This window comes from Bowmanella sp. JS7-9 (assembly GCF_004329715.1).
In the GTDB taxonomy this organism is placed as follows: domain Bacteria; phylum Pseudomonadota; class Gammaproteobacteria; order Enterobacterales; family Alteromonadaceae; genus Pseudobowmanella; species Pseudobowmanella zhangzhouensis.
The window spans coordinates 1-56,834 of sequence record NZ_JXSY01000015.1; the positions used below are offsets into that span (position 1 = coordinate 1).

The following is a 56,834-nucleotide window of genomic DNA, read 5'->3' on the forward strand; positions in this document are numbered from 1 at the left end:
ATCGGGCAAATTGAGTCGCAACTAATGCGGCTTCGCCGCCAAAAGAATCGCGCGGAGCGCGGACTCTTTATGTCCCTTCAGAAGCCCCCTGCTTTGTGCAAGTCAGACGCCGGTTAATTTTCAGGGACAGAAAATTAAGCGAAGGGGCGTAGGGAACGGGCGAAGCCTTTACCTCTGAGCGACCGGCGAATGACCAGCAAAGCAGGAATTGGGCTGATGCAGGGTGTCCTTTCTTTTGGTCACTTTTCTTATGGACAAGCAAAGAAAAGTGACTCGCGCACTGGAGGCGCGGGAAATCGTGACAGGGAGGTCATGGTTAAATATTGGTATGTGCTATCCAAAAGTACTGTCGCCACCGCGACAAAACCTCACAGGCTGATGGACGAAACCATTGCAGTGAGTGCGTTACTTATGCTTGCGAAGATTCCAATAACAACACGGGAGTAGACGAAAAATGGCAGGGATGTAAAACACTCACGCTTACCCACTCAACCAACTGATACCTAGTTAAAACACAGATTGCTTCTGCACAACGTTGGCTATTGCTATAGTGTCGCCAGACAAGATTAACCAACCTGCCAGCAAGATGTGTGAATTACTGGGTATGTCGGCCAACGTACCGACCGATATTTGTTTTAGCTTTAAAGGCCTGCGCGAGCGCGGTGGGCGCACCGGGCCGCACAAAGATGGCTGGGGCGTGGCATTCTACGAGAATAAAGGCGTATGTACCTTTAAAGATCCCCAGCCCAGTTATGAGTCGGAAATTGCCCGGCTCATCTCAGATTACCCGATTAAAAGCAAAGCGGTGGTCGCCCATGTGCGTCAGGCCAACCGCGGCCGGGTGAGCCTGGAAAACACCCATCCATTCAGCCGTGAATTATGGGGCCGCAACTGGACCTATGCCCACAATGGCCAACTCAGCGGCTACGCCGATCTGCCCACCGAACGCTTTACCCCGGTCGGCACCACCGACAGTGAGCGGGCGTTTTGTTATTTACTCAGTGAGTTAGACAAACGCTACCCGAACCGGCCGACTTCGCGCAAAGCAGCGTTTCGTTTTGTCGCCAAAAAAACAGGGGTACTGCGAAAACTGGGGGTATTTAATATGCTGCTCAGTGACGGCGAATATATGCTGGCGTACTGCACCACTAAATTACATTGGATCACCCGCCGCGCACCATTTGGGATGGCGCGCCTGTCGGACATTGATGTGGATATCGACTTTGATAAAGAAACCACGCCTAACGATGTGGTAACCATTATCGCTACCGAACCGCTGACCTGTAACGAGCAATGGCACAAAATGCAGCCGGGTGAGAGTCAGTTATTTAAATATGGAGAGGCGTTGTAGCATGATCGACACCGGCACCTTACTGCTTGGCCTGCTGTTTAGTTCTATTGGCCTAGGCTATTTTATTTATGGCAAACGCCAGGCCAACCTTGTAGCCAAATATGCTGGCCTCGCGTTGATGGTATTTCCCTACTTTGTGCACAATCACCTGGCCATTATCATTATTGGCATTGCCCTGATGGCGCTACCCAAATACGTGGATTTTTAACGCCCCACCAGCGGTCACCCATCAGCGCACTGATGTTAAGAAAAACGGCCACAAAAAAGCCCGGTTCAACCGGGCTTTTGCTATTTAACACTGAATCAACTTCTGCCCTGACGGGTCTTGGGCGTCTTTTTCACTCCCTGTTGAACCAGCTTGTGTTTTTTCACCGAGCGGCGCATGCGGCTTAAACGCACATGATCGAGCTGGGCCTTTTTCTCGTCCAGCACGGTTTCCGTTTCTTTCGGTAACTGCACGGTTTCACGCAGGTAGTTGATTTCTTCCAGCGGTAATTCCACCCACGCTCCTTGAGGGAGACGTTTTTTCAGCGGCAGTTTGCCATAGCGCACGCGGATCAGACGGCTGACTTTATAGTCCAGCGACTCCCACATACGGCGCACTTCACGGTTGCGACCTTCGGTCAGCACCACATCAAACCATTGATTGAGGCTGTCCTCGTCACTGCCCTGCTGGGTTACGGTGGCACGGCGTTTAACCTGTTTAAACTGCGCCATACCGTCCTCGAGCTTAATGCCCTGAGTCAGCTTGCGAATGTCCTGTTCTTTCACGTCACCAAACACGCGCACTGCGTATTCACGCTCCACTTCATGACGCGGGTGCATTAACCGATTGGCCAACTCTCCATCGTTGGTAAACAACAACAGACCACTGGTGTTAATGTCTAAACGACCAATCGCTACCCAGCGGCCATCTTTGATGCGCGGCAGGCGGTCAAATACGGTTGGGCGGCCTTCCGGATCTTTCCGGGTGCACATTTCGCCTTCCGGCTTGTTGTACATCAGCACGCGGCACACGCTTTTGCGTTTATTCAGATTGATAATGCGGCCATCGACACGGATTTGGTCGGTTGCTTCAACACGGGCACCCAGTGTTACCACTGTGCCGTTGACGGAAACCCTGCCATGCTCGATCCATTTTTCGATCTCCCGACGCGAACCGAGCCCGACATTGGCTAAAACTTTCTGTAATTTTTCACTCATGTAGTCAGTGTACTTTTACGTTCTGTGGAGGCAGCCCCTCGGCTGTCTCTACACTGTTAGTCGAATTCGCCAGCTGTGCAAACGCGTCCATCGACGGTAGCTCGGCCAGCGAACGTAATGAGAAGTAATCTAAAAACCCTTTGGTGGTGCCGTACAATGAGGGACGTCCCGGCACTTCTTTGTGCCCCACCACCTTTATCCAACCGCGCTCTGTCAGCGTTTTTACAATATGGCTGCTGACGGATACGCCGCGCACCTGCTCAATCTCGCCACGGGTTATGGGTTGACGATAGGCAATCAATGCCAGAGTTTCCAGCATTGCCCGCGAATAACGCGGTAGTTGCTCCTGCCATAAACGGGCTAAAAACGGGCTTAACGCCGGATTGGACTGAAAGCGGTAACCGCTGGCGACTTTCACCAGCTGAACGCCGCGGGGGCGATAATCTAATTCCAGTTCTTTCAGGCAATCGGCCAGCTGTTTTTTGCTCACCGTCCAGTTGGCCAGCACGCCTTCCATCAGTGCGGTATCATCCAACGGGCTATCGGCCACAAAAATTGCAGCTTCCACCAGTTGTTTGAGTTGATCCTTATTAATTCTTGCCATAACTGCTCACTTCTCAACCGGTGATTATACCGTGCGCGCCCGAATATGAATATCACCAAATGCATCTGCCTGAACTAAATCCAGCATGGATTCTTTGACCAGTTCGAGCATGGCTAAGAATGTCACCACCACACCGGCCCGGCCCTCTTCGGCGCTGAAAAAGGCGCCAAATGGCATAAATTTGTCACCTTGCAGCAAATCCAGAATCTGCGACATACGCTCTCGGGTAGATAATACTTCCGGCGTGATATGGTGATGTTCAAACGCACTGGCGCGCTGCATCGCTGCCTGAAATGCCAGGACCAACTCCTGCAATGCCACGTCCGGCTGCACTTTGATTGGCTGACAGCTTTCATCAACCCGCGCAGCAGCGACAAACACATCACGTTCTTCACGGGGCAATTGATCCAGTTCTTCCGCAGAATGTTTAACCAGCTCGTATTCACGCAGGCGACGGATTAACTCGGCGCGAGGATCATCCTCTTCATCATCGCCCTCGCTGCGTTTAGGCAGTAACAGGCGCGATTTAATCTCGGCCAGAATCGCCGCCATCACCAGATATTCGCCCGCCAGTTCCAGATTAAGATCTTTCATCAACTCAACGTATTCCATGTACTGGCGGGTAATTTGCGCCACCGGCAGGTTGAGGATGTCGAACTTTTGTTTGCGGATCAGGTACAGCAGCAAATCTAGCGGCCCTTCAAAGGCCTCCAGAATCACTTCCAGCGCATCAGGGGGTATATACAGATCTTCCGGCTTTTCCAGCACCGCTTCGCCATGAATAAAAGCAAACGGAAGCGGCTGCTGTATTTCCAGTTCTTTGTGTTCGCTGTCGTCGGCCATTAACCAAATACCGAGGGATCGCCGGTGCCGACGCGCATCACTTCCGTTTCACCCTCAGACATATCCACTACCGTGGTCAGGTGCTCACCCAGATAACCGCCGTGGATAATCAAATCCACCAGCTTCTCCAGCTTATCGCGGATTTCATCCGGGTCGGACTCAGCAAAATCATTTCCCGGCAACACCAGCGAAGTCGACATCAGGGGCTCGCCCAACTCTTCTAACAACGCCAGTGCAATTTTGTTATCCGGCACGCGAATACCAATGGTTTTACGCTTGGGATCGTGTAAACGACGCGGCACTTCCTTGGTGGCTTTAAGCACAAAGGTGTATGGTCCGGGTGTATTGTTTTTGATTTGACGAAATGCACTGTTATCGACCCGCGCATACAGCGATAGCTCAGACATATCGCGGCACATCAGGGAAAACTTGTGTTCTTTTTCAATCTGACGAATGCGGCACAGGCGCTCTAACGCGTCTTTATTGTCCATCTGGCAACCGATGGCATAACCCGAGTCGGTGGGATACACCACCACGCCGCCGCTGCGAATAATCTCGCAGGCCTGTTTAATCAGGCGCTGCTGCGGGTTATCCGGGTGTATATAAAAAAACTGGCTCACAATACGTCCTTAGTTCAGATCCCAGTCATGCCATATTGGCACAAGCTCGGGGGGGAGTGTTAAGTTTTTACCCAATTCGGTCCAGCGACCGGGCATATGAAAATCCGAGCCGGCGGAGGCCTGCAGCTCATGTTCGGCACATAAGCCAGCCAATAACTGCCGACGCTGAGGATCCAAATTACCGTGGATCACTTCCATGCCATGGCCACCGGCCGCTTTAAATTCCGCCAGTAAGCGGCGCAGCCACTTGGTACTCATGTCGTATAAACAAGGGTGTGCCAGCACGGCTTTGCCACCAGCTTCACTGATCCAGCGAATCGCCGTGGCAATATCAATCCACTGGGACGTCACATAAGCGCGCTCGCCCTTGCCCAGGTATTTATCAAAGGCTTTTTGCATTTCATCCACCACGCCGCGATTGAGCAGTACGCGGGCAAAATGCGCACGGGTAATCTGCCCGTCACCGGCCAGCGCAGCGGCATCTTGCAGGCAATCAGCAAAGCCGGCTTTGGCCAGTTTGTCGCTGATGCGCTGGGCGCGCTCATCGCGGCTGGCCTGTTGCTGTAACAGACGCTTTTGGAATAACTCATCATGAATATTCATATTCAGGCCAACGACATGAATCTCAAAGTTATGCCATTTGGTCGACAACTCGATGCCGGGTATTAAGGTAAGTGGTCGCGACTGGGTAGCCTGATAGGCCTTTGCCACCTCGGTGGCTTCAACCGTGTCGTGGTCGGTGATGGCCAGCACATCCACCTGCATATTGTGCGCCCGGTCGATTAATTCGGCGACGGTTAAGCGCCCGTCGGAAAACCGGCTATGACAATGTAAGTCAATTTTACGCGCTGAGAGTGTTGACATTAATCCGCTTTTGCATTCTTCTATGTGCATTGAACGCACATTGTATAAACAAAGACGATGCAACTAAACACTAAACTGACAGCAAACTGGTGGTGGCACTTCCCGAATTAGCGGGTTGTTGCTTATTTGTGTTTAGCAAAAAGTATTTAACAAACCCGCATAACGCGGGTTTTTTCGTTTCAGGGCCCGCAGCGGAAATCATAATTAAATCAACAATTAGAGAAAAATCATGAGTTTATCTGAGTTGAGCGGACAACCCGGTAAAGTGGAAAGCATAGTGCAGCAACTGCCCTATGTAGCCGAGCCCCTTGCGCGCTTTGGGCAACTGAGCCACAACAGCCCGGCGAGTTTATTGCTGGAGTCGGCTGAGATCAGCAGCAAAGATCATCTAAAAAGCCTGATGCTCATCGATGCCTGCCTGCGTTTGGAGTGTCGTGGACAACAGGTAGCGTGTGAGGCATTAAGTGATAACGGCAAAGCGGTACTTGAGGTATTGGCCAGTGCATTAGCCCCGCAGGTCGCGCAGCAGAACACCGACTCCCTGCTCCTTCACTTCACCCGCGCCAGCGATCAGTTAGACGAAGACTCCCGCTTAAAAGCCGACAGCGTATTCAATGCCCTGCGTCAAATCATCCAGCAAATTACCCCGATTCGGGACAACCCTAACGCCGTATTTTTGGGCGGGGTATTTGCCTACGATCTGCTGGCCAGCTACGAAGCCCTGCCTGATGTGGCTGAAGGGCCGAACGATTGCCCGGACTTTGTATTCTATGTGGCAGAAACTCTTGTCCTGATTGATCATACCCAGCAAACATCGGAACTGATTGGCAGCGTATTTAGTGGCGCCCAGGTCGCGACCGAATATTTCCGTATTTCTCAGCGCATGGAAACCCTGCGTAAACAATTGGATTTGCCGGTAGAGCCGGTCACCAACAGCGAAAACGCCAGTCGCGACGTTGCCTGCAATAAAGACGATGACGCCTTCTGTCGCGACGTGCTGGCACTGAAAGAGCACATTCTGGCCGGCGATATATTTCAGGTGGTGCCATCGCGCACCTTCAGCCTGCCTTGTCCGGCACCTTTGGCCGCCTACGCGAAGTTGAAGGCGCTCAATCCCAGTCCTTATATGTTTTACATGCAGGATGCGGCATTTCAGCTGTTTGGCGCGTCGCCTGAATCCGCCCTGAAATACGACAAAGATGCCAATCAGGTTGAGGTGTACCCGATTGCCGGTACCCGCCGCCGCGGATTTAATGCCGCCGGCCAAATCGACCGCGATCTGGACAGCCGCATCGAACTGGAACTGCGTGAAGACGGCAAAGAAAAAGCCGAACACCTGATGCTGGTCGACTTAGCCCGTAACGATCTGGCCCGTGTCTGTGAGCCTGGCAGCCGCTATGTCAAAGATTTACTCCAGGTCGATCGCTATTCACAGGTAATGCATCTGGTCTCCCGCGTCGTCGGCCAGTTGCGCAGTGATTTAGACCCCCTGCACGCCTACACCGCTTGTATGAACATGGGCACTTTGGTGGGTGCGCCTAAAGTCAGTGCCGCCCGATTAATTCGTGAAGTAGAGCAATGCCGTCGCGGCAGTTATGGCGGCGCGGTAGGCTATTTAAACAGCCATGGTGACATGGATACCTGTATCGTGATCCGCTCGGCGTTTGTAAAACAGGGGACCGCCTTTATTCAGGCGGGTGCCGGGGTCGTATATGACTCCAATCCGCAGTCTGAGGCCGATGAAACCCGCAACAAAGCGCAAGCCGTGATCCGCGCGATTCAGCTCGCCAACGGAGGGCAATAATATGCAACAGTCACAGCCTGCCATCGAACTGTTTTTGCTGGATAACATTGACTCGTTTAGCTACAACCTGGTCGATGAAATGCGCAAACTGGGTTACCCCATGACGGTTTATCGTAACCACGTCAGTGCCACAACCATTATGGCGAAAATGCGCGAAGCACAAGGTCAGCCGATTTTGATCCTCTCCCCGGGACCGGGCGCGCCGGCGGATGCCGGTTGCATGCCCGAATTACTAAAGCAGGCAGAGGGGCAGTTCCCGGTGCTGGGCATATGCCTAGGCCATCAGGCCATTGTGCAGCACTACGGTGGTGACGTGATCCGCGCCTCTGAAGTGATGCACGGCAAAGCCTCGCATATTGAACACTGTGGCGATGCTATGTTTGCCGGCTTGCCGCAACCTCTGCCGGTCGCGCGCTATCACTCGCTGATGGCAGCGAATATGCCAGCATGTCTGCGCCAGCTTGCGAGCTTCAATGGGATCCCCATGGCGGTATACCATGATGCAGATAAAATGCTCGGCTTTCAGTTTCATCCGGAGTCGATCCTGACCAGCCACGGCAGTCAGTTACTCAAACAAAGTATCGATTTTCTCGCAGGAGGCGGCCAATGACCCCGTTATTTGAACAGTTGTATGCAGGTCAGGCGCTTACTCAACAGCAAAGTGAAGCGTTTTTCGCCGATGTGGTTAATGGCAAGATCAGTGAAATCGAACTGACCGCCATGCTGACCGCATTAAAATTCCGTGGCGAAACCCCGGCAGAAATTGCCGGTGCCGCCGCCGCCCTGATTAATAATGCCAACCCGTTTCCGCGCCCGGATTATCCCTTTGCCGATATCGTCGGCACCGGTGGCGACGGGCACAACACCATCAACATTTCGTCAGCCGCCGCCATGGTTGCCGCCTCGTGTGGCGTTAAAGTGGCCAAACACGGCAATCGTAGTGTCTCAAGCAAATCGGGCTCGGCGGATTTATACGGTGAGTTTGGCATGGACCTAGCGATGTCGGCAGAGACGGCCCGCGCCTGTCTGGACGAGGCTAACCTGGCATTTTTATTCGCTCCGCAATACCACGCAGGGATCAAGCACGCCATGCCGGTGCGCCAAACCGTGAAAAGCCGCACACTGTTTAATTTGCTCGGCCCTCTGGCCAATCCAGCGCGCCCAACTCATATGATGATTGGCGTTTACAGCCCTGATTTGCTGGTACCGTTTGCCAACACGTTAAGATTGCTCGGTTATCAGCGCGCCGTGGTGGTACACGGTAGTGGCCTGGACGAAGTGGCGTTGCATGGTGCGACGCAAGTGGTATTCGTGGATGGCGACACGCTGCTGGAGTCAGTACTCCACCCGGCTGATTTTGGATTACAGGAATACAGCCTGAAAGACATCGAAGGTGGCGAACCGGCGCAAAACAAGGCACTGATTGAAGCGGTACTGCGAGGCCATGGCGAGGCCGCCCATCGCGATGCCGTCGCAGCTAACGCAGGGTTATTGCTGTATCTGTGCAATCAGGCCGACACCTTAGCGACTGCGACTCAATTAGCGCTGCAAGCCATGGCAAGCGGCAAACCCTATCAAACCATTTTGCACGCAGCGGAGGTAAGTCGTGGCTAACGTGCTGGAAAAAATCTGCAACCACAAGCGCGAAGAAATCGCGGCGAGAAAACAAGCGCTGCCGTTGGAGACCTTTCAGGCTAACCTGACGCCGTCCACGCGCAGCTTATTCGATGCCCTGAGCCAGCCTGAGGCGGGTTTTATTCTGGAATGCAAGAAAGCCTCCCCATCGAAAGGCCTGATTCGCGCCAATTTCGATTTGGACGAAATCATCAGCGCCTATGCCCCCCGTGCGGCGGCCATTTCAGTACTGACCGATGAGCAGTACTTTCAGGGTAGCTTTGCCTACCTGGACTATGTGCGTCAGCGCGTACATCAGCCAGTGCTGAATAAAGACTTTTTTGTCGACCCCTATCAGGTTTATCTGGCGCGCTACCATGACGCCGATGCCATATTATTGATGCTGTCAGTCTTAAGCGATGAGGAATATACCGAACTGGCGGCCATTGCCGACTCACTGAGCCTCGATGTGCTGACCGAAGTCAGCAATGAACAAGAGACCCAGCGAGCTATCGCGCTCGGCGCAAAAATTATCGGCATTAACAACCGCAACTTACGCGATTTGAGCACAGACTTAGCCACCACCGAACGCCTGGCGCCGATGATCCCGGATGATCGTCTGGTTATCAGTGAGTCCGGTATTTATACCCACGACGATGTGCGTCGTTTGGCACCACTGGCCGATGGATTTCTGGTCGGCAGCAGCCTGATGGCACAAGCCGATGTGGCGCTGGCGGTTAACCAGTTAATTTATGGACACGTGAAGGTCTGTGGTGTCACCCTTCCCGAAGATGCCCTGATGGCCAAACAAGCCGGTGCCAGTTATGCCGGGTTGATCTTCGCGCCTAAATCTCCGCGCTGTGTTAGTTTGCATCAGGCGCAAACCATTGTTTCGCAGGTGCCATTTCACTATGTGGGCGTGTTTGTCGACCAGCCAATTGCGATGGTCTGCGAACTGGCACAAAAACTGGACTTAGCCGCGGTGCAGTTGCACGGTAATGAGGACAGCGCCTATATCGCCACCTTGCGTGCAGAACTGGCGCAAGACTGCCAGATTTGGAAAGCCTACGGCGTCAGCGATGCCCTGCCCGCGCTACAAAGCGGGCCGATTGACCGGCATCTGCTGGATAGTCGTATCGGTAATCAAAGCGGCGGCACCGGGCAGCGTTTTGACTGGACATTATTTGCCGGCTTGGAAAGCAAAACCTCGCTGGCCCTGGCCGGTGGATTGGACGCCGACAATATTGCCGATGCCAAAGCAACGGGCGTGGGCTTATTGGATGTGAATTCCGGCGTCGAGTCACGCCCCGGCGTGAAAAACCACACGCAACTAACCAAATTATTCAACAACTTACGCCACTACTGAGAGATTTATGAATAGCTTACCAAGTAAATTTGGCCCGTTTGGTGGCATGTATGTGCCAGAGCTGTTGATCCCAGCGCTGGATCAACTTGAACAGGAATTTATCAAGGCGCAAAACGACGCGGACTTTCAGCAGGAGTTTATGGATCTGCTGAAAAACTACGCCGGTCGCCCGACTGCGCTGACCAAAACCCGTAATATTGTCAGTAATCCACTGGTTACCCTATATCTAAAGCGCGAAGATTTACTGCACGGTGGTGCGCACAAAACCAATCAGGTACTGGGTCAGGCATTGTTAACCAAGCGCATGGGTAAAACCGAAGTGATAGCCGAAACCGGCGCCGGCCAGCATGGTACGGCCACGGCGCTGGCCTGCGCACTGCTGGGACTTAAAGCACGAATTTATATGGGCGCCAAAGACGTGGAACGTCAGGCACCGAACGTATTTCGTATGCGCCTGATGGGCGCTGAGGTGATCCCGGTGGACTCTGGCTCGGGCACATTGAAAGATGCGGTTAACGAAGCCCTGCGTGACTGGTCAGCCAATTACGAAAAAGCCCATTATCTGCTTGGCACCGCCGCCGGCCCGCACCCTTTCCCAACCATCGTGCGTGAATTCCACCGTATGATTGGTGAAGAAACCAAGGCACAAATTCTGGCTGCCGAAGGTCGCTTGCCGGATGAGGTGATTGCCTGTGTCGGGGGTGGCTCCAACGCCATTGGTATGTTTGCCGATTTTATCGATGATAAAGACGTTGGCCTGGTGGGTGTTGAGCCAGCCGGTAAAGGGATCCATACCCATGAGCATGGTGCGGCCATTGCCAAAGGCACTATGGGGATTCTACATGGCGCGTATACCTACATTATGCAGGATGAAGACGGCCAGATTGAGGAGTCCTATTCAGTCTCCGCCGGCCTGGATTACCCTGCGGTTGGCCCTGAGCATGCGTTTTTACATTACACCGGTCGCGCCCGTTATGAGTCGGCTACCGATGATGAAGCGCTGGCCGCTTTCCAGTTGCTGGCGCAAAAAGAAGGCATTATTCCGGCGCTGGAGTCCTCCCACGCGCTGGCCTATGCGCTCAAAGCTGCAGAACAGGCGACAAAGCCGACACTCATGGTGGTGAACCTCTCTGGCCGCGGTGATAAAGACATTGCCCATGTTCAACAATTTTTAAAAGGAGCGCTGTAATGGCTGCAGATCGTTATCAGGCCATGTTCAGCCGCCTGGCTGAAGAGCAACGTGGTGCCTTTGTGCCATTTGTGATGCTGGGCGACCCGGATAAGGCCACCAGCATAGAGATCATCAGCGCTCTGGTGGATGGCGGTGCCGATGCGCTGGAACTGGGCTTTCCATTCTCCGACCCTATCGCAGATGGGCCGGTGATCCAAAAAGCCGGCATACGTGCGCTGGCGAATAAAATTCATCAGCAGGATTGCTTTGAAATTCTCAGCGAAATTCGCCGTCGTCACCCACAGACGCCAATTGGCCTGTTGCTGTATTCTAATTTGGTGTTCCACACCGGATTAGACGCATTTTATGCCAAAGCCGCCCAAGCCGGGGTCGACTCGGTGTTACTAGCCGATGTACCACTGCGTGAAGCTGAAATATTCCAGCAAACCGCACAAGCCCACAACATTCACCATATCCTGATTGCACCGCCCAATGCCGATGACGAGGCACTCAAGCAGATTGCCAGCCAATCCAGTGGCTATATTTATCTGCTCGGCCGCGCAGGCGTTACCGGCACGGAAACCGCCGCCAATGCACCGGTAAAAGCCATGGTAGACAAACTCAGCGTATACAAAGGCGCGCCCAGCGTTATTGGCTTTGGTATTTCCAACCCCGCTCAGGTCAAAGCTGCGATTGGTGATGGTGCGGCAGGTGCGATTGCCGGCTCGGCCACGGTGAAAATCATCGAGCAGCATCTGCATGATGTCCCGGCCATGCTTAGCGCATTAAAAGCGTTTGTCGCCGAGATGAAATCGGCAACCTGAGCCGTTTTTCGCGCCGCTCGACCTATCCCAACACAAGTCATGCCGGGCAGCGACCCGGCATCCATTTAGCTTCTCATGTGGATTGCGGCTCAAGTCAGCAATTACATGTGCGTGCGCAACAACAAACCTCTGTGCCGTCAGGCAGAAAATAGTCATTTACTCACACCCTTTTACAAATTCACTGCATACAATCTTTGAGCTGAAGGGGACTAATTTGATAGGGTTGTGCACGCAAAAAAACTATCAATTTAATGACTACCCCATCAGGGCATAGGGACATGAACAAAAAAACCAGAACCACCATCCTGCGCGTCATCCTGTTTGGCGGTACGGCGATTTCGCTGTTTTTTGTGCCATGGATCATTGTCAAAGCCTGGCTCATGCCATTGCCCGGCAGCGTGCAACAGCAGGTCAACGACGCAATCACCTATGGCTTTGATGGCATGTTGGTGTATGTGCAACAAGGCGATCAGCTTGGCCAAAGCTATACCGCAGGGTGGCACGACCGTGACAATAAACTCCCCGCCCGTGGCGATGCATTGTTTAAAATCGGCAGCATCAACAAACTCTATGTGGCTTCCGCCATCACATTGCTGATCAGTGACGGAAAATTACACAATGAAGGGACGCTGGCGGAATACTTCCCTGAACTTGAATCACGCATTCAATACGCCGATCAGATCACACTGGCAAATTTGGTTGGGCATACCAGCGGCATTCCTAATTTCACTGATACCTATGCCTATTGGGAGAATCCACCAGACACACAGGCAGAGCAACTGGCCCTGATTCTGGACAAGCCCGCTAATTTCAAACCCGGAGATGGCTACGAGTATTCTAATACCAACTATTTGTTGCTGGGCGAACTGATTGCCCGCGCCGCTGGCGTATCTCAAGCGCAATTTATTCAGCAACGCATCCTCGCCCCGCTTAACCTGACCCATACCTATTTTTCACTGGATGAGGTGAATATGGATGATTTAATGGGCGGCTATTACGTCGGCGTAGAGCCGGACATTAAAACTAATGATTACGGCGCGATGATTGCCAGTGCCGATGATTTAGCGACCTTTGTACGTGCACTTAACACCGGCGAACTTTTCACACCTGAGCAGCAAGCGATTTATTCATCACTCTATGTGTATGAGCATGGCGGCCTGATCCCGGGGTACCAAACCTATACCGCCTATTATCCGGATATCGACACCGTGGTGGTGCAGTGTATCAACACCACGGATTTTAATGGCTACGAATGGAACCTATCTCAGGTGTTTTTCAGCCGCATCGGCAAGATTCTGCACCAGAATTAACGGCTCGAAACTGGAACGGGCTACTCGCCCGCCCCACTGTTTTTTGACATCAGATATTCTGCCACCGCCTGATAGGCGGGAAGCGAAGTTGGGTCGATTTTACTGTTTTTGGCGTCTGGAAAAGACGCAAAACGCACTATTACCATCTCTGCTGTCGGGTCGACATAAATCGTCTGCCCATGCACCCCGCGTGCGGCGAATGCCCCATGCTCGTTGTGCATCACCCACCACATGCTGCGGTAACTTCCGCCTGCCAACGCCTTATACCCGGCTTGCGCTAACGCCTGTTTATCTCCTCCGGCTTTGATACTGTCGACCACACTGGCAGGAAACAGTGGTTGGCCGTTTAGTTGGCCGTTATCCAGCATTAATTGACCGATTCGCCCCAAATCACGCAGAGCCGCGCTAAGCCCGCCACCGGCAAACGGTGTGCCTTTGCCATCCACCGTCATATAGGCATCCTGTTCGGCGCCCATTGGTTGCCAGAGCTTTTCCGCTAATAAATCAGTTAATTCCTTGCCGCTGACCCGAGATACAATCCACCCAAGCGCATCGGTATTCACGGTTTTATAGCCAAACACTCTGCCATGCTGCCCGGCTTTTTTGACGGTCTTCAGGTAATCAAAATACCCATCCGGCCCCTGATAACCCGGAGGTTTTGGTAAGGGACTGGCAGCCGCAGAATATTGCCAGATATCCGCGTGCGGATCGGCATAATCTTCGCTGTAATACAGTGCCGTGGTCATATCCATCACCTGGCGCACCGTGGCCGAGCCAAAGGCACTGCCAGTTAGTTCCGGCACAATCGTGTTGACTCTGGCGTTTTCATCAAGCGAGCCTTCGGCAATCAATATTTCTGCCAGCAAGCCAGTGAGAGATTTGGTCATCGACATGGCCGCATGCTTACCATACTCATTCAGGCAACCCAGATAGCGCTCGTAGACCACCTTGCCCTTATGAAGAATTAACATACCGTCGGTGTAGTTGGCCGCGAGGGATTGCTCCCAATTCATCAGGCTTTTGCCACCGAGCGGCATAAAACGTATCTGGTCGATATTATCATCGAGCGCGTATTCCAGCGGTGCCGGTGCGCCAAGACCGCGGCTAACCTGCTGGGTGGGCAACAACTCCCGGATGTGACAAACGGTCCAGCGCAGTTTGGGAAAACTGAAATAATTGGATTGTGGTTGCATGATCAGTTTGTCTGCTGGCGGTGGTGTGCCAATCATCCAACCGAGGCGTTGTGGATCGGAGTCGGCCGCATTAGGCACATTTTTATTTTGTGCCTGCAACGGCGCAATCATGGTCAGGCTACAAATCGCCACACAACACAAAGAATGGGTAAAGCGGGCAAGTTTCATAAGCGTCCCTGTCAGGAAAAGAAAGATTTTTAGTACGAATATCAATGTACTAGCTAATCACACCATAGTGCAAAATACGCGCATTCGCGTAGTTTGGATTTCCTCCGTTTATCGCTTTAAAACGTAACAAATCGCTACCACCTGCAGCGGCTAAAATTCTTTATGGTACACTGCCGCCAGATATTAAATGAGAGACTTTATGGCTGCGTTACTGGAATTCTTACCCCTGTTGATTTTCTTTGTGGTGTACAAGATGCAGGACATCTTTTGGGCCACAGGTGCACTGATGGCCGCCACCTTGTTGCAGTTGCTGATAACCTATTTCATGCACAAGAAAATCGAGAAAAAACAGTGGATTTTCTTTGCCATGGTGGTGGCGTTTGGTGCGTTAACCCTGGCGTTTCGCGATAAGACCTTCATTATGTGGAAACCAACGGCGGTATATGCATTATTCGCCATCGTATTGCTCGGTAGCCTGATAATGAAAAAGCCCATCATGGAGCAGATGATGGGCGAAGTGGTCAGCCTGCCTCACGCAGTCTGGGTCAGGATCACAGCGGCCTGGGGGCTATTTTTTATTGGCGCTGCCATTGCCAATGTGTATGTAGCACATCATATGAGTGAAGATGACTGGGTCAATTTTAAAGTGTTCTGGATGACCGGCTTTTCTATGGGCTTTATGATCCTGACTATTGCCTATTTATATCGCTACCTGCCTCAGGATGAGGTCAAACCCGCCGACACCGCAAAGGACGACAACTAATGTGGTACATGATTTACGCTGAAGACGTCGAAAACAGCCTGCAACAACGCATGGCGGCACGTCCGGATCATTTAGCACGACTAATGCAGCTAAGAGATCAGGGACGTTTGCTGATTGCGGGTCCCACGCCGGCGATTGACAACGAGGATCCGGGCCCGGCAGGGTTCAGTGGCTCTTTGTTGGTAGCGGAATTCGCCAGTTTGCAGGAGGCGCAGGCATGGGCCGATGATGACCCTTACATCAAGGCCGGTGTATATGCCCGCGTAACGGTCAAGCCCTATAAAAAAGTCCTGCCCTGATGGCACAATTGTTCTTAACCGACACCCTGTGGATTGATGATGCCGATATCGACTTATCGGCTATCCGTGCACAGGGATCCGGTGGGCAAAACGTCAACAAAGTCAGCAGTGCCATTCATCTGCGTTTTGACGTCGCCAAATCCAGCCTGCCGGAATATATGAAAGAGCGCCTGCTGGCAGTCAACGACTCACGCCTGACCAGCGACGGTATTTTTGTGCTCAAAGCCCAGCAATATCGTACGCAGGAACAAAATCGCGACGATGCGCTTGCCCGCCTGGGTGAATGGATCAGTGAAAACATTAAAGTGCAAAAGGCACGTAAAGCCACCAAACCCAGCCGCGCTGCAAAAGCAAAACGACTGGACAGCAAAAAACAGCACAGTGAACGGAAACAGCGGCGCCAAAAAGTAGATTTCTAAGCCAACAGGAGTGTAAGGATGCACTGGTTTATATTGATTAACGCAATACTGCTTATTTACCTGCGGGTAAAAAATATTTTCGTCTGGCTGGTATTGATCTACGCCATTCCGTTGTCAGCGCTGTTGTATTTTCTCCCTCCGGACGCAAACTGGTATTCCCATCCATTTTTCATCATTTGGCTGGTTTGCTATTTTATGACGCTCTATTCACAATCGTCACCACGCAAGCCAAGGTAATAAATCAGCAGCATGAATAGCAGCCAGTGGGAAAAGATTCAGTTAGAGCATCAGGCCAGTGACCTGTTTGCCCGGCTTTATCAGCAATGCTGCGGAAAAGCGGTCACCTTTATCACCCATAACGAACCGCGTAAACCCGACGTTTCAGTCAGCATCGCCAACCAGCCCATCGACATTGAAATCGCCCACCTGTATGGCAGTGAAACCGAAGCCAAGCTGATTTTAGGCAAGTCGTTGTCAGAGCAAACCTGCACCGAATTGCAGGCACTTGACGTGAACACCTCAGCAGATGAACGCCTGGTAAACGCGCTTAACCGTATTTTGCATAACAAGGCGCAGAAGTTTTACGACAGCGACACGGTTTGGCTGGTGATCCGCAATGCCCATCCAGACTGGAATGCGGACAGTGTGCGTGAACATCAGAGAGAGATCCACATTCCCTCCGCCCATCCGTTTGCACAAATCTGGTTGATTGGTGATTTGCAAGGTCACAGCGGCTTGGTGCGTCTGGCGTAAACACATACCTCCACACCTAATCTAATACCTGTCTTGGTAAGACTTGTAGGCTATGCTGGTGTTTCGTTACATCACACAGGATTCACTCTCATGGACAGAGAAAAGATTGCATTATTTATCGATGCCGACAACGCGCCTGCCAACAAAATCTCCGACGTTTTGGCCGAGCTCGCTAAGTTGGGGGTCGTCAACATTCGCAGAGCTTACGGAAATTGGAAGAATCCCAACCTAACAGGCTGGGAGGAAGTGCTGCACGACAATGCGATCAAACCAATACAACAGTTTGATCTCACCAAGGGCAAAAATGCCACCGACATCGCCATGGTGATTGATATCATGGACTTATTGCACACTCGCCAATTTGACGTAGTGTGCATTCTTTCCTCAGATTGTGACTTTACCCCACTGGCCACGCGCGTGCACGCGGAGGGCAAAAAGGTCATCGGTTTTGGTGAGCGCAAAACTCCCATGCCATTCGTAAATGCCTGCACCTCATTTTTATATCTGGATAGCCTCGAGCAAACGGACAGAGCACCAGAGAAAAAGCCGCAAAATCTGAATCAGGATACTCGTCTAATCCGTTTACTTCGTAGTGCTATTGTCGCAGTTCAAGATGATGATGGGTGGGCGAAACTAGGTCAAATTGGTCAACATATATCAAATCATTCTTCATTTGATCATCGAAATTATGGCTTTAACAAACTGAAAGATTTGTTCGGTGCGATTTCTTTATTCGAATTAAAAACAACCAACTGTAGTCAGATTTGGGTACGAGATAAAAAAGCGCTTAAAACGGGACATACCCAACCAAGCGGAAAAACGAAATAAAAAAAGCGCCTGATGGCGCTTTTTGTGCTTTACGGCACGCAATCCAGTAAGCGCCGATCCATATCGGCCATCACCCTGGCTTTAAAGCTGTTCTCATCGCGGGCATTGACCAGCGACTTGTAATGGTTGATATCCAGCACTTCCAAATTGGCATTGATGGTTTTAAACACTTTAGGGAACCAGTCACCCGGCGATTGGATATGGTGCAAACCGCCGCTGTAAACAAACAGCATTTTGCCACCATTGAGGCGTTCGAGAATTTCGGCCACGCCACCTCGAACACTCATGGGTTTACCAAATTTATCCAAGCCGTTGCGACGCTTCATCCGCCCTTCCGGCAGGATGGCGGTGATCACGTCCTGACTCACCGACTGCAAAAATGCCTCCCAGGATTCATCTTTTTTGCGGGTAATCGGAATCACGCCAGGCAACAGCGCTTTGAGAATTTTACCCGCCATGGGGCGCTGCATGGTGATATCGGCACCGGGTACAATGACCTTGTGTGCCACATCCCAAACAAAGTGCCAAGGTGCAAAACGAATAAACAACGGCTCGAACAAACTGGTGTGATTCAGAAACACCACTAACTTGACCTCTTTAAGTGCCGCTTCCTTTTCCGCACTCAGCCACTGTAATCGCCCACGGTAAAGCAAGTGCGACAGCACCTTTACCTTTGCCATTAACAGAAAGCTTAAAAACTTCATGAAAAAACCTCGTTGCTAACACGGCGCGGCATTTTACGTAATCCCCGATAAAACACCATCTTTCGCCGCCTGTTCGTCGATTTTCCGCGCATTAATCAATAGCACATTTTTCATCGAACGATTTTTAAACATTTTTTGCAAGCCGCCGATAACTTTTTGTGGGAGGACACACGATGTCAGTATTACGTTACTTAGCCGGTAGCGCTTTGCTGGTTGTTCTTTTAACTGGCTGCATGCATAACGAAGCCAGTTCCGGTGATAGCACGCGCGACAATGTTCCCTCAACATTTGTCCCACCGAACAGCGTTAAAGTCGTCAATGGGGCCTTACACGCCATCCTGACCAGAGGCGACTGGTTGTATCAGGGCGCTCGCGCACATGCAGGAGCCATCAACGCTTATGTTGAAGTGCCTGCGGCTATGCCTATGAACGATGAGCAAATGCGTGCTTATATAGAATTTGCATTATGCGGCCAATTGGAAACCCAGAGTTTCTGGCACAGATTGCAAAACACCCCTCTGCGGATCCATCTGCGTCGGGTTGGCTCGCCACAGGGAGTGGCAGCAACATGCCCCCGTCCAAATGAATCAGCAACCTGATAAACAGGGCCTACGGGCCCTTTTATTTTGTTCAGTGATTGCTTAGTTAAAGTTCAGCCGCGATTCATGCAATGCCCCCTAGTGTTGAGATGTACACACAGGAGGAAGCGTTATGCGCAAATTACTATTACCACTATTAGCCTTATTACCCCTGACCGCCGCTGCCCACGGTAGCCGAACTGAGTATGCACGGGTGATCGATGTTGAGCCGGTTTATCAGAAATACAGTTATCGGCAACAAGCCAACTGCTATGTGGGCCATGGCGATGCCGGTGCAACCATTGCCGGAGCTGTGATTGGCGCGGCCATCGGCCATGAAATCAGCGGTCACAAAGGGGGTTCAGTAGCCGGCGCCGTAATCGGTGGCAGCCTGGGTCATGAGCTGAGCCGTGATGGGGTTTGTCGTCAGGATAAGCGCTATCGTCGCCCGGTATTGACTGGCTACAACGTCACATACCGCTACCATGGTGATCTTTATACCCGCTTTATGCCAGAGCACCCTGGTCGTCATGTACAGATTGAGCATCGCCGTCACAAGCGTTTTGCCAATGCCCACTAAGCAGGTACACTGAGCAAAAAAAACGCTCGGGACACACTATGAAATTACGCGTTGCACTGTTGGTTTTGGTCTGCTTGATGTCATTTGGTCAGCCAGTGATGGCTGACCAGCAGGACAAGATAAGCCAGTCACAAGCCGTCAGTCTGGCACAGCGTCACACCAGTGGACGGATCCTGAAAGTCGAACAGTCCCGCGATAGCTACAAAATTAAAGTGCTCAAGGACAATGGTCGCGTCGTCACACTGAGAGTTGACAAGCAAACCGGCCGGGTAAGCGGCCCCAAAGATAAGGATTAAGCATGCGCCTGTTGTTAGTGGAAGACGATCCTAATTTGCTAACCCAACTAGACTCACAATTACGCCAGCAAGGCTATAGCGTCGACTTGGCCGATCAGGGCGAACACGGCTTGTTCCTGATCCAGGAATACCCCTATGACTTAGCCATCATCGACATTGGCCTGCCCAGAATCGATGGGCTGGAATTAATTAAACGGGCGCGCGCCAATTCGGTTAGTTGCCCTATTCTGATCCTGACCGCGCGGGATCGCTGGCAGGAAAAGGTCGAAGGCCTGGATGCTGGCGCGGACGACTACCTGACTAAGCCGTTTCACCATGAAGAATTATTTGCACGCATTAAAGCCTTGATACGCCGCTCTGCCGGACAGGCCAGTCCGTTACTGGAAAAGGGTCCCATCTGCCTGGATACGCGCGCTGGAGAAGTGCGTGTCGACGGCCACGCGGTTGAACTGACAGCCTATGAATATAAAGTGCTGGAATACCTGCTGATGAACCCGGATAAGGTGGTATCCAAAACCGAACTGACTGAGCATATCTACGATCAGGAATTCGACTTGGACAGTAACGTTATCGAAGTGTTTATTGGTCGTTTACGCAAAAAACTCGATCCAGAAAACACCTACAAACCTATCGAAACCCTGCGTGGGCGTGGATATCGTATAAACCGCCAATTATGAATTCACTGTCCCTGCGCGCCCGCACACTGGGCACGGCCCTGATTGTGTTACTGGTGTTTGTGCCCTTGCTGGCACTGACACTAGAGCGTGCGTTTAGCCAGAGTCTGCTGGATGCGACCCATGAGCAACTACGCCTGCAAAACCTTGGGCTGATTTCTGAATTCGACTTAAGCGACGGTGTAATCAACATGCCGCAGCAATTATTTAACGATGCATTGAACTTACCTGATTCTGGTACGGTGGCGTTTATTGCCATGCATATGCTGCCCGCGTGGCAATCGTCCTCTGCCGCTGGCTGGGCAGAGCCCCCTACGCTAAATCTTCCCCCCGTGGGCGGCGAAATGTTTCAACGTGTGAGCTTGCCGGCGGGTGACTATTTCCAGTTTAGCTATACCGCCAGTTTCGAAGATCAGAACATGCTGTTCCCGGTTACTTTCCATATTCTGAAAAACGCCCAGCTGTTTGACAATCAACTGGCCGAGTTTCGCACCCGCTTATGGAGCTGGCTGGGAGTTATCGTCGCACTACTGATTATTGTGCTGTTAGCATCATTGGGCGCTGCTCTGCGCCCGGTCGCCCGTTTAACCGAACAGGTCGGCGAAATTGAACAAGGCGAGCGAAAACGTCTTGCCGGACACTACCCACCGGAGCTGGAAACGCTAAAAACCAATCTCAATCAGTTACTGGACTCCCAGCAACATCAGCGTAGCCGCTATCGAAACAGCCTGTCGGACTTAGCTCATGCACTAAAAACCCCGTTAGCGGTGTTGTCTGGCACCGATAACTTACCTGATGCGGCCAAAGCCCCCATCGAGCAGATCAAACAACAAATTAACCGCCAGTTAAAACGTGCCGTCGCCAGCCGCGACGCCATCATGCACGAAGGATTTACAGTGGCTGACAGCTGCAACAAACTGGTCAATGCGATGGATAAAGTGCACGCCAACAAGCAGCTGAGTCTGCATCTGGATGTGGATGAAGACGCACGATTTTTTGGCGATTTGACGGATTTTTCCGAACTACTCGGGAATCTGCTGGATAACGCCTGCAAAGCAGCCAGCCAACAGGTACAGCTAACGGTTAAAAACCAGCATGGCTTGCTGGTACAGGTGGAAGATGATGGCCCCGGCATTGGCGAAGAACAACGTGAATGGTTACTGCAACGGGGTGTGCGATTGGATACCTATCAGGAAGGCCACGGCATCGGCATGGCTATCGTCAATGATCTGGTGCTGGCCTACGGCGGCGAACTCAGCATTGGCACCTCACGCTGGCAAGGTGCCTGTTTCACCTTAAAATTCAATCATCCTCAGGGCTAGTCGGAGCCGGTTCAGGCTGCTGTGCGGGCAGATTTTCTGAGCCCAGTAACATCGCCAGCCAGCGGCTTTCCTCGTTACTTTCCAGCGCGATTTTTACAATCATGGTCAGCGGTACAGATAACAACATACCCACCGCACCGAGTAACCAGCCCCAGAAAATTAAGCTAAGAAACACGACCAGCGTAGATAATCCCAGGCCCCGTCCCATATAGCGCGGTTCGATAATGTTGCCCATCACCATATTGATGGCCACATACCCCAGCGCCACCATGCCGGCTTCAGCTGCACCCAGTTGCACCAGTGCCAGCAACACCGGCGGTAACGCCGCGATAATCGAGCCGATATTTGGTACATAATTAAGTAAAAACGCCGCCACTGCCCACAGCATAAAGTGATCAACACCGATGATGTACAGCAGTAACCCCGCCAGAACACCGGTCAACAGGCTCACCCCGGTTTTTATCGCCAGATAGTTTTTAACCGACGCGAGAAAACGGTCAATGTGCTGCAATTTCATGGCCGGATCGTCCAGCGCAATGTGCACCTTGCGTGGAAAGCTGTCGGCTTCAAATAACATAAATACCACGGTCAGCAATATCAGCATAAAGTTGGTCATAACGCCGCCAACACCGGACAGTAAATTACTCACCACACTCATGGCCATGCCGGGATCCAGATAGCTGAGTAACTGGGATTTATCGATACGAATATCCAGCACCGTCAGGTAGTGGGTCAGCATGGCGAATTTATCGCCTAATTGTTGACGATACATGGGCAGTTTGGCGGAGAAATCGTTCATGGAGCGCCCCACCAACCCGGCCAGGAACATACCCATAATGACGATCAACAAAATCACCAGCACGATGGCCAGCCAACGGGGAATACGATGTCGTCCGGCCCAATCAATAAGTGGGTAACAGGATATGGCGATAAACACCGACATCAAAAATGGTACGATAATCGCGCTGGCGGTTTTCAGACCGGCCAGAATAATCACCACACTGGCCATTACCAGCAGGGTGCGAAGAGAAGAAGATGGGCTGATCTGCATAGAGTGTTTTTTCGTACATAGCTTAGGAACCACGTTATACTGTCGAAAAATCAAATTGTTAGCAAATTTATGAAGTTAGATCTCGCCACAATCAGAATTAAGAATCTGCGTCTGCGTACTTTTATCGGTATCAATGACGACGAAATTAAAAACAAACAGGACGTGGTGGTGAATGTGCGCATTCGTTATCGCGCCGAGCAAGCGACCGATTCTGACAATATGGATGACGCGCTGAATTATCGCACCATTACCAAGCGCATTATTGCCTTGGTGGAAAACAACCGCTTCTATTTGCTGGAAAAGCTCACTGCGGATGTTCTGGCCATTGCTGCGGAGCACGCCTGGGTAGAATATGCCGAAGTAGAAATCGACAAACCCCATGCTCTGCGTTTTGCCGATTCAGTATCTTTGAGCCTATCCTGCAATAAGGCATAACATTCGGAGCAACCCATATGGCGATTCTGATCACAGGCGGTACTGGGCTGATTGGCCGCGCCCTGATCACCCATATGCCGCAGCATGAATGGATCGTCCTCACCCGCCAGGGTGAAGCGGCACGGCACGAGGTGTTTCGCCACCTCACAGCCGTATCACTGCGCTTTATCCGCGACCTGTCTGAACTAGCCGACAACGAAGACATCAGTGCCATCGTCAATCTGGCCGGCGAGCCCATTGCCGATAAGCGCTGGAGCCACGAACAGAAACAGCGCATTGTCGATAGTCGAATCCGCACCACCAATGAACTGATTACCCTGATAGAACGGCTACAGCAAAAGCCGGATGTGCTGGTCAGTGGCTCGGCGGTTGGCTATTACGGACGTCAGGGGGCAAACCCGGTGACTGAGCAGGAACAGAATTGTTATGACGAGTTTAGTCATCATCTGTGCGCCATGTGGGAAGCGGCAGCCTTAAAGGCCAACGACTACGGTGTGCGGGTTTGCTTACTGCGAACCGGCATTGTACTTAGTGCAGATGGCGGAGCGCTGGCAAAAATGTTACCGCCGTTTAAGTTTGGTTTGGGTGGCCCGATGGCCAGTGGCAATCAATATATGCCCTGGATCCATATCGACGATATGGTCGATGCAATTCAATATCTTCTGCGTGAGTCACGCCTGCATGGTCCGTTTAATCTGTGCGCACCTAATCCAGTTACTAACCGCGCTTTCAGCCGGGCGCTGGCAAAGTCATTGCACCGCCCTTGCCTGTTTCCTATGCCAGAATTCATGTTGCGCTTACTGTTTGGTGAAATGGCCGACCTATTAATCTATGGGCAGCGCTGCATCCCTGAAAAACTCAGGGATGCAGGCTTTATTTTCAATTACGAGCGGGTTAATGATGCGTTAAACGCGATTAACGGGACAAAATAATCGCGGTACGCAGACGGCTGCTGCCAAACTGCGACATTTTTTCAAAATCCTGACGAGCGATGGGTATGTACTGACAATCCAGCGGATCCTGATGTTTATCATCTGGATCCGGGTCATGCAGATAAAAACATTTTTCATCCACACCACTGACCACTACCCAATGAGGCGCCTTTTTGCTGTCCAGCCTGAAGGTACTGATCAGCACCAACACCACTTCCCCATCACGGCAGGCGTCAGCAATACGCTCCTGAGTAATGTTGGCGTATTCCACATCAATATGTAACGCCGCCGCTTCCTGTTCGTAGTCTTCATGTACCTTAGCGATAATCGCTTTTTTGTCGGTATCACGGACACCATCCACGAACAGGGGTTGCGTCTGATTGATCCAGACCTCGGCATTAAAATTACGCCGCACCGCCGCAATCGCCAGTCCCAACGGATGACAGCCACCATGGCCAGAGGTCATAAAAATGGTGGTCGCTTCGCGCCAGATGACCAGTTCATCACTGACAGTATGCACACGCTGTTTATCCAGCGCGCCCATGGCCATCATTAATGCCGCGGGGCCACAGGTAAAGTCGGTGGTTTGCCGGTACCAGGGCACCTGCGCCGTCATACTCTGTGCTTGCGGGGTCCGGATTTGTTTTTGCATCCGCAACGCGTCGGCATGATCTTCATAGTAATCATGCAACAGACCAAACTCGCGATAGCCAAACTTTTTGTACAGGCTGATAGCACCATGATTGTGCAGGTTAACTTCCAGGCGCAAATACAACGCACCATGCTCTATGGCGCCTTTTTCCGCATCCTTCATTAACTGTGACGCAATTCCACGCCCCTGCATGTCCGGATCCACCGCAATCGAATATAACCGGGCTAAGCGGGTACCCCGATGAAACAGTACCAGCGCATACCCAACCAGCTGACCATTGCATTCAGCCACCTCGAACACCGCATGATTGTGTTCGATAAAGCGTTTCATACTGCGCCGACTCATGCGGTCGGTTTTAAAGCATTTCGCCTCTAACGCCAGTAACTGCTCAAGATGCTGTTTTCCGGCGCTGAGGTAATTCACGCTATCGCTCACTGCGCTTTACCACGCATTTCAAGACGATTAGCAAATTCCTGCATAATCAGCATATACAGCTCATTACCCAGATATTTGTCTTCCACACCATGGTCGATGCTGGGGTTATCGTTAACCTCAATCACATATACGTGATTGTCTTTTTGCTTGATATCCACCCCGTACAGACCCTTGCCTATCATGGCACAGGCTTTTAACGCGGCATCCAGCACCTGTCTTGGCACTTCAAAGGTTGGCAGGGTTTCAAAGCCACCAGTACTAAAACGCTTCGAACCGTGGTTATAGATCTGCCAGTGTTTGCGCGCCATATGATAGCGACAGGCGTAAATCGCCCGGCCATTTAACACGCCGATACGCCAGTCATACTCGGTGTAGAGGAATTCCTGCACCAATACCAACGCGCTGACGTCCAGTAATTCCAGCAGTTTGGCGCGCAGCTCTGCACGGTCATCCACTTTGAAAACACCGCGGGAGAAAGACCCTTCCGGCAATTTTAATACCATCGGATAGGTAAAATTCTGCTCCAGACGATCCAGCTCTGCATCATCGGCACCAATGGAAACCATGGTCTTAAGCGACGGTACTTTGTTGTAGCTAAAGGCATCGTGCAAAAACACTTTATTACAACAGCGCAGAATCGAAGTCGGATCGTCAATCACCACCAGGCCTTCCTGCTCTGCTGCACGGGCGATGCGATAGGTATGATGATCAATCGCTGTGGTTTCGCGAATAAATAGCGCATCGTATTCAGCAATCTGCCCCGCCTCTTTGTGGCTGATGGTTTCTGCATGAATCCCCAGCTTGGAGGCCGCTTTAATAAAACGTTTGATCGCGTCAGCATCGCTGGGCGGCGATGGTTCGTCATCATTAACTAAAATCGCCAGTTCCCAACGCGGCTTGCGTTTAGTGGCCGAGGTGCGCCATACATCGCGGGTAAAGCGTTGCATACGGGTAACAAATGCGGCTTGTTCCTGCTCTGGCACATCATGTAATGCCGCACTTTGTACATTGGCCGCCACGCCATCGGCATCGCGACGCAAGGTTACACGCAAGATCGGCGCAGGAAATTGTTCAAATGCCTGACGAGACACCCGTTTAAACGCCTCGTTGGATGACCAGCCAAAAAACACCCACAGGGTCAGTTCATCGGTCAGTTTGGCGCTTTGTTCGGCAGATAGGTTAATCAGCAGGCTGTTGCGTACCTGCTCGGCGTTACGAATGTCGTTGATGCATGCCAGTCCCGGTAAAACCCGGTGCTGACGCGCTTCTGCCAATAATGAACAGTAATAGCCGCGACTCAGGTACTGGCTGGTATCGCACAGGTTAATTACCCGGGTTTTTGGCTCATTTACTTTCGGATATTGAGCGAGATATTGATCAAAGCTGAGTACTTCAGCGTCCTGTACTTCATTCAGTAACTGGGGATGATCGGCAACAATAAGTGTTTTGGTCATGAATTCCACATAAAAAATTGTGACTAACTTTACGCCCTAAAGCCTAGTCGGCTTTCGGTGAGACCCCAACCTGTTTTGCGTCAGACTGCTCGCTGACAAGGGGGATTATTGAGGAACGGCAGAATCCGCAATGAATGTGCGTATTCTGCAGTAAATTTAGCAAGTTACAATGGGTTGAGGGGCGTGCAAGCAACTATTTTTTATCTGCGTTTTGCGGGTACATATAACGGATACTGGCGAGGTAATTTTTGCCTTTTAATTTGCTGTGATCACCCTGCTCAATATTGGTTAAACCACGGTATTCCAGCAGACGTTGTTGGGAGTCATACAGCAGTGTGATCGGGTCAACCACCAGCGACACTAAAAAGCTGTCCGGTGCTAATTTTAGTTCCACTTGCTGTTGATTGCTGCTGACCAACTTCAAAGAAAAATCGACCAATTCACCCCGGTCAATCGGGAAAAATGCGAAGTGCAGTTTTTCTCCGTCAAGCAGACGCTGCCAGTTATCTTTAACAAAGCGATCAAAGCCCGCATCGACCACCACAGGACGCTTGCGCGGATAGTCGACCACCTTTACATCACTTTTACCCGGGCGCAGATGCTCGACCCGGATACCATCTTGCTCCGGTGTAGCGCGGGTGCGCACGCCACTGCGCAGATCGGTGAAATCAATGGACGGCATGCCGGGCTTATCACTGTAGGTAATGGACTTGGTGGCAAACACCTGTCCATTGGGATAGCGGTACTCCACCTCGGCACGCAGATTTCGGCCATCTTCGCCCTGCTCTATTTTGTAGTGCTCGCTGTAAACCGGCTGCTGCTTATCCAGGCTAACGGCATTGCCATCAATCAGGATATTTGCCTGCGCCCCTGCTGAAATCAGCAAGACACCGGCGAGTAAGATCCTTTTCAAAGCGAACAACTCCTTGCTGGCCGGCTCAGATACCAGCCGAAAAACGCCCAAAGTGGCACAAGATACCATAACCAGTGTTCACTTAACTGTACGGCACCGAGGGCTGCACCGGCCCGGTAAGATAACGGTGCCAACAGGGCGCACATCAGCACAAACCAGCGGGGTTTGGTGACAAAACGTTTAAGGGAGACAGGTAATGTGAGTAAAAAACCAAGCCAAATGATGGCCAGGAACAGCGGTAAACCGGCGATTTGCATCTCCAGTTGTCTGGCTTCAAACGCGAACACGCCAAACCCGTGCAACATGGCATCCATAAAGCCGCCGAGCAAAAATGCCGGGATCAGGGGCGCTAATACTTGCCACGGGCGTTCGCTGATCACAATGACGTGTACCAGCATCAGGCCAAGTGGCAGCAACGCCCATTGCCAGCCAGACAATATCGCGGCAAACCACAGGCCCTGAAATAGCAGGGCATTGATTACGACATCACGCCAATGAGGCATATCAGGCTCGACTCAATACTTCCTGTTTGTGCCGGGGTTTGGCAAAAATCAGATGGCTGACACCGATAGAGCGTTCTTTAAACCCGCCCTCGCAGTAGCGCAGGTAATATTCCCACATGCGAATAAATTCATCGCTGTAGCCCTGTGCCTTAATGCTTTCGGCCCGTTGCATAAAGCGCTGACACCAGGCATTCAGCGTCATTGCGTAGTGCTCGGCAAAGTCCTGCAGGTGCACCAGACGCAAATCCGTTTTCTCGCGCACCGCATCCATAATCGCGCTGACAGACGGTAAACCGGCACCGGGGAAGATATATTTCTGGATAAAATCCACGTCTTTTTTGTATTGCTCAAAACGCTGGTCGGTAATGGTAATTGCCTGGATCAGCATAGTGCCTTCTGGTTTGAGCAAGGATGCGCATTTATTGAAGTAAGTGGGATAGTACTGCCAGCCAACCGCTTCGATCATCTCGATGGACACCAGCTTATCGTACTGACCATCCAGCTTACGGTAATCCTGTTGAAGCAGAGTGATTTTATCGCCGAGGCCGGCCTCTTCGATGCGTTGTTTGGCCAGTTGATATTGCTGCTGAGAAATAGTGGTAGTGGTTATCCGACAGCCATATTCACGGGCAGCGAAAATCGCAAAACCACCCCAACCAGTACCGATTTCGACAATATGATCCGATGCCTGCACACCGAGCTTTTCACAAATGGTACGTAGCTTGTGCTCCGATGCTTCCTGCATACTGGCATCGGCGCGGGGAAAGATCCCGGAAGAATACATCATGGTCGGATCCAGGAAGGTGGCGAACATGCTGTTACCCAAGTCATAGTGGGCTGCCACATTGCGACGCGCGCCCTTTTCGGTATTGCGCTTGAGATTGTGCAGGAGTTTCATCAACGGTTTCTGAATCACCGTCCAGCCGCTGTCCATTTTGTCCAGCACATCCATATTGCGCACAAACAGCTGGATTAACTGAGTGAGTTTGTCACACTCCCAATCGCCGGTCATATAGGCTTCAGCTGCGCCAACACTGCCACCGAAGGCAATATCCACATAACTGCCCGGGTCTTTGATTATCAACTCAACCTGCAACTCGGCATGCTGCTCCAGCGGTTGACCGAACACATGACGCTGCTCGCCCTCGATAACGATTAACGTGCCAGTGTGTAATTGCTGCAGACGTTTGAATAACAGGTTCCGTGCCAGTGACGCGAGCCAGCCGCTGTTGGCGCCACTAATTGGTTGTGCGTTGATTTGCGCAGACATCCCTACTCCCAGGATTTATAAGCTATTGATAACTCTAGCCTATACGCCAGAAAAGCTAACTTTAGATCAGGAACAAAGTAGAAAAAAATACAAATATTTTTTGCTATCAGGGATGATCGTAAATGGGCGTGCGCTTAAACCACAACTTCAGGGCCTGCCAATAAATGCCCCACACCACCTGCACTGTCATCAATGGCTGGCGCCAGGCAAAGCGTGACAACTGTTCAATTGGCGCTAATTGCATCGCCATGGTGGCATCAAAGTGCTTTTCATTACCCTCACCCTGAAGGTGATTTTCAATATGCACGAACAGTTGTTTCCCAGGTGCACTGACACGCCACTGGTAGTCCATCTGCATCGGATTAAAGGGCGATACATGGAACACCTTGTGACAACGAAAATGCTGCTGATGACCATGATCGGTACTTTGCACATCGCCGATACTGCCCTGCATCGGCAACACGTAGGCATGACGCTCGTTCCAGGGCGTATTACCCACGTCCGCCACAATGGTTTGCAGTTGGTTGGTGGCATCGAAGCAGTAATACAGGGTGATGGGGTTAAACACTATGCCCAGATATCGAGGCTGGGTCAGCATACACACCCGCTGCCAGTCTGGTAGCGCAGTATCGTGCCTGCGATAAAAGTCGGCGGCTTTCGCCAGTACCGCCTGCTTTAAATCTTCGCCGCCACTGCGCAGGTAATCCTTGCGCCACCAACTGATCAGGTTGGCACGGTTAACGCCAAACCAGCGCACCTGCTTATCCAATGCGGGTAATTCATCCAAGTCCAGATACAACATATACAGCGGGTAACTGAAGCTGTGTCCGTGGGGCACAAAACGCCGGTGACGGACTTCGCCGTGATAAATTCCGCTGTTGAACTGACTCACAAGCTGATCCCAAAGGCCTCAGCCACGCGCAACGCAGAATTGACGCCATCTTCATGGAAACCATTAAACCAATAGGCACCACAATAATGACTACGCTGCTTGCCGCTGATTTCACTGTGGCGAGCCTGCGCCAGCATGCCGTCTGCGGTAAACACCGGGTGGCTGTAACGAAATCTATTGATGACTTTGGCCGGATCAATTTCGTTACTGCGATTTAGCGTGACCAAAATGGGCTCCGACGTTTCACCGAAATTCTGCAATAAATTCATATAGTAAGTCAGCATGGCACAATCCGGGGTGCGCTGTGGAATATGGTAATTCCAGCTAGCCCACGCCAATTTACGCTTAGGCATAAACCGTCGGTCTGTATGCAGCACCACATCATTCATCTGATACGGTATTGCGCCCAAAATCGCCTGTTCGGCTTCACTGGGGTTGGCTAACATGGCCAGAGCCTGATCCGAGTGACAGGCAAACACAACCTGATCGAAGCGTTCTGCACCGCGACTTGAATGCAGGGTCACCCCATCCGCATCGCGCTCGACGCGGCTGATTGGGCAATTGAGGTAAATTTGTTGTCGATATGGCGCAGTGATTGGCGCCACATAACTGTGCGAGCCACCGGTTAATACCCGCCACTGGGGACGATTATTCACGCTTAGCAAGCCATGGTTTTTGAAAAAGCGCAGGAAAAAACGCAACGGAAACGACAGCATCATGTCATAGGACGCAGACCAGATCGCCGCTCCCATTGGCACGATGTAAAAGTAGATAAACTCGTGGCTGTAGTTATGCTCACGGAAAAACTCGCCGAGGGTTTGCTCCTGTTCAAAAGCATCGGCTTCCACCAGCGCCAGCGACTGCTTATTAAAGCGCAGGATATCGCGGATCATGCGCCAAAACTTAGGGCGAAACAGATTACGGCGCTGGGCAAACAGGCTGTTGAGGTTATTGCCATTGTATTCCAGCCCGGTATTTTCACAGCGCACACTAAAGCTCATATTGGATGCTTCTGTCTGCACGCCGAGTTGTTCCATCAGGCGAATAAAATTGGGATAGGTCCAGTCGTTATACACAATGAAACCGGTGTTCACCGGCAGGATTCGCCCATCAATTTCCACCGATTGGGTGTGAGTATGCCCACCAATGTAGTCATTGGCTTCATACACATGCACGTCGTGTTGACGGCTAAGCAGATAGGCGCTGGTCAGGCCGGCGATACCGCTACCAATGACTGCGATTTTTTGTTGTTGTGAGTCCGTCTGCATACTGCATCCTGTCAAAATTAAGAGTGAAGTCTGGAGCTTTTGGTGGTTAATGCAAAGCGCCAGCGAATCGGTAACGCGTTTAACCCCTTCAGCAGCCAGGTTAGGCGCCGCGGAAAATGAATATCGAAGCGATTGCCGCGTAAACCGCTGGCAATCCGCTCAGCTGCCTCTTCTGCGCTAAGTAAAAACGGCATGGGGAAATCGTTCTTGTCGGTTAGTGGGGTTTTCACAAAGCCCGGACTCACCATGCGCACATCGATGCCCAGATGAATCAAATCGTTATAAATGCTCTCGGCAAAGTAACGCAATGCCGCTTTAGATGCACCATAGGCGGCCGCACGCGGTAAGGCCAGATAGGTCACGCTGGACCCCACAAACACCAGCTGTGGTGTGCGGCCCTGCTTGACGCTCTCCAGTAACAGCGGCAACACCTGATTAGTTAACGCGGTGATGGCGAGAAAATTAGTCTGTAACACCCGCTCAATGGCGTCCTGTTCCAACGCATCGCCATTCATATATTCACAGGTGCCAGCATTAAACACTACCCTGTCCACGCAGCCATAGGTTTCCTTCACCTGCGCCACAACCCCGTCACATTGTGCGCTATCAGTAATATCCAGCGGGAGTGCAACACGCTCGCCTTTGGCTGTGCTGGCGGCAATTTGTTCGAGCTTATCTGCGCTTCGCGCCGACATCAGCAAGGTATGATTGGGCTTATCCAACGCGTCGGTTAACGCTTCACCAATGCCAGAGGACGCCCCGATTAACCAGGTCAAGGTTGTGGATTGCATCATGCCAGCCTGCTTTTCAGTTTACGGATAACGGAGCCGAGCACAGGCACGTGCTCATACAAGAGTTTGCCACCGTCGAAAAAATCCCGATGGTAGGTGATTTTGTCGTCGAATCTGAGCAAGGACGCGCCCTCAACTGAGATATTTTTACCCCCGCGCAGGCGTGGGTGAGCGTAGTCCATGGTCCAGGTCAACATGGCTTCATTATTCTGGCTAATGCAACGTTCAAAGTTAAAGCGGCAATAACTGAGGTTCTGATACAAATTCGCACAGTAATCACAAAATGCGTCTGTGCCCTCAATGCGATGAAAACTATCCTCAAATACCATATTCGGCGCATACACCGCCTCAATCAGGCCACTGTGGCAATTACTGGCATTGAGCTGCTGAAACATTGTCTGTAACTGGCTCACTATCACCGGCGTGGACATGCGTTACTCCTGTTGCGAGGCGTTGAGTTCCTTAAACCAGGCTTTGGTTTGCGCAACGGCACTGGCGTGATCCACCATAGGTGCGGGGTAACCAAAACGTTTTGCCAAGTCGGCCGACGGCATATGAATTTTTTTGGCGTCGAACTTAGCTATTTCCGGAACATAGTTACGGATAAAATCCCCTTTTGGATCAAAACGTTCTGATTGCGTAACCGGATTAAAAATCCGGAAATATGGCACCGCATCACAGCCGGTTGAGGCGCTCCATTGCCAGCCACCATTATTTGATGCCAAATCGCCATCCACCAGCTTTTGCATAAAGTAACGCTCACCCCAACGCCAGTCGATAAACAGGTGCTTGGTCAGGAACATCGCTACGATCATGCGTAGTCGATTGTGCATCCAGCCGGTTTGATTCATCTGGCGCATGGCCGCATCCACGATGGGATAGCCCGTGTTGCCCTCACACCAACGCTGAAATTTGTCTTCGTCGTGCTTCCAGGGTAAGCGGTCGGTATCGGATTTAAACGCCTTGTGCTTACACAAATCCGGATATGCCACCAATAAATGGCGATAAAAATCGCGCCAAATCAGTTCATTGATCCAGGTGACAATGCCCTCGTTGCCGCTATCCAATTCGCCATTATTTTCAGCCAGCGCGGCGCGTAAACACTGCATGGTGCTGAGTGCACCGACGGCCTGATACGCCGATAAACGACTGGTATTATCCTGTGCAGGAAAATCGCGGGTCTGTTTGTAATCCCGGATGGCTTCGTGCACAAAACGCTGCAATTGTTGCTGCGCCAGTTGTTCACCGGCGGGCCAACGCTCAAGCCAGCTATTGTCCACGTCCAGATTATCCAGTGCCTGAAGATCACTGTTCATATCTACTTTTTGCTGGGCATCCGGCGCAGCGTAATACGGCCGCAGAATATCCGGGGCGGCTTTATACAGCGCCTTTTTAAACGCGGTAAACACCTTATAGAACTCGCCACTGCCAGTACGAATAGACCCGGGTACCGTCAGGACCTGATCATGCTCACTGCGCACCGCCACGCCCAACGATTTCATGCGTTTGGTGACCTGGCGAGACAAGCCCATCTCATTAACTTCGTATTCGTGGTTGTAATAAAGCTGTTGAATATCGTGTTGTTTTACCAGCGCCGCTAATGCATCCGGAATATCCGCAAACAGCGGGCAATCGAGCACGAGCAAGGGCACATTCAGTTGCGCCAGCGAGTCAGCGAGATCACGCACCTGCGCGACCAGCAGGGCTTTTTTCGCCGGCGAGATATCATGTTGCTGCCACTGTTTTTCAGTGGCACAAAACACCGCCAGCACCGGGCCATTTTGCATTGCCAGGTGCAAGGCAGGGTTATCGGCCACACGCAGGTCTGCGCGAAACCACATTAAGCTTTGTGGCTTAGATGGCATTTTGTAACCCCAGCTCCTGTGGATAAGGCTCCCACACCGCTAAACGCTTGGCACACTGATATTTCTGCATAAAGAAGCGCAGCGTCGACATGGGTGCCACCAGCGGGATGCTGCCCTGCTTATATTGCTCAATCAGCTGGTCGGCATATTGACGCTCGTCTGTCGTCATCCAGCGTTTCATATAGTGCACCATGCGCGTCATGGCATAGGCATGGTGTTTGACACCGATAACCTTGCTAAGCGCCCGCATAAAGTCCTCGATATACCGCTGTGCAAGTTCCTCGAGCGACACATTGTGTGGATCAGCAAGTAGTTTGCCCAATTGGCGCAGAATCACCTGATCATGGGCGCGCAGGGTCATTTTATAGCGATAATGAAAATCGGTGAGTTGGCGCACGGACAGATTCGGCATAATTTCGGTTTGCCATTCATGATAGGCGTACACCTGAGCAAAAAAGTGCTCACGTAGCTTGGCATCGTTCAGGCGCCCCGCCTCAGTAATGGGCAGCAGCGGTAGGTGTTTACGCAGTGCGCGCACAAACAGGCCATCATCCGAGCGCAAAGGCCCACCTTTAATGCCATACACCTTGGCGCTGCCAAGGCCGCAGGTCGGTGACTTTTGCATAAAAATAAAGCCACTGGCATCTCGCATGCCGGCCGCGACTTTGGCTGCATAGGCTTCAATCGCCGGTGCATGGTCATCTTTCGGTTCGTGGGTCTCGACCAGGGTTAACTGGTTATCCCGCTCGACAATCCGGATAGCTGGACGGGGAACCGGCAGGCCAATTGCCACCTCCGGACAAAATGGCCGATAGCGGAAATAGGCGCTTAAAGTGTCCATGCAATATTTGGAACGTTTGTGGCTGGCGTTGTAGCGCACTTCCTGGCCTGCTACACAGGCGCTGATACCAATTATGGGCTTGTTGGCGTTGTCGATAGGTTGTTGCATACAGCTTCCTCGTTAAGTCATGCCGTTACGCAGTGGGGTTTGATTTTGGATCACCTGAATTTGTCACTAAACCAAACTTTACCAAGGCAATTCAATCGTTTACCGTGTGAACGTAGAATTCAATATCATCAGGATAGACCTTGTCGACTCACTTCGCCGTTGAACCAGCATTAGAGATGCTGTTAATAGCGATCGCTCAGCAGCGCGATCAGGCGGCCTTTCGACAATTATTCAATGCTGTCGGTGGCAGGCTAAAAGGCTATGCAGTTAAATCCGGAGCCAATGATAAGGACGCCGACGAACTGGTGCAGGAAACTATGCTGCTGGTCTGGCGCAAAGCCCATTTATATGACCCGACTCAGGCCAGTGCCCTGACCTGGCTGTTCACCCTGTTACGGAATAAACGGGTAGATTTGCTCAGACGTAACAAGCATAACCTGATCAGCGCCGACGACTTATATCTGGAGCCAGAGTCAGCCCAATCCGAACACGATGCTGAACCACTGCAGCAAGAGATAGAAAGTGATCGGAATCAGCACATCGTGCGTAATCTACTGCAACATCTACCCACCGAGCAGCGGATTATCCTCTACAAGGTGTATTTTGAAGGGAAATCCCATAGCGAAATCAGTGACGAACTGGCTTTGCCGTTGGGAACAGTAAAAAGCCGGCTGCGGCTGGCATTGAGTAAATTTGAAGTATTAGCTAGGCAACATTTTTTATGGCTTCTTATCATCCAAATGACGAATTATTGATGCGCTTCAGCGCCGGAATGCTCAGCAACGCCCTGGGCGTGTTGGTGGCGTGCCATGTTGAACGTTGTCCGCATTGTCAGGAAAAGACCCGCATCTATGAGCAATTCGGTGGCGAACTGATTGCCGAGTCGGATGATGCAGAATTACCGGCCGATTTACTCGATAAAACCCTGGCTCGCCTGAGCGATGAAGCCGAACCTGCCCCCGTAAAGGTCAGCGGCAATGTGCCACGACCTTTGCAGCGCTTTTTACCCGACGACGTCAGCCAGATCCCGTGGAAAGGGATGAGCAAAGCCATTAAAGAATTTCGTCTGCCATTCGGCGATGACGAGTTCGATGCTCGCCTGTATAAAATAGCGGCGGGCAAGCAACTACCCGAGCACACCCATCGTGGCCGCGAATTTACTCTGGTGTTATCCGGCAGTTTCAGCGATAACGCCGGCGCCTATCATGCAGGTGACTTTGTGCTGGCCGATACCAGTGTGATGCATCGCCCACGTGCTCACGCGGAGCAAGACTGTATTTGTTTTGCCGTGCTGGACGCGCCACTGAAATTTACCGGCTGGTTTGGCGCACTGGTCAACCCGTTTATGCGTTAAAAAACCACTATTATGCTGGTCGTGATGGGGAAAACATTCCTATAATCAACGCCTTTGTGATTTAACAGGTTTTTTCCATGACGACTAAGCGTTACATCAGCGCCGCAGAGTTACTGCAAGACTCTTTCCGCCTGGCCAAACAAGTATTTGAAGATGGCTTTTATCCCGACTACATCGTCGGTATCTGGCGCGGTGGTGCACCGATTGGCATCGCGGTACAGGAATTCTTTGAATATAAAGAAGTCGACACCGACCACATTGCGGTGCGCACGTCATCCTATTACGGCATTGGCCAGCAAAGCCGTGAAATCCGTGTGCATGGTCTGCATTACCTGATTGAAAACGCCAACGCCGACGACAAACTGCTTATCGTGGACGATGTATTTGACTCGGGTCGCTCGGTAGAAGCACTGATCAATAAAATCCGTCATTTATCGCGCCTCAATACCCCAGCAGATATCCGTATTGCCTGCCCTTGGTATAAACCGACCAATAATAAAACCACCCTTACCCCGGATTACTGGGTACATGAGAGTACTGAGTGGTTGGTATTTCCCCATGAGGTGTGTGGCCTGACAGATGACGAACTGCGCCAGAACAAACCGGAACTGGCGAGCATTCTGCTAGAAAAGTAATCGTGCAATATAACGCGCGCCGGCAATATCTCCGTCAGGCGCGCGCACTGCCCCATCAATCGCAGAAACCAACACAGTGATGACCGATTGTGGCACACTCCCGCTTTGAATCAGGAGCCTGCATGCCATCCACCGCCCCCCGCTTTAATTTGGTTATTTTGTTACTGGCCGCCATTGTGGCCGTCACCCCACTTACCATTGATATGTATTTGCCGGCATTTCCGGCGATTGCCGAGACCCTGAATACCGATATCGCACTGGTACAGGTATCACTGTCGACTTATCTGGCGGGTTTTGCCGTTTCCATGCTGATTTTTGGCCCGATTGCCGATGTGCTGGGACGGCGCAAAATGGTGTTGTTTGGCTTAAGTGGCTTTGCGCTGTGCAGTATCGCCCTGACCTATGTCACCGACATCCATACTTTCTGGGTACTGCGGGCGCTTCAGGCCATCGCTGGCGGTGCTGCGGCGGTCACCATTCCGGGCATTATCCGCCATATATATGGTGAGCATACCGCCAAAGGCATGTCATACGTGTCGATGATTATGATGATCGCACCGCTACTGGCACCGGCATTGGGCTCAATGGTCATGCACTGGTTTTCCTGGTGGGCGATTTTCGCCGTGCTTGCCCTGTACGCCGGCGCCTTGCTGATCCCGGCATTTATCTGGCTACCAGAGGTCGAGACCCGCGAGCATAAAGGCTCCTGGTTCTCGCTGTTTTTCGCCAGTTATGTGGAAGTACTGGGTAACCGCCAGGCGCAACCGTTTATCGCCACCTCGATGTTCGCGTCATTCGGCTTTTTCGGCTATCTGACGGCCGTGCCTGTGGTGTACATGCAGGTATTCGGTGCCGATGAAAAACTGTTTGCCTTGCTGTTTGCCGGTAACGTCGGCAGCCTGATCCTGGCCAATTTGATCAACAGCCGGATCGTGGTCAGAATCGGTTCGCGCGCGATGTTGCAGTACAGCATCAGCAGCGCCATGCTCAGCGCCTTAATGTTGGTTGTGGTCAACATGCTGGAGTTAGGTTTATTCGCTACCTTTGCCGCCATCGTGCCACTGATGATGAGCCTGAGTTTATCCGCGGTAAATGCCGATGCGCTTATCATGATTGCCTTTCCTAAACACACCGGCACCGCTACCGCAGTGATTGGCACCCTGCGCTTTGGCAGTGGCGCACTGGTCGGCCCGATTCTGGCCCTGGCACACACACAATCCGCCATGCCGTTTTCACTGCTGATGTTCAGTGCCACTGTGTGTATGTTATTGATTTTAATCTGGGCCAAAGTGAAAAAACGCCGTGAGCAAGGGTGAGTTTGTTCAACAATTGGGCAACTAACCCGGTAATCCGCGCGACAGAGGCGTTTTGCACAAATTAGCGCTTGATTAGCCCGGGCAATTTCCCTAACATACGCGGCGCTTTGACGTGGTCGAGACCCGTCATAACACGCTCGGCTGGAGCGGCAGAAACCTGCAAACACAGACAAAATTTGGTGAGGTGTCCGAGTGGCTGACTAAATCGAAAGGAACGATTTAGGACAGTTCGCAACGCGATACTGGCCCGCAGGGTCGAAGGCAGGAGCCTGAGACAACGAGCACGCCTGGTGCTCAGGTTAATCAAAACCGACAATAACAGGTAACAATTTGGTGAGGTGTCCGAGTGGCTGAAGGAGCACGCCTGGAAAGTGTGTATACGGCGACGTATCGAGGGTTCGAATCCCTCCCTCACCGCCATAAAACGAAAAGCCCGGTCTGTTGACCGGGCTTTTTTCGTTTTAGCGCCTGGCGGTTTGGGCGGGTGAGAACCCTCGCAGGGTTCGACAAAAATGCCGGGAGCATTTTTGAACGCACGAAGTGCGGCCCGCAGGGCAAAATACAGGGACGTATTTTGTAATCCCTCCCTCACATTAAAAATCAGCCCTCGCCCTATTAACTACCGACTAGTCCAAAGCAAATTTTATCGTTCTAATGATATCTTCATTACCATGTAGCTCAGCGTATTCAAGATGAGAAAAGGCCTCTTGGCATTCATTCAGATCAATACCTGAATGAACAATTTTGCTGACTTTATCTACATCTTTTTCGTAAATCGCGTTCTGCAGTTGCCGGTGAATATTGCTAGTTTCATTCGCGTTTGGGGAAAAAGAACCGACCAATGAGCTACCACAGTGCTTACACAGCAAAGCTTCCGCTTTTATGATTTCTGCACAAAACGGGCATTTTTTGTGGGTTCCTGTATTAACTTTCTCCTTGTCTTTGGCATCGCTATCTTCACCGATAATTAGCAAAATGATAAATCCGAACAGCGGTGAGAGTATGGCGGATAGAATGAAAAACACGACGCCAGAACGGCCCTTGCTTGATGCAATCGCAGCCACTATCAAAGTGAAAATTATCCAAAAAACAAAAATATAGGTACTCATGGTTCTCCTTTACCATTAGATAGACTTTTACAAGCGTAGGTAATTCTTGGTTAAACGCTCTGGGGGCTATGCTGCATTGATTCAATACAACGTGACGATCTCACTCCTTCATCTCTTTATACTTCTGAGAGTACTGATGAATCTCATCCTGCACCGCGAGTAAAAAACCATTTTTTTGTATGCTCATGGCCTCATCGGAGATTGGTGCCTGCAACACAATGACCTTCCTCCCCGTCAGTGCCCGTAATGTCTTTTGATAAAACGGTGAATTGTGTAACACCTGCAGCAATGAGCCATCTTCAAATGCCAGATGCAATCCGCGGCCAATTCGCTCGGCTAATTCAGGTTTATTCTTGGCGGTAAAGAAAAATACCGGGTTGTCGTAATACAACACATAGTAAGGATCGATGTTCAGCTCCGGCATCTGACGGGCTTCTTCGAATATTTCTGTCACGGAGCGCGGAAACACATCGACAAAATGTTTACTGAGTAGCTGAAACGCGGAATGGTGTTCTTCTTCCAGCACTTCAAAACCGTTGCTGCGCAAGACCAGCGTATCCGGCCAGTCTTTGCCCTGTACAATTTTCATTGCCTGTAACTGCTGACGGCTGAGATTAGGTGCCAAAGGATGCTGCTTGTTGACCAGAAAAATGCGATAGCCATATAAACCGGCTGCAACCGGGAAATACACCGGAATGTATTCTTTTTCCCGCTCGGCATTGGTGACGGACCAGTTAACGTCTATATAACCTTTGTCCAGTGACAACATCTGACGGCGAATTTGCATCGGCGCCATGGGCTGAATCTGCACAGGCTCGCTGCTGCCCTTCTCCAGTGCCAATTCCAACACCTGGCTAAAGTAAGCGTACTGCTCCTCGGTATATTCCAAAGCGGCGGGTATATGGATGATTTCAGGCGACACTTCTGCTGCACCGCCTACCAGCGGAGATAATCCCAACACAAACAACCAGTTACGTACCCTGTTCACTGCACTACTGTTCATTTTTCAACCCGACACATTGTCAAACTACTCTGCCTTTTCCATTGATGCAACGAAGAAATCCCTGCGGTACGAAAAATTGACGCAAATTACCTAAGCTGTAACGCATTTAGGCTGGACACAGGCGTAGATTTTTTTAAGGATGTGCGCGCAAGTAAAAAAACCAATTTATCAGGGAGACTGATGTGAAAAAACTTATCCTAGCCCTACCTCTGTTGCTGGCTGGCGGGATGGCACAAGCCGATGAAGGCATGTGGCAACCACACCAACTAAAGCAACTGGCTAAAGAACTGAAGGCTAAGGGCCTGAAGCTTGATCCAAACAAGATGCAGAATCTGGATCAATTCCCAATGAACGCGATTATTAGCCTGGGCGGATGTACTGCATCGTTCGTTTCGCCTCAGGGTTTGGTGGTCACTAACCACCACTGTGCCTACGGCTCGATTCAGTACAACAGTACTGAAGAAAATAACCTGCTGGAAAAAGGGTTTGTCGCCAAAAGCCTGGACAAAGAATTACCCGCCGCACCAGGCAGCCGCGTTTACGTAACTGAGTCGCTGACTAACGTAACCGATCAGATTACCGGTTCGCTGGACAAGAACTTAAGCGGCGATGCGTTTTATGCTGCGGTTGAAATGAACGAAAAGCGTCTGGTAGCCGAGTGTGAAACCAACCCGGATTATCGTTGCAGTGTATACAGCTTCCACGGCGGTCTGGAGTACTACCTGATCAAGCAATTGGCAATCCGTGATGTACGTCTGGTCTATGCACCACCTTCCAGCATTGGCAAGTTTGGCGGCGACACAGATAACTGGATGTGGCCTCGTCATACCGGCGACTGGTCTTTCTACCGTGCTTATGTGAACAAAGATGGTCGTCCGGCGGATTTTAGCGCTGACAACGTACCGTTTGAGCCAAAAGCCTTCCTGAAAGTTAATGCAGACTCGGTGCAGGAAAACGATTTTGTCATGGTGCTGGGTTACCCTGGCCGTACAAACCGCTACCGCACGTCCGATGAAGTAGAAAATAACTTCACCTGGTCGTACCCAACAGCAAAAGCTTATCGCGAAAAGTATATCGACATTATCAAGTCAGTCGCGCCAAAAGGCTCTGATGCGCGTATCAAATACGAAAGCACCATTGCTGGCCTAGCGAATTACGCCAAGAACTACGGTTCAATGGTAGAGAGCTTCAACAAAGGCAACATGCTCGAGCGCAAAGTAAAAATGGAGCAGGATCTTCAAGCGTGGATCAACGCCTCCGCTGAGCGTAAAGCCAAATACGGTGATGCCATCAATACGCTGGAAGCGCTGATTGCCAAAGGTGATGAGCACAAAGAGCGCGATATGTTGCTCAGCTATCTGGGTCGTAACAGCATGATGTCGGTATCACGTAGCTTGCTGCGCTTAGCCCACGAAATGCAAAAGCCAGATGCAGAGCGTGATCAGGGTTTGCAAGAGCGTGATATGCCACGCATGAAGCAAGGCCTGATCAGCGTGAATCGCCGTTATGATGCGGAAGTGGACAAAGCCGTTATCCTGTATTTCATGAGTGAATACGCCAAGCTGCCGGCTAGCGAGCATGTGGCTGCACTGGATAAGTTCTTTGGTATCGAGAATGGCTTCGACGAAGCCAAAGTCAAAGCCAAACTGGACATGATGCACGCCAATACTCAACTGGATGAAGAAGCCGTGCGTCTGGCATGGATGAATAAGTCTGTTGACGAATTCAAAGCCAGCGACGATCCGTACATTCAGTTTGCCGTTGCCATGTATGAGTTTGATAAAGCCGAGCGTGATGCAGGCAAGGCGCTGTATGGTGAATTGCAACGTGCACGCCCTGCCTATATGCAGGCCGTCATCGACTACAAAAACAGTCTGGGTCAGCCTGTCTACGCAGATGCCAACAGCTCACTGCGTATCAGCTACGGAAGCGTAAAAGGCTACTCTCCACAGGATGGTCTGGTTGCCACTCCTTTCACCACATTGGAAGGCATTTTGGCCAAGTATATTCCGGGTGATGAAGAGTTCGATATGCCAGCCAAGCAGCGTGAGCTGATCATGGCCAAAGAATATGGTCCGTACAAAGACAAGAAGCTGGGCACCGTACCAGTCAACTTCCTGTCGACTCTGGATATCACTGGCGGCAACTCAGGCTCTCCGGCGCTTAACGGCAAAGGTGAGCTGGTCGGCCTGCTGTTTGATGGCGTATACGAGTCCATCATCGGTGACTGGGACTACGATGACGACTACAACCGTTCTATCTCTGTCAGCACGGCCTATATGTTGTGGGTAATGCAGTATGTAGACGGTGCGGACAACCTGATTAAAGAAATGCAGGTTATCCGTAGCAAATAAGCTATCTCGCATACCGAAAGGCGCCATACGGCGCCTTTTTTATTGATTGATTTTAGCCACTGTCACTCAACAAATTAAAAGCGCGTGACGCTGCCTTTGGCACCCACCCCAATACAATCGGTCTCGCCACAGGTCATCGACCAGGTGTTGTTATCGCTGATTTTGTGCCATTTCTGACCATCCCAGCGGGCAATGCCCTCAGGATTACTGATGTACCAACCGCGTGCATCCATCGCTGTACCATACACCGCACCGTTTAACGGTACATTGTCCAATGCTTGCCAACGCTTGTCTGCCAGGTGGTAGATGTACGCTTTCGCAGCCTGTTGCGGGGTCTTTAAACTGCCGCCCGCCACCAGTACCTGGTCATTACGTTTGTGCACTGAGAACACTCCGCTGGCTTCGCCGCCACCAAGCGGGGTATCAATTGCCTGCCAAACCCCTTCAAATCGCATCAACAAGCGCGACGTTGGCCCATTTCCGGTTCCAACCAACACGTCCCCTGCAGATTGGCTATCAACACAGGTACCACTAGAGGCAAAGCCGCCCTCATGGACAAGGGCGTCGGGTAATTGCTCTGCCCGTTGCCAGCTTAGTCCCGCATCGCTGCTGTGATACACAGCCAGCCCCTGCTCGTCGCTGTCGCCATATAACCAACCTTGCGCACCGTGAAAATCAACGCAATCGAAAAAGCTGTGTTCGCTTCCGGATAATACCGTTTGCCAATTAGCGCCGGCATCAGCGGAATAATACAGACGCGATTGATTGCCCTCACCGGCACTCATGGCCAATAACTTTTGTTCACCAGTAATAGCAATATCGCGAATTTGCAGTGATGCGGCATCGGATGGTAAGGCAATCTGCTGCCAGTTTGCGCCATTATCGTCACTACGGTACACACTGCCCTGCGTACCACTGGCGTAAATGGTCGCTCCCTGACGGGTCACTGATTGAAAATTTACCTCTGCAGGAAGGGATTGTGCCAGCACGTTCAGGCTGGCAACTGTCATACTCAAAGCAAGTTTTTTGCGCACCGTGTTTTACTCTTTTTCAGCAATAACAGCAGCTTAGCACGAAGTGAAATAAAAAAGCCCGCATTCAGCGGGCTCTTTCAAATCAATCGGATCAGGCGTTGCCTTTGACCTGCTTATTCAGATTGGCGGCAAAATCCAGCATACGGTCAAGTGGGATAAGCGACTGCACACGCAATGCTTCATCCACAAAAATTTCATGACCTGTGTTATCCGTCAGTGCCGCTTCAATGGCCTGTAAGCCATTCATTGCCATCCACGGGCAGTGCGCGCAGCTACGACAGGTTGCGCCGTTACCGCCGGTTGGCGCTTCGATAAAGGTCTTTGTTGGCGATAACTGCTGCATCTTGTAAAAGATGCCGCGATCGGTCGCCACAATAAATTTATCATTGGGCAGGGTCTGTGACGCTTTAATCAGCTGGCTGGTTGACCCCACAGCATCGGCCAGTTCAACGATATTTTGTGGGGACTCAGGGTGCACCAGAATCGCCGCGTCAGGGTGCTCGGCTTTCAATTGCATTAGGGCACGGGATTTAAACTCATCGTGAACCACACAGGCGCCCTGCCACATCAGCATCTCGGCACCGGTTTGTTTAGCAATATAGGCACCTAAGTGACGATCCGGGCCCCAGATTATCTTTTTGCCCTGGCTATCCAGGTGCTCAACAATTTCCAGTGCAATACTGGAAGTCACTACCCAATCGGCACGGGCTTTTACCGCCGCCGAGGTATTGGCATACACCACCACGGTATGATCAGGATGGGCGTCACAAAACGCGCTGAACTTATCCGCCGGGCAGCCCAAATCCAATGAGCAGGTGGCGTCCAGTGTCGGCATCAACACGGTTTTCTCCGGGCTGAGGATCTTGGCTGTCTCACCCATAAAGCGCACCCCCGCCACAATCAGGGTTTGCGCCTCGGCATCACGACCAAAGCGCGCCATTTCCAGTGAGTCGGCCACGCAACCATTGGTTTCTTCGGCCAGAGCCTGAATTTCCGGGTCGGTATAATAATGGGCAACCAGCACCGCATTACGTGCTTTTAACAGCGCTTTGATACGTGCTTTATATTCGGCCTTTTGCGCGTCATTTAACGGCGCTGGCTTAGGTGGAAATGGATAATCCAGATTATCGGGTATTACTGCTTGATTCATACTGACGTCCACTGACTTTGCTGGCGCGGATTATACGCGAGCTAACAGAAAATTTCATGAGTCGAATAGGCTTTACGCACAAAGAACTACTGTGTGTATTTTGTTATTCTGGGAATTGGTTTTGAAAATCAGATTGGCGTAGGAGCCGGGGAAGAATGGTGGGTCGTGCTGGATTCGAACCAGCGACCAATTGATTAAAAGTCAACTGCTCTACCAACTGAGCTAACGACCCATTCATAAATTGTATTTGCAGCGATTCCACCGTTAGGGAGAAAGTGGTGGGTCGTGCTGGATTCGAACCAGCGACCAATTGATTAAAAGTCAACTGCTCTACCAACTGAGCTAACGACCCACTGTTACATCCATCTTGCTGCTAGCGCCTGTCCCTTGGCGACGGGCGCATATAATACTTATTTATCCCCTTGGCGCAACCTAAAAAATGCAATTTTTCGCGCTTTTTTACTGTTTGCTGAATAAACCAACAAAAGCTGCTTTTATTTTAAACTTTTCAGCCGACTTTCCGCTAAACGGGCAGAAGAACTCTGAGAATATTCAGCAATCACTCGCTCAAAATACTGTTTGGCGGTTGCGTTATCATTTTGCGCCTGAGCAATCATGCCGAGCTTTAGCATGGACTCTGCACGCTTGGATGAGTCGACAAAATTATTCACCAGACGGCTGAATTTATCTTTGGATGCATCAAACTCGTTTTTATTAAACAATAACTGCCCTAACCAGTAATAGGCGTTAGCCTCATAACTGGAGCCAGGATAGTTTTGGATAAAGGCTTCAAATGCCGGAATCGCGTCGTCGTACTTCTTTTCTTTCAAGATCAGGCTAACAGCATTGTCATAAGCCTGGCTGTCTTTCATCGCGACGGCTGGATTGCTGGTCACAGGGGTTGGTGTGACGGGTTGCATTACCGGCACATTCTGCGTCGCCGGTTTAGCCTGCATCGCGGTCACTTCTTCGATACGTTTATCGATCTCGCGGTACAGCTCACGCTGGCGTTCCAGAATCTGTTCAAGTTGGTAAGTGTGGGTTTCCAGTGTGCCACGCAATTCATTGACTTCGTTTTGCATGGTATCCAACTGGGCTTGGATGCGGTGTTGGGCTTCAGTGCGGCTGTTGACGATCCGCTCCAGGGCTTCAACACGGGTTTCGAGGCTGGCGCCATTTACGTCCGTTACAGGTGCAGGAGCCGCAATAACTGCGGCTCCTGACGTAATAAGCGCAAGCGTTAACAGGCTGCGTTTAATCATGTATTACTTCTGGTATACCAATACCGCACGACGGTTTTTCGCCCATGCTGCTTCAGTAGCTGCTGAGTCAACCGGCTTTTCTTCACCGTAAGATACAACAGACATCTGGCTGGCGCTTACGCCGGCGTTTTGCAGGTACGTGGCAACTGATTTGGCACGGCTCTCACCCAGAGAAATGTTGTACTCAGGCGTACCACGCTCATCAGTGTGGCCTTCGATTACGATAGACACACCAGAGTTTTTCACCAGGAATGCGGCATGCTTGTCCAGCAGACCATAGAACTCGCTGCGGATAGTTGAACGGTCGAAGTCGAAGTAGACGGTCTGCAGATTTTGCAGCGCCATCATTTCGTCTTTCATTTGCTGTTCCTGACGCTCACGCTCTAAACGTGCTGCATCCGGAGCCGCGGTTTCTACACCAGCAGATGCCTGAGCATTCTCTTCCACTGCAGGTTTGTTCATTTCTGCGGCCTGGTCTTCTGCTGTACCACTGCTTCCACACGCCATTAAGGTCATGACTGGCAAAGCGATAATCAAGCCTTTCACTACTTTGTTAAATTGCATTTTACTTTGTCCTTCTTGATATCAAGTTTACTGTTACAGCAAAAAAGGTGACCAACTTGGCGACTTCACCTGCCCCTCTACCGATGGTAGCGTGGCCTTGAAGCGCCCATCTAACGACACCAGAGATAACACTTTACGACCTTTATCTATGGTGCTGTAAATAATCATGCTGCCATTGGGTGCTAAACTCGGCGATTCATCTAAGTAGGTGCGTGACAGCACCTGAATCATGCCGGTTTCCAAATCCAGGCGAGCAATATGATAATTACCATTGGTGCGGTTAACCATCACCACATGGCGACCATCCGGTGTAACCGTTCCACCCAGGTTCATTTCACCCTGATAGGTCAGTCGTCTGACCTTGTTCGTAGCTAAATTTACTCGATAAATCTGAGGTTTACCACCCCGTTCCGAACTAAATATCAGGTCTTTGCCGTCTGGTGTCCATGATGGCTCAGTATCAATGCTGCGGTTATTTGTTATACGACGCAACTGACGGCTTGCAATATCCATGACATAAATTTCGGAGTTGTCATCTTTCGATAGCACCATTGCCAGTTTCGTGCCATCCGGGGAAAACACCGGTGCACCATTAATACCAGGGAAAGAAGTCAGCTTGGTACGCTGCTGGGTGTAGATATCATGTAACCAGATTTCTGAACGCTTATTTTCGAAGCTGACGTAGGCCAGTTTGTTGCCATCTGGCGACCAGCTTGGCGACATCAGAGGCTCTGGGGAGCTAATCAGCACGGTTTCGTTGTAGCCATCATAGTCTGAGATCACCAGTTTATAAGGCAACTTGCTGATTCGCGGGTCAGAAACGGCAATGTAGGCAATTTGCGTCAGGAACGCGCCTTTGGTGCCTGTTAATGCTTCATAAAACACGTCACTGATACGGTGCGCAAACTGACGGAACTGATTCCCGCTAATAGTTTTTACACCGTTATAGAGAATGTGGTCGTTACTGGTGGTCATTTTACCGTTAACCAGTATCTGGTTCTGGCCGCCAGTGATTTGGCCACGCAGCACATCAATGACTTCAAAGCGTACTTCGTAACGATCAATCCCTACTTCGTTTACTTCACCGACGACAATGGCTTCTGCGCCAGCCGCTGCCCAGGCTGCGTGATCCACATCAGTGTCGCGAAATGGCAACTGCGACGGAAATTGCGCCAGACTCAAGGGTCTGAACTTGCCACTGTTGCGTAAATCAGCGGCGATAACGTCTTCGATGTTGGCGGGTTTGACGCCACTGCCGTTAAAACGAAAAGGTACCACCGCCACCGGGCGCGCGGTGTCAGTAAATTCAGTAATTAAAATCTCAATGGCAGCATGACTTTGTTGAGTAACCATCAACAGCATCAGGGTTACGCTGCTAATCAATTTTTTAAACATGGAGTCTCCGTATTATTGCCGTGGACTAAAGGTCAGGGTGATATCGCGCAGTTCACGATTCACTTCCGGGTCACTGGGCATTTCAAATTCAACAACTTTATACACCGCGCTTTTCAGCGCTGAACACAAGGCGTTATCACCCTGAATCACGCTAAAATCCGTAACAAATCCGGTGCTGGCCAGGCGAATCCTCACTTTACAACTGCGGCCATACATGGAGTTGTCACCGATCATATAGCTTTGGATCGCTGCCTGAATTTTGGCGGTGTACTTTTCTTTTTCAGTTAATACAAATTGCTGGCGTGCTGCGCGGGCAACCGCCTCTTCTTGTGCACGGCGTTCTGCTTCAAGCTGGCGCTGCTGCTCCAGACGCGCCTGCTCTTCCTTACGGCGTTGTTCTTCTTCACGACGCTTTTTGTCGTCCGCTTCTCGTTGTTTACGCGCCTGTTCTTCCTGTTGCTTCTTCAGCGATTCGTCTTTTTTGCGTTGTTCTTCGGCCTTGCGCGCGTCTTCTTCACGCTTTTTTTGCTCGGCTTCTTTTTTGCGCTTTTCATCCAGCTTGCGTTTTTTCTCACGGGCCGCTTCATCGCGCTTGCGCTTTGCTTCCTGCTGCTGACGTGTGATTTCTGCCTGCCGTTGTTGCTCGGCACGCGCGGCCGCCTGTTGCTGCGCTTCGATTCGTTGTTGCTGCGCTTCAACGACCGCGGCATCAATGGCCACCGCCTGGATGACCGGCTGCTGGATCATCAGCTCGGTCTTTTGTGGTTCGTCCTGCCACTCGACACTTAGCGCCAACAGTACCAACAATCCACTATGCAGCGCGGCTGACTTCAGCAGCGCAGAATTTAATCCTGTCATTTTTGTTCAGGTGTATCCGTCATCAACCCCACCGATGGCACGCCAGCACGTTGCAGCAACACCATCAATTGCACGACCTGGTCGTATGCGACCCGACCGTCCCCTTTTACTACCACCGGAATCTCTGGCTCTTTTTGCAAACGGCGCGCCACTAATGTAGCCAGTTCAACGCCGTCCAGGGGTTTTTCCGGGTCATCCGCCATATTCAGGTAATAATTACCCTCGGCATCCACGGACGCGATCATTGGGGGTTTACTGTCATCCGCCAGCGGATTGGCTTCAGCTTTGGGTAAGTCAACCTTGACCCCCTGGGTAATCAGCGGGGCGGTTACCATAAAAATAATCAGCAGCACCAGCATCACGTCGATATAGGGCACGACGTTGATTTCAGACATCTGGCGGCGTTTTTTGCGCACGTACATGTTGGGCTCCCGCTTAGTCGTTAGCACTCATGGCAGTCTGACGCTGCAATATGGCAGAAAACTCTTCCATAAAATTGCCGTAGTTATTTTCCAACTTTTCGACCTGATTACTGAACTTGTTGTAGGCAATAACCGCAGGGATCGCAGCAAACAGACCCATTGCGGTGGCAATCAGGGCTTCGGCAATACCCGGCGCAACCATGGCTAACGTCGCTTGCTGCACCTCACCTAACGCGATAAAGGCATTCATAATGCCCCATACGGTACCGAACAAACCGATGTAGGGCGAGATGGAACCAGTGGTCGCCAGAAATGGCAGATTGCGCTCCATATCTTCCACTTCGCGTGAAAGCACCACCCGCATTGAGCGGTAGGTACCATCCATGATTGCCTGAGGCGGCATGTTGGCACTTTTACGTAAGCGCATGAATTCTTTAAAACCGGCACAAAACAGCGCCGCCATACCAGAGTTGTGTGAACGTGCAGACAGCTCCTGATAAAAACGCGATAAATCGACACCCGACCAGAATTTATCTTCAAAGCGACGCATCTCTGCTTTAGCGGCAGACAGAGCACGATGACGCTGAAAAATAAATGCCCAGGACAAGACCGAGGTAGCCAACAAGGACAACATGACTAATTTAACCAGCAGACTGGCCTGCATAAACAGACCGATAAAAGACATATCAGCTTGCACGACGTAATTCCCCTAAAATATCAGCCGGTATCGCGACCGGTTTCATTGTATCCAGTTGCACACATGCCACTTTGACCTGCACGCTGACCAGACATTTTTCGTTATGATAAAGTTGTTGCTCAAACACCACACTGGCGGCTTTCAATGTGCTGATTTGACTGACCACCAATAATTCCTGATTAAATCTGGCGGCCGCCATATTGTCCATCACCACATGACGAACCACAAACCCGACGCCCTGCGCGAGTAGGGTGTCCTGCTCTATGCCCAGCGATCTTAACCATTCGGTGCGCGCTCTTTCAAAGAACTTTAGATAATTGGCGTAATAAACAATACCGCCTGCATCTGTGTCTTCGTAGTAGACCCGAATCGGCCAGTGAAATTGTGCCATGGTAAGACTCCGTAATCCTGTCGAAGTTGCACTATGTTAGCGAAAAGCACGATCAAAGTTTGATCATTTTTTATGATTTTTTAACGTTACGTTAGAACTTTTCAATAAAGCTTATTTTTTATACCAATTCACTACTCAGGTATTGATATACGTAGCTTTTTAAACTTTAGTTCAGACAATAAAAACAATTTATTAACATGTCTAAAGGCCAATCTAGACAGATAAAAAAATATTTAGACAGCAAAATGCATTTCATCTGCATTTTTTGTCACTTTAACTACATAAATCCATACATTTTTCTATTGCTCAAAAATTATCCATAAATTTTAAATGCCTGTTTTTAATGGGATTTATTGTCTATTTGTCTTTTTATTTCAACTTTATGACAATGAATAACTTTATTCACATTAAAAAAACTTATAGATAAATTGCAATTTTTCTCGGTTGTGAGAACTCATCAGACTTGTACAATACACTCGTTTTCTGAGGTAGCGCCCCTCTACGGACGCGTTATCTACGAGAGCCTTGTCGCTCATCTCCCATTGATGTGTACAGACATGTTCCCTGGAATCTTTTTCTACTTGTTGTTACTTTGCCCACGCCTTTGCGTGGGCTTTTTTTTGCCTGTTAATCAGTATTTTTAATATCAAAACCCAGATGCAGATAAGCTCGCTGGGTAGCAATACGTCCGCGTGGAGTACGCTGGATAAAGCCTTGTTGAATCAAAAACGGTTCAATCACGTCTTCAATGGTATCTTTTTCTTCACCGATAGCCGCCGCCAGGTTATCCAACCCGACGGGTCCGCCCATGAATTTGTCGATAATTGCGGTGAGTAGTTTACGATCCATATAATCAAAACCTTCCCGATCCACATCCAGCATATTCAGAGCCGCAGCAGCCACCTCGCCATCTACCTGACCGGCGTTTTTTACCTGGGCAAAATCCCGAACCCGGCGCAACAGTCGGTTAGCTATGCGCGGCGTGCCACGTGAGCGGCGCGCGATTTCTTCGGCGCCAGCACCCTCCAGATGCTGATTCAGATAGCTGGCAGAACGCTGAATGATTTTGGTCAGATCGCGTACGTTATAAAATTCCAGACGCTGCACGATGCCAAAACGATCCCGTAGTGGCGACGTTAACGAGCCCGCTCGGGTGGTGGCACCAATTAAGGTAAACGGCGGTAAATCCAGTTTGATCGAGCGTGCGGCAGGACCTTCACCGATCATAATATCCAGCTGATAGTCTTCCATCGCCGGATACAATATTTCTTCCACCACAGGGCTGAGACGATGGATCTCATCAATAAACAGCACGTCGTTTTCTTCGAGGTTGGTTAACATCGCCGCCAGATCACCGGCCTTTTCCAGCACCGGGCCTGAGGTGGTTTTGATATTTACGCCCATTTCATTGGCGACGATATTCGCCAGTGTGGTTTTACCCAATCCGGGCGGGCCGAAAATCAGCAAATGGTCGAGGGCGTCACTACGTTGACGCGCCGCCTGAATAAAAATTTCCATCTGAGCCCGCACATGATCCTGACCGGTATAGTCAGCCAGCATTTTGGGGCGGATGGCGCGATCCAGCGCCTCGTCTTCACGACTGGCACCGGCACTGATTAAACGATCGGCTTCTATCATGCGCTCACCATTGACCGCAGCGCTTCACGGATCATGTCTTCGCTGCTCTTACCTTCGGCATAAACGGCTTTGACTGCCTTTTGCGCCTGTGGCTGTTTATAACCTAACGCCATAAGTGCACTGATGGCTTCACTTTGATTATCGCTGGTCAGCAGGCCTTCCGGCGCCCCCGGAGCAAAGACCAGATTGCTATCGATGTCGGCTTTTTCCGACGGTTGCAGATTCTTCAGGCGATCGCGCATTTCAATCAGCAAACGCTCTGCGGTTTTTTTACCTACTCCCGGTAATTTAACCAGCGTATTCACATCATCAAAATTCACGCACTGCACAAATTGATCGGTAGTCATGCCAGACATAATGGCTAGCGCCAGCTTAGGCCCAACGCCATTGGCTTTGATTAATTCACGGAACAATGCACGATCTGATTTTTTCGCAAAACCAAACAGCAGTTGCGCATCTTCGCGCACAACGAAATGGGTATACAGAATTGCTTCGCTACCACAGGCGGGTAACTCATAAAAACTGGTCATCGGGATTTGAATTTCGTAACCCACGCCCGCTACGTCGATAAGTACGTCCGGCGCAGATTTTTCAATGAGTGTGCCTCGAATTCGGCCTATCACAATAACCCCTTATTAGAATATGTTAATCGGGACCTAGCGCAGGCGCCCTCGCACCGTTTTGCTGGCTTGTCCTGCCATTTTTATCAGACTCTGCTGACTATGCCCATGACATAATGCCACCGCCAGGGCATCGGCCGCATCAGCCTGGGGCGTACCGGGTAATTGCAGCAAATATTTCACCATATGCTGCACCTGAGTTTTGGCTGCCGAGCCCTTGCCCACTACGGCCTGTTTAATCTGTCTTGCTGAGTATTCTGCCACCGGCAGATTATGGTTGGTGGCGGCGACGATAGCCGCTCCGCGGGCCTGCCCGAGTTTTAACGCAGAGTCCGGGTTGTTGGCCATAAATACCTGTTCAATGGCAAATTCATCAGGCTGGAACTGGCCGATAATTTCACAGATAGCGGCATGGATGGTTTGCAGACGTTGCGGCAATGGCGCATCACCGAGGCGTATACAGCCACTGCCGAGATATTCGAATTTACTCCCTAGCTGCCTGACCACACCGTAACCGGTTAATCGCGAGCCCGGGTCAATCCCTAAAATGATCACACTGTGTTCCGATTTGCGTGAGAATGTGCCAGCCCACAATTTGCAGGCTGGCGCAGCTTATCAGGCATCCTGCTTAACAGTTTGGATAGCCAGTTCTTTTAACTGCTCATCATTGGCTACACCCGGCGCTTCGGTCAACGGACAAGCGGCAGTGGTGGTTTTCGGGAACGCCATTACGTCGCGAATCGAGGTCGCGCCTGTCATCAGCATAACCAGACGGTCCAAACCAAATGCCAGACCCGCGTGTGGCGGTGCACCATACTTCAACGCTTCTAACAGGAAACCAAACTTGCTTTGCGCTTCCTGCTCTTCAATGCCCAGAATACTGAATACCACTTCCTGCATGGCCTGATCGTGGATACGCACGGAACCACCACCCAACTCAACACCGTTTAACACCATGTCATAGGCATTTGACACGGCACCGGCTGGTGCGGCTTTCAATTCTGCCGGGGTCATATTGCGTGGTGCGGTAAATGGGTGGTGACAGGCAAACAGTTTGCCGTCCACTTCTTCGAACATAGGGAAATCCACTACCCACAACGGGCGCCATTCACCTTGCAGCAGATCCAGATCCTCACCGATACGCAGACGCAGCGCGCCCATCGCTTCGGTAACAACACTATATTTATCTGCGCCGAACAGCAGGATATCGCCATCTTCGGCATTCGTCCGTTCGATTAACTGGGCGACAACCTCGGCTGACAGGAACTTAGCCACTGGCGACTGCACGCCGTCAAAGCCCGCCGCTTTATCGTTGATCTTCATCCATGCCAGACCTTTGGCACCATAGATCCCCACGAACTGGGTGTAATCATCAATCTGTTTACGCGACAAGCTGGCACCGCCCGGTACGCGCAGTGCACTGACACGGCCTTTAGGATCATTTGCCGGACCAGAGAATACTTTAAACTCGACACCGGCGAGAATATCCGCCACATCGGTCAGCACCATTGGGTTACGCAGGTCAGGTTTGTCAGAGCCGTAGTACTTCACCGCATCGGCGTAGGTCATACGCGGGAATTCGCCCAGATCCACATTCAGCATCTGCATGAATAAATCACGGATCATGCCTTCGGTGATGCTCATAACGCCTTCGGCGTCGAGGAAGGTCGTTTCAATATCGATTTGGGTAAATTCTGGCTGACGGTCCGCACGTAAATCTTCATCACGGAAGCATTTTACGATCTGATAGTAACGGTCCATGCCCGCCATCATCAGCAGCTGTTTAAACAACTGAGGTGACTGTGGCAATGCAAAGAAACGGCCTTTGTGGGTACGGCTGGGTACCAGATAATCACGGGCACCTTCTGGCGTGGCTTTGGTCAGCATCGGCGTTTCGATATCTAAAAAGCCCTGCTCTTCCAGATAACGGCGCACTGCGCTGGTTACGCGGGCACGGAACTTTAAGCGATCGGCCATCAATGGACGACGTAGATCCAGGTAACGGTACTTCAGGCGTTGTTCTTCAGAGTTGTCCTGATTGAAATCCAGCGGCAGCGGCGCGGACTTGTTCAGTACGGTGACATCTTTGCCGAGAATTTCGATCTCGCCAGTGGCCATGGTTTTATTGATCTGGCTATCGGGACGCGCACGCACCAAGCCTTTGATCTCAACACAGAATTCGTTACGCAGGCTATTTGCTTTGGCAAAGACGTCTTCCAAATCCGGATCGTAGACTACCTGTACGATGCCTTCACGGTCGCGAAGGTCGATGAAGATAACGCCACCTAAATCCCGGCGACGGTTAACCCAGCCGTGTAAAGTGACAGTCTGGCCAATATGAGACGCGTTAATTTTACCGCAATAATCCGTACGCATTGATGTTACCTGTTGAGCCCACCTGACGGGCGAAAAGACTAATTACAAAAGCCGCTTATTATAAACATTCGCCACTTAAAGTCACCCGTCGCAGGCGGTGAATATCAGGATTATTCGCTTTCCTCCAGACGCATATCACTCGCATTAAGATCATGTTTTTTAAGTAGTTTGTGCATATCTGTACGATTTCTACCCGCCAGTTCGGCGGCGCGTGTGACATTTCCTTCCGCCATTTTCAGCACTTTCACCAGATACTGACGCTCAAACGCATCACGCGCTTCGGTCAGGGTAGGAAAAATTCCGGCAGACTCAGACAGGGCTTGTTCGACCAAATGCACGCCCACAACCGGCGTGTGGGTTAACGCCACGCATTGCTCCACCACATTCACCAATTGGCGCACATTACCCGGCCATGGCGCAGTGCTTAGTAACTGCATGGCATCATCGGCAAAGCGCGACACGTCAACATTATGTCGTTCGGCGCTTTGTTTGAGCAGATAACGGGCAATCAGCGGAATGTCTTCGGCACGCTCATTGAGCGCTGGCAAATGCAGATTCACTACATTCAAGCGGTAGTACAAATCCTCCCGGAACTGCCCTTCCTGCATGGCCTGTTTGATATCGCGATGGGTGGCGGAAATAATTCGCACATCGATATCATAGGTTTTGCTGCTGCCAACCGGGCGGATCTGACGCTCCTGCAACGCACGCAATAATTTGACCTGCAGATGCAACGGCATATCACCAATTTCATCCAAAAATAATGTGCCTTTATCGGCCTGACGGAACAGACCGGCATGCTCGGCCACCGCGCCGGTAAATGCACCTTTGGCATGACCAAACAATTCCGACTCCAGTAGATTTTCCGGAATGGCACCGCAGTTAATCGCGATAAACGGATGATCACGGCGCGGGCTGGCGCGGTGGATGGCACGGGCCAGCAATTCTTTTCCGGTGCCGGATGCCCCCGTCACCAGTACGCTGACATCACGTTGCGCGACCCGATAGGCTTGCTCCAGCAACTGTTCGACCACCGGAGAACGGGAAATGATATCCCGCCGCCAGTTATCATCCCTAGCCACATGGCTGACTGCC

62 protein-coding genes and 3 tRNA genes (1 of these 65 running past the window's edge) are annotated in these 56,834 nt (G+C 51.1%); 28 read left to right on the forward strand and 37 right to left on the reverse strand.

Annotation, left to right across the window (positions count from 1 at the left end):
• Positions 1-189 precede the first annotated feature (189 nt).
• From TK45_RS08260 to TK45_RS08270, 3 genes are all read left to right on the forward strand, one after another.
• Positions 190-447, forward strand: a complete 258-nt coding sequence (locus TK45_RS08260) for a hypothetical protein (RefSeq protein WP_131258180.1) — start codon at positions 190-192, stop codon at positions 445-447.
• 139 nt (positions 448-586) lie between these two features.
• On the forward strand, positions 587-1,351 hold the full coding sequence (locus TK45_RS08265) for a class II glutamine amidotransferase (protein ID WP_131258385.1): 765 nt from the start codon (positions 587-589) through the stop codon (positions 1,349-1,351).
• A 1-nt stretch (position 1,352) separates the two neighbouring features.
• Positions 1,353-1,559, forward strand: a complete 207-nt coding sequence (locus TK45_RS08270) for a hypothetical protein (protein ID WP_165490744.1) — start codon at positions 1,353-1,355, stop codon at positions 1,557-1,559.
• Between the two features lie 95 nt (positions 1,560-1,654).
• On the opposite strand, the gene rluB is transcribed toward TK45_RS08270, so the two are convergent.
• From rluB to TK45_RS08295, 5 genes are read right to left on the reverse strand one after another with little or no spacing between them, the layout of a single operon-like run.
• Positions 1,655-2,554 carry a 23S rRNA pseudouridine(2605) synthase RluB gene (rluB, locus tag TK45_RS08275; RefSeq protein ID WP_131258181.1) on the reverse strand — a complete coding sequence of 300 codons (900 nt, stop codon included), beginning with the start codon at positions 2,552-2,554 and terminating at the stop codon, positions 1,655-1,657.
• A gap of 4 nt (positions 2,555-2,558) precedes the next feature.
• Complete coding sequence (gene scpB / locus TK45_RS08280) at positions 2,559-3,158, reverse strand: SMC-Scp complex subunit ScpB (protein WP_131258182.1); 600 nt, start codon at positions 3,156-3,158, stop codon at positions 2,559-2,561.
• 24 nt (positions 3,159-3,182) lie between these two features.
• On the reverse strand, positions 3,183-4,001 hold the full coding sequence (locus tag TK45_RS08285) for a ScpA family protein (protein WP_131258183.1): 819 nt from the start codon (positions 3,999-4,001) through the stop codon (positions 3,183-3,185).
• Positions 4,001-4,621 carry an L-threonylcarbamoyladenylate synthase gene (locus TK45_RS08290; protein WP_131258184.1) on the reverse strand — a complete coding sequence of 207 codons (621 nt, stop codon included), beginning with the start codon at positions 4,619-4,621 and terminating at the stop codon, positions 4,001-4,003. Before TK45_RS08290 ends, TK45_RS08285 begins: the two co-directional genes overlap by 1 nt.
• A 9-nt stretch (positions 4,622-4,630) precedes the next feature.
• On the reverse strand, positions 4,631-5,485 hold the full coding sequence (locus TK45_RS08295; protein WP_131258185.1) for a PHP domain-containing protein: 855 nt from the start codon (positions 5,483-5,485) through the stop codon (positions 4,631-4,633).
• 229 nt (positions 5,486-5,714) lie between these two features.
• Here TK45_RS08295 and TK45_RS08300 point away from each other — a divergent pair, with 229 nt between their 5' ends.
• From TK45_RS08300 to TK45_RS08330, 7 genes are all read left to right on the forward strand, one after another.
• Entirely contained in the window at positions 5,715-7,289 is a 1,575-nt protein-coding gene (locus tag TK45_RS08300) for an anthranilate synthase component 1 (protein ID WP_131258186.1), read from the forward strand.
• A 1-nt stretch (position 7,290) separates the two neighbouring features.
• On the forward strand, positions 7,291-7,899 hold the full coding sequence (locus TK45_RS08305) for an aminodeoxychorismate/anthranilate synthase component II (protein ID WP_131258187.1): 609 nt from the start codon (positions 7,291-7,293) through the stop codon (positions 7,897-7,899).
• Positions 7,896-8,903 (forward strand): anthranilate phosphoribosyltransferase, encoded by a 1,008-nt coding sequence (gene trpD, locus TK45_RS08310; protein WP_131258188.1) that lies wholly within the window; start codon positions 7,896-7,898, stop codon positions 8,901-8,903. The genes TK45_RS08305 and trpD overlap by 4 nt, the downstream gene beginning before the upstream one ends.
• Entirely contained in the window at positions 8,896-10,269 is a 1,374-nt protein-coding gene (gene trpCF, locus TK45_RS08315) for a bifunctional indole-3-glycerol-phosphate synthase TrpC/phosphoribosylanthranilate isomerase TrpF (protein ID WP_131258189.1), read from the forward strand. Before trpD ends, trpCF begins: the two co-directional genes overlap by 8 nt.
• Positions 10,270-10,276: 7 nt before the next feature.
• On the forward strand, positions 10,277-11,458 hold the full coding sequence (trpB, locus tag TK45_RS08320; RefSeq protein WP_131258190.1) for a tryptophan synthase subunit beta: 1,182 nt from the start codon (positions 10,277-10,279) through the stop codon (positions 11,456-11,458).
• On the forward strand, positions 11,458-12,264 hold the full coding sequence (trpA, locus tag TK45_RS08325; protein WP_131258191.1) for a tryptophan synthase subunit alpha: 807 nt from the start codon (positions 11,458-11,460) through the stop codon (positions 12,262-12,264). The genes trpB and trpA overlap by 1 nt, the downstream gene beginning before the upstream one ends.
• Positions 12,265-12,542: 278 nt before the next feature.
• Positions 12,543-13,574 (forward strand): serine hydrolase, encoded by a 1,032-nt coding sequence (locus TK45_RS08330; protein ID WP_131258192.1) that lies wholly within the window; start codon positions 12,543-12,545, stop codon positions 13,572-13,574.
• A 20-nt stretch (positions 13,575-13,594) separates the two neighbouring features.
• On the opposite strand, the gene TK45_RS08335 is transcribed toward TK45_RS08330, so the two are convergent.
• Positions 13,595-14,935: a serine hydrolase gene (locus TK45_RS08335; protein WP_254426573.1), complete on the reverse strand. Its 1,341-nt coding sequence runs from the start codon at positions 14,933-14,935 to the stop codon at positions 13,595-13,597.
• 199 nt (positions 14,936-15,134) lie between these two features.
• Between TK45_RS08335 and TK45_RS08340 the strand changes: the two genes are divergently transcribed.
• The 5 genes from TK45_RS08340 (at position 15,135) to TK45_RS08360 (ending at position 17,997) form a co-directional block, all read left to right on the forward strand.
• Positions 15,135-15,698: a septation protein A gene (locus TK45_RS08340; protein WP_131258193.1), complete on the forward strand. Its 564-nt coding sequence runs from the start codon at positions 15,135-15,137 to the stop codon at positions 15,696-15,698.
• A complete protein-coding gene (locus tag TK45_RS08345; protein ID WP_131258194.1) occupies positions 15,698-15,997 on the forward strand; it encodes a YciI family protein in 300 nt (99 codons plus the stop codon). Before TK45_RS08340 ends, TK45_RS08345 begins: the two co-directional genes overlap by 1 nt.
• A complete protein-coding gene (gene arfB, locus TK45_RS08350) occupies positions 15,997-16,416 on the forward strand; it encodes an alternative ribosome rescue aminoacyl-tRNA hydrolase ArfB (protein WP_131258195.1) in 420 nt (139 codons plus the stop codon). Before TK45_RS08345 ends, arfB begins: the two co-directional genes overlap by 1 nt.
• Before the next feature lie 249 nt (positions 16,417-16,665).
• Entirely contained in the window at positions 16,666-17,169 is a 504-nt protein-coding gene (locus TK45_RS08355) for a hypothetical protein (protein WP_174719776.1), read from the forward strand.
• A 90-nt stretch (positions 17,170-17,259) separates the two neighbouring features.
• Positions 17,260-17,997, forward strand: a complete 738-nt coding sequence (locus TK45_RS08360) for an NYN domain-containing protein (protein WP_131258197.1) — start codon at positions 17,260-17,262, stop codon at positions 17,995-17,997.
• A 29-nt stretch (positions 17,998-18,026) separates the two neighbouring features.
• On the opposite strand, the gene TK45_RS08365 is transcribed toward TK45_RS08360, so the two are convergent.
• Positions 18,027-18,701, reverse strand: a complete 675-nt coding sequence (locus TK45_RS08365; protein ID WP_131258198.1) for a 1-acyl-sn-glycerol-3-phosphate acyltransferase — start codon at positions 18,699-18,701, stop codon at positions 18,027-18,029.
• Positions 18,702-18,874: 173 nt separating this feature from the next.
• On the opposite strand from TK45_RS08365, the gene TK45_RS08370 reads away from it, so the two are divergent.
• The 5 genes from TK45_RS08370 (at position 18,875) to TK45_RS08390 (ending at position 22,151) form a co-directional block, all read left to right on the forward strand.
• Entirely contained in the window at positions 18,875-19,300 is a 426-nt protein-coding gene (locus TK45_RS08370) for a hypothetical protein (RefSeq protein ID WP_131258199.1), read from the forward strand.
• A gap of 112 nt (positions 19,301-19,412) precedes the next feature.
• Entirely contained in the window at positions 19,413-19,859 is a 447-nt protein-coding gene (locus TK45_RS08375) for a glycine zipper 2TM domain-containing protein (RefSeq protein WP_131258200.1), read from the forward strand.
• Between the two features lie 38 nt (positions 19,860-19,897).
• A complete protein-coding gene (locus TK45_RS08380; RefSeq protein ID WP_131258201.1) occupies positions 19,898-20,155 on the forward strand; it encodes a PepSY domain-containing protein in 258 nt (85 codons plus the stop codon).
• 2 nt (positions 20,156-20,157) lie between these two features.
• Positions 20,158-20,832 carry a response regulator transcription factor gene (locus tag TK45_RS08385; RefSeq protein ID WP_131258202.1) on the forward strand — a complete coding sequence of 225 codons (675 nt, stop codon included), beginning with the start codon at positions 20,158-20,160 and terminating at the stop codon, positions 20,830-20,832.
• Positions 20,829-22,151, forward strand: coding sequence for an ATP-binding protein (locus TK45_RS08390; protein WP_131258203.1), 1,323 nt, complete (start codon positions 20,829-20,831; stop codon positions 22,149-22,151). The genes TK45_RS08385 and TK45_RS08390 overlap by 4 nt, the downstream gene beginning before the upstream one ends.
• On the opposite strand, the gene TK45_RS08395 is transcribed toward TK45_RS08390, so the two are convergent.
• Positions 22,132-23,202, reverse strand: coding sequence for an AI-2E family transporter (locus TK45_RS08395; protein ID WP_131258204.1), 1,071 nt, complete (start codon positions 23,200-23,202; stop codon positions 22,132-22,134). The genes TK45_RS08390 and TK45_RS08395 overlap by 20 nt on opposite strands.
• A 69-nt stretch (positions 23,203-23,271) precedes the next feature.
• On the opposite strand from TK45_RS08395, the gene folX reads away from it, so the two are divergent.
• Positions 23,272-23,637 (forward strand): dihydroneopterin triphosphate 2'-epimerase, encoded by a 366-nt coding sequence (gene folX / locus TK45_RS08400; protein WP_131258205.1) that lies wholly within the window; start codon positions 23,272-23,274, stop codon positions 23,635-23,637.
• Between the two features lie 17 nt (positions 23,638-23,654).
• Entirely contained in the window at positions 23,655-24,569 is a 915-nt protein-coding gene (locus TK45_RS08405; RefSeq protein ID WP_131258206.1) for a TIGR01777 family oxidoreductase, read from the forward strand.
• Here TK45_RS08405 and rimI read toward each other — a convergent pair.
• The 11 genes from rimI to TK45_RS08460 form a co-directional block, all read right to left on the reverse strand.
• Positions 24,553-25,656 carry a ribosomal protein S18-alanine N-acetyltransferase gene (gene rimI, locus TK45_RS08410; RefSeq protein ID WP_254426574.1) on the reverse strand — a complete coding sequence of 368 codons (1,104 nt, stop codon included), beginning with the start codon at positions 25,654-25,656 and terminating at the stop codon, positions 24,553-24,555. The genes TK45_RS08405 and rimI overlap by 17 nt on opposite strands.
• Positions 25,653-27,110 (reverse strand): RimK family protein, encoded by a 1,458-nt coding sequence (locus tag TK45_RS08415; RefSeq protein WP_131258207.1) that lies wholly within the window; start codon positions 27,108-27,110, stop codon positions 25,653-25,655. Before TK45_RS08415 ends, rimI begins: the two co-directional genes overlap by 4 nt.
• A gap of 193 nt (positions 27,111-27,303) precedes the next feature.
• Positions 27,304-28,023 (reverse strand): hypothetical protein, encoded by a 720-nt coding sequence (locus tag TK45_RS08420; RefSeq protein ID WP_131258208.1) that lies wholly within the window; start codon positions 28,021-28,023, stop codon positions 27,304-27,306.
• Positions 28,020-28,526 carry a DUF2878 domain-containing protein gene (locus TK45_RS08425; RefSeq protein ID WP_131258209.1) on the reverse strand — a complete coding sequence of 169 codons (507 nt, stop codon included), beginning with the start codon at positions 28,524-28,526 and terminating at the stop codon, positions 28,020-28,022. The genes TK45_RS08420 and TK45_RS08425 overlap by 4 nt, the downstream gene beginning before the upstream one ends.
• 1 nt (position 28,527) lies before the next feature.
• Positions 28,528-29,796, reverse strand: a complete 1,269-nt coding sequence (locus TK45_RS08430; protein ID WP_131258210.1) for a cyclopropane-fatty-acyl-phospholipid synthase family protein — start codon at positions 29,794-29,796, stop codon at positions 28,528-28,530.
• Positions 29,797-29,902: 106 nt separating this feature from the next.
• Positions 29,903-30,688: a DUF1365 domain-containing protein gene (locus TK45_RS08435; protein WP_131258211.1), complete on the reverse strand. Its 786-nt coding sequence runs from the start codon at positions 30,686-30,688 to the stop codon at positions 29,903-29,905.
• A complete protein-coding gene (locus tag TK45_RS08440) occupies positions 30,685-31,956 on the reverse strand; it encodes an NAD(P)/FAD-dependent oxidoreductase (RefSeq protein WP_131258212.1) in 1,272 nt (423 codons plus the stop codon). The genes TK45_RS08435 and TK45_RS08440 overlap by 4 nt, the downstream gene beginning before the upstream one ends.
• A gap of 17 nt (positions 31,957-31,973) precedes the next feature.
• A complete protein-coding gene (locus TK45_RS08445) occupies positions 31,974-32,750 on the reverse strand; it encodes an SDR family oxidoreductase (RefSeq protein ID WP_217350820.1) in 777 nt (258 codons plus the stop codon).
• Entirely contained in the window at positions 32,747-33,178 is a 432-nt protein-coding gene (locus TK45_RS08450) for a nuclear transport factor 2 family protein (RefSeq protein WP_131258213.1), read from the reverse strand. Before TK45_RS08450 ends, TK45_RS08445 begins: the two co-directional genes overlap by 4 nt.
• A 3-nt stretch (positions 33,179-33,181) precedes the next feature.
• Positions 33,182-34,612: a deoxyribodipyrimidine photo-lyase gene (phrB, locus tag TK45_RS08455; protein ID WP_217350821.1), complete on the reverse strand. Its 1,431-nt coding sequence runs from the start codon at positions 34,610-34,612 to the stop codon at positions 33,182-33,184.
• Entirely contained in the window at positions 34,602-35,561 is a 960-nt protein-coding gene (locus tag TK45_RS08460; RefSeq protein WP_131258214.1) for a DUF523 and DUF1722 domain-containing protein, read from the reverse strand. Before TK45_RS08460 ends, phrB begins: the two co-directional genes overlap by 11 nt.
• A gap of 140 nt (positions 35,562-35,701) precedes the next feature.
• On the opposite strand from TK45_RS08460, the gene TK45_RS08465 reads away from it, so the two are divergent.
• From TK45_RS08465 to TK45_RS08485, 5 genes are all read left to right on the forward strand, one after another.
• Positions 35,702-36,316, forward strand: a complete 615-nt coding sequence (locus TK45_RS08465) for a sigma-70 family RNA polymerase sigma factor (RefSeq protein WP_131258215.1) — start codon at positions 35,702-35,704, stop codon at positions 36,314-36,316.
• Entirely contained in the window at positions 36,283-36,915 is a 633-nt protein-coding gene (locus TK45_RS08470; protein WP_131258216.1) for a ChrR family anti-sigma-E factor, read from the forward strand. The genes TK45_RS08465 and TK45_RS08470 overlap by 34 nt, the downstream gene beginning before the upstream one ends.
• A 77-nt stretch (positions 36,916-36,992) precedes the next feature.
• The gene (locus tag TK45_RS08475; protein WP_131258217.1) at positions 36,993-37,550 is read left to right on the forward strand and encodes a phosphoribosyltransferase; all 558 of its coding nucleotides are present in this window, start codon (positions 36,993-36,995) and stop codon (positions 37,548-37,550) included.
• A gap of 122 nt (positions 37,551-37,672) precedes the next feature.
• The gene (locus tag TK45_RS08480; RefSeq protein WP_131258218.1) at positions 37,673-38,866 is read left to right on the forward strand and encodes a multidrug effflux MFS transporter; all 1,194 of its coding nucleotides are present in this window, start codon (positions 37,673-37,675) and stop codon (positions 38,864-38,866) included.
• A gap of 332 nt (positions 38,867-39,198) precedes the next feature.
• Positions 39,199-39,286, forward strand: a tRNA-Ser gene (locus TK45_RS08485).
• 206 nt (positions 39,287-39,492) lie between these two features.
• Here TK45_RS08485 and TK45_RS16280 read toward each other — a convergent pair.
• Together TK45_RS16280 and TK45_RS08495 are read right to left on the reverse strand one after the other, a co-directional pair.
• On the reverse strand, positions 39,493-39,975 hold the full coding sequence (locus TK45_RS16280) for a hypothetical protein (RefSeq protein ID WP_174719777.1): 483 nt from the start codon (positions 39,973-39,975) through the stop codon (positions 39,493-39,495).
• Positions 39,976-40,075: 100 nt separating this feature from the next.
• Complete coding sequence (locus tag TK45_RS08495) at positions 40,076-40,978, reverse strand: hypothetical protein (protein WP_131258219.1); 903 nt, start codon at positions 40,976-40,978, stop codon at positions 40,076-40,078.
• A 182-nt stretch (positions 40,979-41,160) separates the two neighbouring features.
• Between TK45_RS08495 and TK45_RS08500 the strand changes: the two genes are divergently transcribed.
• Positions 41,161-43,332, forward strand: a complete 2,172-nt coding sequence (locus TK45_RS08500; RefSeq protein ID WP_131258220.1) for a S46 family peptidase — start codon at positions 41,161-41,163, stop codon at positions 43,330-43,332.
• A 74-nt stretch (positions 43,333-43,406) separates the two neighbouring features.
• Here TK45_RS08500 and TK45_RS08505 read toward each other — a convergent pair whose 3' ends face one another.
• The 16 genes from TK45_RS08505 to TK45_RS08580 all read right to left on the reverse strand — a co-directional run.
• Entirely contained in the window at positions 43,407-44,366 is a 960-nt protein-coding gene (locus TK45_RS08505; RefSeq protein ID WP_131258221.1) for a YCF48-related protein, read from the reverse strand.
• Positions 44,367-44,457: 91 nt separating this feature from the next.
• A complete protein-coding gene (gene nadA / locus TK45_RS08510; protein ID WP_131258222.1) occupies positions 44,458-45,516 on the reverse strand; it encodes a quinolinate synthase NadA in 1,059 nt (352 codons plus the stop codon).
• A gap of 156 nt (positions 45,517-45,672) precedes the next feature.
• Positions 45,673-45,748 (reverse strand) — tRNA-Lys (locus tag TK45_RS08515).
• Between the two features lie 44 nt (positions 45,749-45,792).
• Positions 45,793-45,868: transfer RNA gene (locus tag TK45_RS08520), tRNA-Lys, on the reverse strand.
• A gap of 142 nt (positions 45,869-46,010) precedes the next feature.
• Positions 46,011-46,778 (reverse strand): tol-pal system protein YbgF, encoded by a 768-nt coding sequence (gene ybgF, locus TK45_RS08525; protein WP_131258223.1) that lies wholly within the window; start codon positions 46,776-46,778, stop codon positions 46,011-46,013.
• 3 nt (positions 46,779-46,781) lie between these two features.
• Positions 46,782-47,342 (reverse strand): peptidoglycan-associated lipoprotein Pal, encoded by a 561-nt coding sequence (gene pal, locus TK45_RS08530; RefSeq protein ID WP_131258224.1) that lies wholly within the window; start codon positions 47,340-47,342, stop codon positions 46,782-46,784.
• Between the two features lie 33 nt (positions 47,343-47,375).
• Positions 47,376-48,737, reverse strand: a complete 1,362-nt coding sequence (gene tolB, locus TK45_RS08535) for a Tol-Pal system beta propeller repeat protein TolB (RefSeq protein WP_131258225.1) — start codon at positions 48,735-48,737, stop codon at positions 47,376-47,378.
• Positions 48,738-48,749: 12 nt separating this feature from the next.
• Complete coding sequence (gene tolA / locus TK45_RS08540; protein ID WP_131258226.1) at positions 48,750-49,595, reverse strand: cell envelope integrity protein TolA; 846 nt, start codon at positions 49,593-49,595, stop codon at positions 48,750-48,752.
• A complete protein-coding gene (gene tolR, locus TK45_RS08545; protein WP_131258227.1) occupies positions 49,592-50,017 on the reverse strand; it encodes a protein TolR in 426 nt (141 codons plus the stop codon). The genes tolA and tolR overlap by 4 nt, the downstream gene beginning before the upstream one ends.
• A gap of 13 nt (positions 50,018-50,030) precedes the next feature.
• Entirely contained in the window at positions 50,031-50,702 is a 672-nt protein-coding gene (gene tolQ, locus TK45_RS08550) for a protein TolQ (protein WP_371414267.1), read from the reverse strand.
• Position 50,703: 1 nt separating this feature from the next.
• Positions 50,704-51,105 (reverse strand): tol-pal system-associated acyl-CoA thioesterase, encoded by a 402-nt coding sequence (ybgC, locus tag TK45_RS08555; RefSeq protein WP_131258229.1) that lies wholly within the window; start codon positions 51,103-51,105, stop codon positions 50,704-50,706.
• A 627-nt stretch (positions 51,106-51,732) separates the two neighbouring features.
• Entirely contained in the window at positions 51,733-52,743 is a 1,011-nt protein-coding gene (gene ruvB / locus TK45_RS08560) for a Holliday junction branch migration DNA helicase RuvB (RefSeq protein ID WP_131258230.1), read from the reverse strand.
• The gene (gene ruvA / locus TK45_RS08565; protein WP_131258231.1) at positions 52,740-53,366 is read right to left on the reverse strand and encodes a Holliday junction branch migration protein RuvA; all 627 of its coding nucleotides are present in this window, start codon (positions 53,364-53,366) and stop codon (positions 52,740-52,742) included. Before ruvA ends, ruvB begins: the two co-directional genes overlap by 4 nt.
• A gap of 33 nt (positions 53,367-53,399) precedes the next feature.
• Entirely contained in the window at positions 53,400-53,918 is a 519-nt protein-coding gene (gene ruvC, locus TK45_RS08570; RefSeq protein ID WP_131258232.1) for a crossover junction endodeoxyribonuclease RuvC, read from the reverse strand.
• Between the two features lie 60 nt (positions 53,919-53,978).
• Positions 53,979-55,739 carry an aspartate--tRNA ligase gene (aspS, locus tag TK45_RS08575; RefSeq protein WP_131258233.1) on the reverse strand — a complete coding sequence of 587 codons (1,761 nt, stop codon included), beginning with the start codon at positions 55,737-55,739 and terminating at the stop codon, positions 53,979-53,981.
• 110 nt (positions 55,740-55,849) lie between these two features.
• On the reverse strand, positions 55,850-56,834 hold the 3' portion of the coding sequence (locus TK45_RS08580; protein ID WP_131258234.1) for a sigma 54-interacting transcriptional regulator. It continues 362 nt past the right edge of the window; only the last 985 of its 1,347 coding nucleotides appear in the window; its start codon lies beyond the right edge, outside the window — the gene reads right to left on this strand; it ends in the stop codon at positions 55,850-55,852.

Excerpts from the sequence above, each read along its gene's own strand:
- TK45_RS08260 (WP_131258180.1), top strand. The coding sequence starts at position 190 with ATGACCAGCAAAGCAGGAATTGGGCTGATGCAGGGTGTCCTTTCTTTT.
- TK45_RS08265 (WP_131258385.1), top strand. The coding sequence starts at position 587 with ATGTGTGAATTACTGGGTATGTCGGCCAACGTACCGACCGATATTTGT.
- TK45_RS08270 (WP_165490744.1), top strand. The coding sequence starts at position 1,353 with ATGATCGACACCGGCACCTTACTGCTTGGCCTGCTGTTTAGTTCTATT.
- rluB (WP_131258181.1), bottom strand. The coding sequence starts at position 2,554 with ATGAGTGAAAAATTACAGAAAGTTTTAGCCAATGTCGGGCTCGGTTCG.
- scpB (WP_131258182.1), bottom strand. The coding sequence starts at position 3,158 with ATGGCAAGAATTAATAAGGATCAACTCAAACAACTGGTGGAAGCTGCA.
- TK45_RS08285 (WP_131258183.1), bottom strand. The coding sequence starts at position 4,001 with ATGGCCGACGACAGCGAACACAAAGAACTGGAAATACAGCAGCCGCTT.
- TK45_RS08295 (WP_131258185.1), bottom strand. The coding sequence starts at position 5,485 with ATGTCAACACTCTCAGCGCGTAAAATTGACTTACATTGTCATAGCCGG.
- TK45_RS08300 (WP_131258186.1), top strand. The coding sequence starts at position 5,715 with ATGAGTTTATCTGAGTTGAGCGGACAACCCGGTAAAGTGGAAAGCATA.
- TK45_RS08305 (WP_131258187.1), top strand. The coding sequence starts at position 7,291 with ATGCAACAGTCACAGCCTGCCATCGAACTGTTTTTGCTGGATAACATT.
- trpD (WP_131258188.1), top strand. The coding sequence starts at position 7,896 with ATGACCCCGTTATTTGAACAGTTGTATGCAGGTCAGGCGCTTACTCAA.
- trpB (WP_131258190.1), top strand. The coding sequence starts at position 10,277 with ATGAATAGCTTACCAAGTAAATTTGGCCCGTTTGGTGGCATGTATGTG.
- trpA (WP_131258191.1), top strand. The coding sequence starts at position 11,458 with ATGGCTGCAGATCGTTATCAGGCCATGTTCAGCCGCCTGGCTGAAGAG.
- TK45_RS08330 (WP_131258192.1), top strand. The coding sequence starts at position 12,543 with ATGAACAAAAAAACCAGAACCACCATCCTGCGCGTCATCCTGTTTGGC.
- TK45_RS08335 (WP_254426573.1), bottom strand. The coding sequence starts at position 14,935 with ATGAAACTTGCCCGCTTTACCCATTCTTTGTGTTGTGTGGCGATTTGT.
- TK45_RS08340 (WP_131258193.1), top strand. The coding sequence starts at position 15,135 with ATGGCTGCGTTACTGGAATTCTTACCCCTGTTGATTTTCTTTGTGGTG.
- TK45_RS08345 (WP_131258194.1), top strand. The coding sequence starts at position 15,698 with ATGTGGTACATGATTTACGCTGAAGACGTCGAAAACAGCCTGCAACAA.
- arfB (WP_131258195.1), top strand. The coding sequence starts at position 15,997 with ATGGCACAATTGTTCTTAACCGACACCCTGTGGATTGATGATGCCGAT.
- TK45_RS08355 (WP_174719776.1), top strand. The coding sequence starts at position 16,666 with ATGAATAGCAGCCAGTGGGAAAAGATTCAGTTAGAGCATCAGGCCAGT.
- TK45_RS08360 (WP_131258197.1), top strand. The coding sequence starts at position 17,260 with ATGGACAGAGAAAAGATTGCATTATTTATCGATGCCGACAACGCGCCT.
- TK45_RS08365 (WP_131258198.1), bottom strand. The coding sequence starts at position 18,701 with ATGAAGTTTTTAAGCTTTCTGTTAATGGCAAAGGTAAAGGTGCTGTCG.
- TK45_RS08370 (WP_131258199.1), top strand. The coding sequence starts at position 18,875 with ATGTCAGTATTACGTTACTTAGCCGGTAGCGCTTTGCTGGTTGTTCTT.
- TK45_RS08375 (WP_131258200.1), top strand. The coding sequence starts at position 19,413 with ATGCGCAAATTACTATTACCACTATTAGCCTTATTACCCCTGACCGCC.
- TK45_RS08380 (WP_131258201.1), top strand. The coding sequence starts at position 19,898 with ATGAAATTACGCGTTGCACTGTTGGTTTTGGTCTGCTTGATGTCATTT.
- TK45_RS08385 (WP_131258202.1), top strand. The coding sequence starts at position 20,158 with ATGCGCCTGTTGTTAGTGGAAGACGATCCTAATTTGCTAACCCAACTA.
- TK45_RS08390 (WP_131258203.1), top strand. The coding sequence starts at position 20,829 with ATGAATTCACTGTCCCTGCGCGCCCGCACACTGGGCACGGCCCTGATT.
- TK45_RS08395 (WP_131258204.1), bottom strand. The coding sequence starts at position 23,202 with ATGCAGATCAGCCCATCTTCTTCTCTTCGCACCCTGCTGGTAATGGCC.
- folX (WP_131258205.1), top strand. The coding sequence starts at position 23,272 with ATGAAGTTAGATCTCGCCACAATCAGAATTAAGAATCTGCGTCTGCGT.
- TK45_RS08405 (WP_131258206.1), top strand. The coding sequence starts at position 23,655 with ATGGCGATTCTGATCACAGGCGGTACTGGGCTGATTGGCCGCGCCCTG.
- TK45_RS08415 (WP_131258207.1), bottom strand. The coding sequence starts at position 27,110 with ATGACCAAAACACTTATTGTTGCCGATCATCCCCAGTTACTGAATGAA.
- TK45_RS08425 (WP_131258209.1), bottom strand. The coding sequence starts at position 28,526 with ATGCCTCATTGGCGTGATGTCGTAATCAATGCCCTGCTATTTCAGGGC.
- TK45_RS08430 (WP_131258210.1), bottom strand. The coding sequence starts at position 29,796 with ATGTCTGCGCAAATCAACGCACAACCAATTAGTGGCGCCAACAGCGGC.
- TK45_RS08440 (WP_131258212.1), bottom strand. The coding sequence starts at position 31,956 with ATGCAGACGGACTCACAACAACAAAAAATCGCAGTCATTGGTAGCGGT.
- TK45_RS08445 (WP_217350820.1), bottom strand. The coding sequence starts at position 32,750 with ATGATGCAATCCACAACCTTGACCTGGTTAATCGGGGCGTCCTCTGGC.
- TK45_RS08450 (WP_131258213.1), bottom strand. The coding sequence starts at position 33,178 with ATGTCCACGCCGGTGATAGTGAGCCAGTTACAGACAATGTTTCAGCAG.
- phrB (WP_217350821.1), bottom strand. The coding sequence starts at position 34,612 with ATGCCATCTAAGCCACAAAGCTTAATGTGGTTTCGCGCAGACCTGCGT.
- TK45_RS08460 (WP_131258214.1), bottom strand. The coding sequence starts at position 35,561 with ATGCAACAACCTATCGACAACGCCAACAAGCCCATAATTGGTATCAGC.
- TK45_RS08470 (WP_131258216.1), top strand. The coding sequence starts at position 36,283 with ATGGCTTCTTATCATCCAAATGACGAATTATTGATGCGCTTCAGCGCC.
- TK45_RS08475 (WP_131258217.1), top strand. The coding sequence starts at position 36,993 with ATGACGACTAAGCGTTACATCAGCGCCGCAGAGTTACTGCAAGACTCT.
- TK45_RS08480 (WP_131258218.1), top strand. The coding sequence starts at position 37,673 with ATGCCATCCACCGCCCCCCGCTTTAATTTGGTTATTTTGTTACTGGCC.
- TK45_RS16280 (WP_174719777.1), bottom strand. The coding sequence starts at position 39,975 with ATGAGTACCTATATTTTTGTTTTTTGGATAATTTTCACTTTGATAGTG.
- TK45_RS08495 (WP_131258219.1), bottom strand. The coding sequence starts at position 40,978 with ATGAACAGTAGTGCAGTGAACAGGGTACGTAACTGGTTGTTTGTGTTG.
- nadA (WP_131258222.1), bottom strand. The coding sequence starts at position 45,516 with ATGAATCAAGCAGTAATACCCGATAATCTGGATTATCCATTTCCACCT.
- ybgF (WP_131258223.1), bottom strand. The coding sequence starts at position 46,778 with ATGATTAAACGCAGCCTGTTAACGCTTGCGCTTATTACGTCAGGAGCC.
- pal (WP_131258224.1), bottom strand. The coding sequence starts at position 47,342 with ATGCAATTTAACAAAGTAGTGAAAGGCTTGATTATCGCTTTGCCAGTC.
- tolB (WP_131258225.1), bottom strand. The coding sequence starts at position 48,737 with ATGTTTAAAAAATTGATTAGCAGCGTAACCCTGATGCTGTTGATGGTT.
- tolA (WP_131258226.1), bottom strand. The coding sequence starts at position 49,595 with ATGACAGGATTAAATTCTGCGCTGCTGAAGTCAGCCGCGCTGCATAGT.
- tolR (WP_131258227.1), bottom strand. The coding sequence starts at position 50,017 with ATGTACGTGCGCAAAAAACGCCGCCAGATGTCTGAAATCAACGTCGTG.
- tolQ (WP_371414267.1), bottom strand. The coding sequence starts at position 50,702 with ATGTCTTTTATCGGTCTGTTTATGCAGGCCAGTCTGCTGGTTAAATTA.
- ybgC (WP_131258229.1), bottom strand. The coding sequence starts at position 51,105 with ATGGCACAATTTCACTGGCCGATTCGGGTCTACTACGAAGACACAGAT.
- ruvB (WP_131258230.1), bottom strand. The coding sequence starts at position 52,743 with ATGATAGAAGCCGATCGTTTAATCAGTGCCGGTGCCAGTCGTGAAGAC.
- aspS (WP_131258233.1), bottom strand. The coding sequence starts at position 55,739 with ATGCGTACGGATTATTGCGGTAAAATTAACGCGTCTCATATTGGCCAG.